A 44607-nucleotide genomic window follows, 5' to 3' on the forward strand; every position below is an offset into this window, starting at 1 on the left:
TGTTCCCGACCATCTTCAGCATGGCGCTGCACCGCCTCGGCCCCCTGACCGGCCAGGGTTCGGGCGTGCTGTGCATGGCCATCGTCGGCGGCGCGCTGGTGCCGTTCCTGCAGGGCGCGCTGGCCGATACGCTGGGCCTGCAGCCCTCGTTCCTGGTGCCGGCGGCCTGCTATGGCTTCATCCTGTATTTCGGCCTGAAGTACGCGAACCTGTATCGCGGCGACGCCGCCTGAGCATCGCCTTTCCCGTTCCTGTTGGCCCTTTGCCCGGCGTGCGCGCAAGCGCCGCCGGGTTTTTTCCTGCCGATTTTTAGTGTAAGATGCCGCATCCCATCGGGGAGTAGCCTGCTTCCGTCCCCCACGGAAGTTCCCGCATCAACATACTCGTCGGCCAGCGGCCGGCGTGGTGCGGGCGCCGTTTCGGTTGGCAAGACCGCTGGTATGCCTGCGCGCTTGTCGGGCCGCGCCGGCATGCCTTCGTCTGCGCCCGGCCAATAACGATAAAGAGTCCCCATGAATTTCCTCGCCACGGCCGCCCTGGCCTTCGCCATGTCCACCGATGCGTTCGCCGTCGCCATCGGCAAGGGCGCCGCGCTGCAGCGGCCCCACCTCAAGGAAGCCCTGCGCACGGGCCTGATCTTCGGCACGATCGAGGGCATCACGCCGCTCATCGGCTGGGCCCTGGGCCAGGCCGCCGCGCCCTACCTCGAGGCCTGGGACCACTGGATCGCCTTCGCGCTGCTGGGGTTCCTCGGGCTGCGCATGCTGCGCGAGGGCTGGATGGGCGAGGACGTGGAGGACGAGGACAAGCCCCAGCGCCACGGCTTCTGGCTGCTGGCGCTGACGGGATTCGCCACCAGCATCGACGCGATGGCGGTCGGCGTCGGCCTGGCCTTCATGGATGCCGACATCCTCGGCACGGCCGGCGCGATCGGTTTCTGCACCTTCATGATGGTGACGATCGGCGTGATGCTGGGACGCGCGCTGGGCCGGGTGGTCGGCAAGCGCGCCGAGCTGGCGGGCGGGGTGGTGCTGATCGCGATCGGATCGACGATCCTGTACCAGCACCTGGCGGCGGGCTGACGGCCCGCCCGCGGCTGCTAGCCCTTCGCCGCGCAGTACTGCCGCACGTACTGCCCGTGCGGCGGCAGCTTGGCCACCGTGCGCGCGATCGACTGGCGGAACGACTCCAGGAAGTCGCGCAACTCGTCGTCGCCCATCAGGTCGGCCGTGCGGTGGTGCTGCTCGGGGTGGATGCCCTGGCCCATCATCACCTGGACCCAGGAATTCTCGACGAAGAGTTCGTTGGCGAAGCGGAAGACCTGGCCGGTCTCGCGGAACAGCGCGATGCGGTGGCGCAGCGCTTCCGGCACCTCCATCGCGGCCGCGTCGGCCCAGTACGGCGTGTCGCGGCGGTCGGTGACCTTGTAGTGGGCGATGATGAAGTCGCGGATCTGGCGCACGTCGGCCTCGGTCTGGCGGTTGAACTCGTCGACGTGGGCCTGCCTGACGCCGTCCGTCGGGAAGGTCTGCAGCAGGCGCACCAGGCTGCGCTGGATCAGGTGGATGCTGGTCGACTCGATCGGCTCCAGGAAGCCGCTGGCCAGGCCCAGGCCGATGCAGTTGCCGACCCAGACCTGCTTGCGCTGGCCCGGCGTGAAGCGGATCACGCGCGGTTCGGTCAGTACCTTGCCCTCGATATTGGCCAATAGCGCGGCGCGCGCCGTGTCGTCGTCGACGTAGCGGCTGGAGAACACCATGCCGTTGCCGACGCGGTTCTGCAGCGGGATGCGCCACTGCCAGCCCCAGTCGTGGGCGATCGAGCGCGTGTACGGCACGGCCGGGCCCACCGACTCGGTCTGCACGGCGATCGCGCTGTCGTTGAACAGCCATTGCGACCAGTCCTCGTATTCCACGCCCAGCGCCTGGCCCAGCAGCAGCGAGCGAAAGCCCGTGCAGTCGATGAACAGGTCGGCCTCGAGGCGCGAGCCGGAATCCAGCTGCAGCGCCGCGATGCGGCCGCCGCCCGCGTCCAGCTCGACCTTGTCGATCCTGGCCTCGATGCGCTCGACACCGAAATGCTCCGAGAAGCGCCGCAGGTAGCGCGCGTAGCGGGTCGCGTCCAGGTGGTAGGCGTAGTTCAGGCCGTCGTTCGACAGGTGGCCGAAGCGGTGCTCGCGCGCCGCTACCAGTTCCAGGCAGTAGTCGCCGTAGTCGCCGGCCAGGCCGCGCTCGACGCCCTTGTGCCAGAAATGCTGGAAGCCGGCGGTCCAGTGGTCGGTGCCGGTCATGCCGAACGAGTGGATGTAGTCCTTGCCGCGCTCGCGCCAGCTCTCGAAGCTGATGCCCAGCTTGAAGGTGGCGTTGGTGGCGGCCATGAACTCCTGCTCGCCGATGTCGAGCAGGCGGTGGAAGTGCACCAGGCTCGGGATCGTCGCCTCGCCGACGCCGACGGTGCCGATCTCGTCGGATTCCACCAGCTTGATGTCGAGGACCTTGCCCAGCGTGCGCGACAGCGCCGCGGCGGCCATCCAGCCGGCGGTGCCGCCGCCGGCGATCACGATGCGCCGTACCGGCGCCTGGCCGGGCTGCGCGGCCTGTTGGTCCTTGTTCGTCTCCATGTCTTGTCCTTATCGGTTGATGCGTTTCAGGAGCTGGCCGCGCAGGATGCGCGCGCCGTCCTCGTCCAGCGGCGCCAGCGCGTAGCGCGACTGCGGCGGGATATGCGCGAGGCTGCCCTCGTCCGGCTCGAAGATGTAGTGGCGGAAGATGCCGTGCCAGGCGGCGCGCTGCTCGGGCGGCAGTTCGCGCAGCGTCAGCAGCGCCAGCATCAGGGCGTTGGTCGGCGTGTCCATCCAGTCCGGCGCCTGGCGCCACCAGTAGTTCACCAGCACGTTGAAGCTGTCCAGCGCTTCCACATGGTGCCACCACATCGACGGGATGAACAGCGCGTCGCCCGGCCCCATCTCGGCGACCTCGGCGTGCGCGAGCGCCTCGCGAAAGCGCGGGAAGCGCTGCCAGTCCGGCGCGTGGAAGTCGACCATGCTGATCGGCTGGCCGGCCGGGGTGAAGTCGATCGGGCCGACGTACAGGTTGGCCAGCTGGTCGGGCGGGAACAGCGTGAAGCGCCGGCGCCCGGCCGCCACCACGGCCACGTTGTCGGGCGCGTCGTAGTGCGCCGCGATGCGGGTGCGGTTGCCGATCCAGATGCTGGCCAGCGCGTCGCGCCCGCCCAGGTCGATGTCGTTGGCGGCGCGCAGGCCGGGCAGGGCGGTGTCGATGGTGGTCGAGCCGACGTAGATCGCGCCGGGGCGTTCCTGGTCCGACTGGACCGCCAGCTCGTCGAGCACCGCGTCCAGGCGCGCCTTCACCGAGCGGTAGTTGAAGCCGTCGACCTGCTCGTTGTAGAAGAAGCGTCCGCCGATGTCGGGGTGGCCCAGCATCGCCAGCACGGTGGCGTCGCGGTAGAAGCCGCGCAGGTAGGCGCTGGCGGCGGCGCCGGACGTGCGCGCCGCCTGCACCAGCGGCCAGCGGTCGGCCAGGCCGCGCACGACGTAGGGCCGGGTCGCGCGCAGCAGCTCGTCCGGCAGGACGCCGTCGACCACCGCGACTTCGCGCACGCGCTTATCGACGGGCAGCATGGTTGCGCCGCTCGATCAGGCCGCGGAACTGCGACAGCGAAGCCATCTGCATGTAGATCGGCTGCAGGTAGCCGTGGCGCTGCAGGCGTTCCAGCTTCTCGCCCGGCAGTTCGCGCAGGCGCTCCTCGTTGATCGTGTGGAAGCCGACCAGGCGGTGCTGCGAGCCGTCGTCCAGCTCGACGTCCAGCACGAACGATTCCAGCAGGTCGAGTTCGCGCAGCGCGGCGACGAAGCCGCGCGTGGCCTCGATGCCCTCGTGGATGGCGCGCAGTACCGAGGTGATGCGCTCCAGGTATTCGCTGGTGCCGCCATAGGTCAGGAACACCGGCTCCCCCTCGATCCCGCCCTGGCGGATGCGCGGGCTGTCCATGTCGACGTGGACCTGCAGTTCGTCGCCGCCGCGGCCGATCAGGAACGGCTGGCGCTCGATCGACAGCGGGATCGCGTGCGCGTCCCAGCCGTCGGGGCCGAGGAACAGGTTCTCGCCGGCCTCGAAGCCGAACAGCGCGCAGGGCGTGTAGTCGCCGTCGTCGGTGCGCGAGAACACGATCGGGTAGGTGCCCTGCAGCTCGCGGAATTCGGCCGGGAAGGTCAGGGCCGACATGACGGCGTCGCCGTACTGCGCGCCGCGCGCGGTGACGATGCGCAGGTGCTTGTGCTCGACGTTGTTGAGGATTGCGTGGTTGGCCATGGTGTCTCTATCGTTGTCGTTGTGTGATGATGGAAGGTCGCCTCAGCCGCGCGGCAGCCCGTGCCGCCGGATGTGTTCCAGCAGTTCGCGGTTCGACGGCAGCAGCTGGCGCATGCGCGCGCCCAGCCGGGCGGACTCGCGGAAGTGGCGCTCGGCCTCGCCCGGCAGGTCCGACGCGCGCGCCGGGGCTTCGAGCCGGAAGCCCATGCCGTACAGGATGTACTGGTAGCTGGCCGAGGGGAACACTTCCTCGATGCGGTGGAAGTCGCGGTGCGACGGCGCGCGCGTGCGCCACAGCGCCAGCAGCTCGCGCAGGCGCGCCGGGACGGTGTCCGGCCGGCGGTTGTCGTCCCAGTAGGCGCCGCTGCGCCGCGACAGCACGTAGTGCAGCTTGAGGAAGTCGATCACGCGCTCCCAGCGGTAGGCGAAGGCGTCGTTGAAGCGGCGCGCGACGACGTCCATCGCGGCGCGCGTCGCCGGCATGTCGTCGGCCAGCCAGGCGGCCGACAGCTCGATCATCGCCAGCGCCGACGCCTCCAGCGGCTCGATGAAGCCGGCCGACAGGCCGATCGCCACGCAGTTGCGCTCCCAGAAGCGCGCGCGGTAGCCCGGCTCGAAGGCCAGGCGGCGCGCCGGCGGCGGGTCGGCCAGGCCGCCGGTGCGCGCCACGTAGGCGCGCAGCGCCGCCTCGGCCTGCTCGTCCGACACGTGGGCGCTGGAATACACGTGGCCGATGCCGCGCCGGGTGGGCAGGCCGATGTCCCAGATCCAGCCGGCCTCCTGGGCGGTGGAGGTGGTCTGCGACGCGATGGGGCTGTCCGGCTGCGCGTACGGCACCTGCAGGGCCAGCGCGCGGTCGTTGAACAGCACGTGCCGTTGCGGCAGCAGCGGCACGCCCAGGTGGCGGCCCAGCAGCAGCGAGGCCATGCCGGTGCAGTCGACGAACAGGTCGCCCTCGACCAGCCCGTGCTCGCGCGTGCGCAGGGCGGCGATGTCGCCGGCATGCGCGCCGTCGCGCCGCGTGACCACCTCGTCGACGTGGGCCAGCAGGTGGCGCACGCCGAGCCGGTCGACGCAGTGGCGCTGCAGGAACAGGCCGAACTTGCCGGCATCCAGGTGGTAGCCGTAGTTGGCCACCGCCGCGAACTCCGGCGTCTGCGGCTGCTTCGGCGCGCGGCCGTCGAGGCACAGTTGCGACTGGTAGTTGACCAGGTCGGCGAAGGCGATGCCGCCGGACCGGTGGCTGCGCTCCCAGGCGGCGGCCAGGTTGGCGTCGCCGTGGCCCTGGGGCAGGGAAAAGGGGTGGAAATAGCGGTCGCCGGCGCTGCCGTCGACCCAGTGGTCGAAGCGCGAGCCCTGCTTGAACGCCGCGTCGCACTCGCGCAGGAAGTCGGATTCCGACACGCCGATGCGGCGCAGGGTATCGCGCATCGACGGCCAGGTGCCCTCGCCGACGCCGATCGGCGCCACGCCGGGCGACTCGACCAGGGTGATGCGCAGGCGGTGCTCGGCCGCCAGCACGCCGGCGACCAGCCAGCCGGCGGACCCGCCGCCGACCACGACGATGTGTCCGATGGTATTACTCATTGCCTTCCTCTTGATTCTGGACGAGTCTACTCCAAAAAGCTGTTCTCGGAACAACTTTTTGCTCGATGAAATCGATCCCGCCAGCAAAATGTTGCGCCGGCCCCCAACGCAGTCGCCCCGGCGCCGGCCGGGGCCCGATACGGCACGCGTCGTGGGGATGCGTGCGGATCGGACCCCGGCCTGCGCCGGGGCGACGTGAGGAGTTGCGGTGACCCGTTTAGAACTTGTAGCGCGCGCCGATCATATAGCGCGGGCCGGACTGGGTCACGTACAGCGCCTGTTCCTTGCGGCGGCCATGCACGCGGCTGGTCTCGTCGGTCAGGTTGATCGCTTCGAACTGCAGCGACAGCTTGTCGGTGACGTTGTAGCCGACGCTCAGGTCGAGCTGGCCGTACGCCTCCACGTACTGCGGGTTCGGACCGGCGCTGTCGAAGGTCGACGCGAGGAACTCGTCACGCCAGTTGTAGGCGGCGCGCACGCTCCACTTGTCGTTCTCGTAGATGCCGACCAGGTTGGCGGAATCCGACAGGCCGACCAGCGCGAACTGTTCGCCCACCGACGCGTTGTCGTACTTCAGGCCCGAGTGCACCAGCGTGTAGTTGGCCGACACGCCGAAGCCGGAATTGCCGAACATGTGCTGGAGGTTGAATTCCAGGCCCTTCAGGTCCGCCTTCTTCTGGTTCGAGAACGAGGTGATGCGGAAGTTCGCGATCGGATCGCCCGGCTGGCCGGTGATGGTGCCGGTGGCGTTGCCGACGCCGTCGTCCGGGCCACGCACCACGCCCGGCGCGGTCGGGTGGTTGCGGAAGATGTAGTTGCGGATGCAGGTGGTGTCCGCATTGCCGCAGCCGTTTGCCAGGGCTTCCTTCCACAGCGCGCCGCCGACCGGGGTGTGCAGGTTGAACGGGGTCTCGATGACCTGCGACTGGCCGGCGTAGTTCTCCAGGTCCTTCTTGAAGGCGTTGACCGAGAAGAAGCTCTGCTTGGCGTAGTACCATTCCCAGGACAGGTCGAAGTTCTTCGACTTGACGGGCTTGAGCGCCGGGTTGCCCTGCGAACCGGTGCCGCCTTCGACGCGCGCCAGGTTGTCCAGGATCTGGCCGCCGGCGATCTGGTCGTAGCGCGGACGGCCGATGGTCTCGCCGTAGCTCGCGCGCACCTTCATGTCGGAGCGGATGTCCATGTCCCAGTCGATGCTCGGCAGGAGGTTGTGGTACTTGCCGCCCAGCGTGGTGAAGGCGGGCGCGCCCTTGTTCACCGTGAACTCGTTCTGCGAACCCCAGCTGATCGACGTGGCGATCGGCACCAGCGCGGTCGAGACCACGTCGGTCTTCTCGTAGCGCACGCCGATCGCGGTGTGCATCGGCAGCGCGGTATCCCAGTCGGTGTTGAACTGCAGGTACAGGTGCTTCGACTTTTCCTGCGTGCGCTGGTCGGTGTCGAAGGTGGTCTTGGCGCGGTACAGGTCCGGCAGGCCCGAGGCGGTGGCGGCCGCCTGGCGCACCTCGTCGAAGTTGAACGTGTAGAAGTTGTTGAACAGGTTCGGGTTGCCGCTGCCGCTGATCTGGTCGAAGTACTGGCGCACGGTCTCCGGGTGCCACAGGCTGCTCGGGTAGTCCGAGGCCTTGGTCGCGCCGCCCCAGGTGTCGCGCTGGTTGTTCGACAGCGCCGAGCGGTTGTCGACCTTGACCGCGCCCAGGCCGAAGTTCAGGCTCGACGACTCGAGCATGCGCAGGCGGCCCTTGACCTGGGCCTGCTCGACTTCGCCGCGCATGTAGCCGTTCTGGAAGTTCGAGCCGGTCACCTGCTGCGGCGACCTGACATAGTCGGCGCCCTTGATCGACAGGACCGGGAAGTCCTGCGAGAAGTCGGCCGAGGTGTCGCCGCGGCTGAAGCTGGCCGTGCCCAGCGTATTGAAGGAACCCAGCGGGCTGTCGGCCATCGATTCGGCGGTCGAGTGGTGCGCGTCGAATTCCAGCTTCAGGTCGGCCGTGGCGCGCCACTGGCTGTTGAAGCCGATCGACTTGTTCTGGGTCTTGGTGGCGAAATTGCCGGCGCCCATGGCGATGTCGGCGTTGCCGTCCAGGAGTTCGGTATAGATCAGCGGCGCGGCGACCGGGCCGTTGGTCCAGGTCGAGGTCGACGGGCCGAAGTTGAACCAGGCCGAGACGTCGTTGCGACGGGTCTGCAGCTTGTTCTCGGAATAGGTGTAGTCCAGGGTGTTGACGAATTCCTTGGTCGGCGCCCACTGCAGGGTCAGCTGGCCGTTGGTGCGCTGGCGCTTGACGCCGGTGAAGCTGTAGTTCAGGTTCTGCGGCACCTGGTAGACGTCGTTGGCGCCCGGGCGGTTGACGGCGCCGGTCTGGGGGATGGTGCCCCAGTCGGTCGAGTCGCCGCGGTACGGGCCCTTCCAGCCGCTCGACACCGAGGCCTGGTTGTAGCCCAGGTTGCGTTCCTGGTAGCTGGCGCTGATGCCGATGCCGAACTTGCCGTCCTTCGACGTGGTGCTGTAGATGCCAGAGAATTCCGGGGTGGTCGAGCTGCTGGCCTTGTCGTCGCCCGGCAGGTTGTTGTTCGACGTGTCGTGCACGGCCTTGATGCCGATGCTCGAATAGGTGCCCAGCTTGTCCAGCGGACGGCCGGTGACCACGTTGACGGTGGCGCCGATGCCGCCGGTCGGGGTCTCGGCGCGGCTGGTCTTGTAGACCTGCAGCTGCGAGATCGCTTCCGACGCCAGGTTCGAGAAGTCGAAGGCGCGGCCGTTCAGGTCGCCCAGGTTCGACGTCGGCATCTGGCGGCCGTTCAGCAGCACCATGTTGAAGTCGGGACCGACGCCGCGCACGGTGATCTTCTGGCCTTCGCCGTTCTGGCGGTCGATCGAGACGCCGGAGATGCGCTGCAGCGATTCGGCCAGGTTGGTGTCCGGGAACTTGCCGATGTCCTCGGCGACGATGCCGTCGACGATGCCGTCCGAATTGCGCTTGAGGTTCAGCGACGACGCCAGCGACTGGCGGATGCCGCTGACGACCACTTGCTGCACGCCGGCCGGCGCGTCGGCGGCGGGACTCGTCGTGCTCGACTGGTCCTGCGCGTGCGCGGGCAACATAAACGCCGCGCAGGCGCTGGCGACGGCCAGGCTGATGAGTTTGGGGTTCGACTTGGGTTGATGCATTGGGGTCTCCTGTGTTTTTCTCGTCTCGAGTCTCTCGTCCACCGCGCCGGGGCCGGTACTGCCGGCGGCCACGAACTCCTGTCCGGAACCGGCGTGCGGGGCACGCGCACCGGCGGGGCGGCGCGCGTGCCGTCCCGCCGGTGTCTCCACTTGCGAGGCCGGCCTCACCGTCCGCCGTCCTGTCGCCGCTTCGCGCTGCGCGCTTGGCGTGGAAACGTTTCCATAAGAATCGTTTGAATCTTATGTTCACGAAAATCAATTGTCAACTGAATACTGTGGCTTTCGCGCCGCATGTTCCGTATTGGTGCGAAAAGCGCGGGGTGGATGCAACACCATGTGGCACCGCCGGGCGGCGCAAGACGCCGTGTTCCCTATGATGCGGCGCAGCAGCACGCGCTGTCGGCCAAGGCGACGGCCAGGTTGGCGGCGCCCGCACGCCCCGTTGTCGTGCGTTTGACATGGTAAAAATCCGGGTGCTATATTTTGGAAATAACATGGGAACGTTTCCAATCACGCTCCCGACAACCACCGAGACAACCGACGCGGGAGGCGAAGCGCCATGGTCCATCGTGTATTCCTGGCCGCCGCCCTGTGGTGGGCGGCCGCCGGCGTGGCCCAGGCCGCGCCGGCCGGCGGCGGCGCGCCGTTCCGCTGGCCGGACGGCGTGCGCGCCGCCGTCAGCCTGTCCTACGACGACGCGCTGGATTCCCAGCTCGACCACGCGATCCCCGCGCTCGACCGCGCGGGACTGAAGGGCAGCTTCTATTTGCAGCTGTCGAATCCCGCGGTCAAGGCGCGCATGGCCGCGTGGCGCGCCGCCGCCGCGCGCGGCCACGAACTGGGCAACCATTCGCTGTTCCACCAGTGCTCGGGCAAGGCGCCGGGCCACGGCTGGGTGCAGCCGGAGCGCGACCTCGACACCACCGGCGCCGGGCAGATGCGCGACCAGGTGGTGCTGGCCAATACCATGCTGGCCGCCATCGACGGCCACGACGAACGCGCGCGCACGTACACGGTGCCGTGCGGCGACCGCCTGGCCGCCGGCGTCGACTACCTGCCGCTGGTGGCCGGCGAGTTCGTCGGCATCAAGGTCGGCGGCGGCGACGGCGTGGTGCCGTCGATGGCGGTGCTCGATCCGCTGGCCGTGCCCGTGCTGGCGCCGGAAGGCCTGAGCGGGAAGGCGCTGATCGCCATCGTCGAGCGCGCCGGCCGCGCGGGCACCATGGTCAACTTCACCTTCCACGGCGTCGGCGGCGACTACATCGTCACGTCGGACGCCGCGCACCGCGAGCTTGTCGACTGGCTGGCCGCGCACCGCCGCGAATACTGGACCGCCACCTTCCGCGACCTGATGGGCTATGTGCGCCGGCAGCAGGCGGGAGCGGCGCCATCTTCCCCACCCACCGAAAGCACGCCATGAAGATCATCGATGCGGTCGCGGCCCTGGCCGTCGCCGTCGCCGTCGCCTGCGCCATCCCTGTCCCCGTCCGCGCCGCCGACGTCCCGCAACCGCCCGGCTGGGCGCTGGACTGGCACGACGAGTTCGACGGCCCCTTGCTCGACCGCGCCAAGTGGGTCCCCGAGACCGGCGGGCACGGCTGGGGCAACCACGAGCGCCAGTACTATACCGACCGTCCCGCCAACGTCCGCGTGGACGGCGGCATGCTGGTGATCGAGGCGCGCCGCGAGGACTACCGCGGCAGCCGCTATACCTCGGCGCGGATCAAGACGGCCGGCCTGGTCGAGCGCACCCATGGCCGCTACGAGGCGCGCATCAGGATCCCGCGCGGGCAGGGCATCTGGCCGGCGTTCTGGCTGCTCGGCACCGATCCCGGCAAGGTCGGCTGGCCGCGCCTGGGCGAGATCGACATCATGGAGAACATCGGCAAGGAGCCGGACACCGTGCACGGCACCGTGCACGGTCCCGGCTACTCGGGCGCCGGGGCGTTCGGCCGGCCCCAGAAGCTGGAGGCGGGCGCCTACGCCGACGACTTCCACGTCTACGCCGTCGAATGGGAGCCGGGCGAGATCCGCTGGTACCGCGACGGCATCCTGTACCACACGGCGCGCCCCGACACCGTGCCGGGCGACTGGGTGTTCGAGCACCCGTTCTTCGTGATCCTGAACCTGGCCGTCGGCGGCGACTGGCCGGGCGACCCGGACGCCACCACCGTCCTGCCGCAGCGCATGCTGGTCGACTACGTGCGGGTGTACCGGCGCGCGCCCTGACGCGCCGATCCTTCCTTGCGCCGCGGGCTTCGCAGCGCCGCTCGTCCGTGGCATGATGCCGGCTCGTGGCGTCCCGTGGTGGTGGCGCCGGTCGATTCCAGGGAGGCGGGCATGAGGATGGTGCGATTGGCGGTGGCGGGTCTGGTGGCGGCGCAACTGGCGGCGTGCACGCCGCCGCTGCGGCCGGCGCGTGCGCTGAACGACGCCGAGATCCAGCGCGTGATGCGGCGCGAGCAGGTGCAGGGCCTGGCCATCGCCACGGTGGACAACGGCAAGGTGGTCCAGGTGCGCGCCTTCGGCACCCGCAATGCCGCCCTCGGCCTGCCGCTGACGCCCGATACCGTCATGTACGGCGCGTCGCTGACCAAGGCGGCCTTCAGCTACATGCTGCTGACGATGGCCGACGAGGGCCTGCTCGACATCGACGCCCCGCTGGACCGGCTGCTGCCGCAACTGCCGGGCTACCGCGACAAGCCGTTCGACTTTTCCGACCTGGCCGACGACCCGCGCTGGCGCCGCATCACCCCGCGCATGCTGATGATGCACGGCGGGGGCTTCGCCAACTTCCGCTGGCTGGAGCCGGACGGCCGCCTGCGCATCCATTTCGAGCCCGGCAGCCGTTACGCCTACTCGGGCGAGGGCTTCTACATCCTGCAGGCCATCGTCGAGCGCGGGCTCGGGCGCGACATCGGGGTCGAGATGCAGCGCCGCGTGTTCGACCGCTTCGGCATGACGCACACCAGCATGACCTGGCGTCCCGATTTCGCCGACAACGCCGCCGAGGGCTATGCGTTCGACGGTTCGGTGCAGCCGCACGACCGGCGCCTGCGCCCGCGCGCCGCCGGCTCGATGGACACGACCATCGCCGACCAGGCGCGCATGTGGGCGGGCATCGTGCGCGGCGACGGACTGCGCCCGGACACGCGCGCCGCCTTCGCCACGGCGGCGCTGCCGATCGAGTCGGCGCACCAGTTCCCCACGCTGGACGGGGGCGAGGCGGCATGGCCGCAGAAGCTGGGGGCCGGCCTGGGCGTGGTGGTGTTCGAGGACCGCAGCGGCCCCGCCTTCTTCAAGAGCGGCCACGACGACTGGACCGGCAACATGGCGATCTGCCTGGAAGCGGGCCAGCGCTGCGTGGTCATGCTGTCGAACGACGTGCGCGCCGAGAAGCTGTTCCCGGAACTGGCGCGGCTGGCGCTGGGCGAAACCGACATGCCGTGGGGCTGGAACTACGACTGGTACCAGGAACGCTGAGCGCCGGAGATGGCTTGGCGCAAATGGGTGTTGCTCCAGCGCACATCGTGACAAACCGTGTATTTTGCGCGCCCGGCCTTCTGTTACGCTGGGTCTTCTGCGACTTTCCGAGGACGAGGTTCCCGATGATGATGGCACAACCCACCACGCTGCGCGACGCGATCGCCAACCTGTCCGCCATGCCGGACGACGCCACGCTGTTCGTCGAGCGCATCGGCGGCGCCTTCCTGCCGTCCTCGCCGGCGAGCGCCGTCGTGCTGAGCGACGAGGAGCTGGAACTGCCGCTGGCGGCCATCGCGGCGGCGCGTGCCGGCGGCAAGGACTACTTCCTCGAGTCCTTCGTCATCGCGGAACTGCTGGAAGCCTGCGTGCAGCGCGCGCACGGCGACGGCCCGGCGCTCGACGAGTTCGTGGCGCGCGTCATCGACTACGCCGAGCACGATGCCTGACACGGCGGCGCGCCTGCGCCGCTCCCTGCTGGCGGGCGCCGCGGGCGCCTGCCTGAGCGGCTGCTATGCCGTGAACGACGCCCGGTTTTCCGCCCACGTGCAAGCGCTGGTGGCGGCGGGCATGCCGTTCGCGGCGGCCGTCCGGCGCCTGGAGGACGACGGCTTCGCCTGCGACCCGCGCGGCGGCACCAATGTGCACAGCTGCGCGCGCACGCGGCGCAGCCTGCTGTCGTACGCCTGCGTCGAGCGCGTCGACCTGGTGCCGGCGCATGGCCATGCCTCGGTCGAGCGGGTCGAGGTGGCGCGCATCGTCTGCGCCGGCCCCTGACGACGGCAGGACGGCGGGACGGTCAGCGCGCGGTCTTGAGCATCGACGGGTAGCCGACGTCCTCGGTCGCCTTTTTCAGGTCGGCCACGGTGGCGCGCGCGTCGTCGTACACGATCACGGCTTCGCGCTTCTCGTAGCTCACCTTGACCTTCGACACGCCGGGCACCTTGTTCAGGGCGGCCTTGATCGTGATCGGGCAGGTGGCGCAATCCATGGTCGGCACGTTCAGCGCCACGGTCTGGGACTTGGCGGCGGCCAGCGGCGCGGCGACGCAGGCCAGCGCGGCGGCGGCGATGCCCAGGATGCGGGTGGTAGTCATGGTGGATTCCTCGGGTCAGTAGAACAGCGGGGCGATCAGCGGAAAGCCGAGCAGCAGGGCGGCGAAGAGGGCGCAGGCGACCCACACGCGGCGCATCAGCGGGCGCGTGGTGGCGCAGCTGCCGTCGGCCGCGTTGCAGGCGCGCGCCGGCCGGAACACCAGCCAGCCGGACCAGGCCAGCGCGCCCAGCGCCAGCGCCAGCGCATACGGCGTGACCGGCGCCAGCGCCTGCAGGCCGGCCATCCAGGCCCCGGTGATCCCGACCAGCACCAGCACCAGCGGCAGCACGCAGCAGGTCGAGGCCAGCAGCGTGGCGGCGACGGCGAGCGCCATCAGCCGGCCGAGCTTGCGCTCGGCACGCGGATCGACGGAGGCGGTCGGGACGGTCATGGACGCCTCAGAGCGCGCGCGAGGTGATGACGTACTTGAACGCGTCCGGATTCAGCGCGTCGTACGGCTCGCCGTTGCTCTCGGCCTGCGGATACATCAGGAAACCGACCTGCTTGATCGCGCGCGAATCCTGCAGGCGCACGTCGTGGGCGAAGTTGTAGCCCATCCAGTTGCCTTCCCAGCCGCCGAACAGCGCCTTGCGCACCGGCAGCACGATCGGGTGGTCGGCATCCTTGATCCATTCGCTGGTTTCCTGGCGCATCACCTTGGCCACGTCGGCCGGGTCCATCGCGACCCAGCCGTGGCGCTTCAGGTACACCTCGGCGCGGCAGTGCTGGGCGCCCTGCAGGGCGGCCGGCTTGCCGCCCAGTTCCTTGTACGGGAAGGCGCTGGGCGCCACGCGGATGCCGTAGACGTCGCGCGCCGGCAGGCCGACGGCGCGGCACAGGCCCACGAACAGGCCGTTCAGGTCGGCGCACTTGCCGCTCAGGTTGGCCGTTTCCAGCATCGTCTTGATGTCGCCGATGCCGCAGCCCTTCACCTTCGGCTCGCGGAACGTGTTCAGCACGATCCAGTCGTAGATGCGCTGGGCCTTGTCCTCGTCGGTGCGGGCGCCGGCGACGATCTGGTTGGCGGTCTTGAGCACGATGCCGTCGAGCGGCATCAGGTCGGTCGGGCGCAGCCACAGGGCCAGGTCTTCCTTCGTCAGGTCGGCCGGGGCGGCGCGCTTCCAGTCCTCGGCGCGGTCGCGGGTCTGGATGCGCGACACGACTTCCAGCGCCGGCACGACGCCGGCGTCGAACTGCGCCACCAGGTACTTGGCGCCGTAACGCGCGTCGGTCGCCACCTTCATCGACTTCGCATTGCCCGACCAGTTGTTCGACAGCGTGCGCTGCCATTCGGTGTCGATCGACGGCAGCGGCACCCACACGGTGGAGGCGCCCGTGGGGTTCTGCAGGTTCACCTTGGTGACCACCTCGTAGCCCTTCCAGTCGCCCGGGTGCGGCGCGAACGGGCGCGCCTGGTCCTGGGCCAGCACGGTGCGCGGCAGCGCGCCGGCGAGCAGGGCGCCGCCGGCGGCCTTGAGCAGGGAGCGGCGCAGGATGGTCGTTTTGGTGTCTTGCATGTCAGGTAATCCCTTTGTTATCAGTGTTGGATGGAGGTTTCATGGTCCGCCTTGCCCGCCTCGCTCGGCTCGGCCAGCAGCGCGTCGATGGCCCGGCCCAGCCGGACATCGTCCGGCGGGATCTCGCCCACGGTGCGCCAGCGCGCGCGGCCCTGGCGGTCGACCAGGATCGTCGTCGGCATCACGCCCGGGCTCCACTGCTTGAAGGCGGACCCGTCGCGGTCGCGCAGCACCGGATACGGGATGGGCTGCGCGCCGGTGAAGGCGCGGATGGCCGGCAGGCCTTCCTTGTAGTTGACGCCGACGACGGCCAGGCCCTCCCTGCGGGCCAGCGCGCCCAGCACGGGCAGTTCGGCCACGCAGGGGCCGCACCAGCTGGCCCAGAAGTTCACGACGACGACCTTGCCGCGCAGCTGCGCCAGCGTCCAGGGCTTGCCGTCCAGGTCCGCCAGCGCCAGCGCGGGCGTGGCCTGGGCGGCGGGCCAGGGGCGCAGCACCACGTCCTTCGCCGCGGCCGGCACGGCGGCGCCCACGGCGCCGGCCAGCAGCAGGGCGGCCAGGCGCCGCGAGGGCTTGTTCGGATGCATCGTCGAGTCGCTCGGTATCGAAACCATGAAGGACGTCATGATACCAGAGCGCCCGCCGCCGCGCCGGGGAAGGCACGGGGATCCGCGCCCGCCGGGCGCGCCGTTGTTCCGTATCCACGGGGCGCCGCGCCGGGCGGGCCGCGCGGGGATGCCGGCAGGTGTGACCGACGCGCGTTTGTCGCATTGAACATACGCTTACAAATTGCTACGGCGCAGGGCTTGCCAGCGGCGCGGGCCACCCATAGAGTATGTCGCACATAGCAGGCGCCCATGCGGCGCCGAGGAGCAGCCAACGTGGAATATCCCCGCCCGCAACTGCGCCGCGCCGCCTGGCGCAGCCTGGACGGCCCCTGGCAGGCCATGCTCGACGACGATGCCCGCCACGTCGAGCCGTCCGACGTGCCGTTCGACCGCACCATCATCGTCCCGTATCCGCCAGAGGCGCGCGCCAGCGGCATCCATGACAATGCGTTCCGGCGCCGCGTCTGGTACCGGCGCGTCGTCCAGCTCGATCCCTCCATGACGCCCGGCCAGGACGAGCGCCTGGTGCTGCACTTCGGCGCCGTCAACTACCGCGCCCGGATCTGGATCAACGGCCGCTTCGCCGCCGAGCACAGCGGCGGCCACAGCCCGTTCGAGGTCGACGCCACCCGCTTCCTCGAGGGCTCCTGCCTGGAAGTGGCCGTCCAGGCCGACGACGACCCGCAGGACATGCACAAGGCGCGCGGCAAGATGGACTGGGAACCGGAGCCGCACAAGATCTGGTATCCGCGCACCAGCGGCATCTGGCGCACCGTCTGGATCGAGAAGCTGCCGCGCTCGCACGTGACCCGGCTGCGCTGGACCGCCGACGTCGCCGCCTGGCAGGTGCGGCTCGACGCCGACGTCGCCCACGTGCCCGACGGGGGCATGGCCAACGTCACGCTGCGCCTCGGCGGACGCCTGCTCGTCAACGACCGCTGCCTGCTGACCGGGCCGCGGCTGTCGCGCATCTTCCAGCTGCCCGACCCGGGCATCGACGACGCCCGCGCGCTGTGGATGTGGAGTCCGGAGAGTCCGCAGCTGATCGACGCCGAGATCGAGATCCGCGGCGCCGACGGCACCCCGATCGACAGCGTGCAGAGCTATACGGCGCTGCGCACCGTCGGCGTGCAGGGCGACCGCTTCACGCTCAACAGCCGGCCGTATTTCCTGCGCATGGTGCTCGACCAGGGCTACTGGCCGGACAGCCTGATGGTGGCGTCGAGCGACCAGCTGCGCCAGGACGTCCTGCTGATCAAGCGGCTCGGCTTCAACGGCGTGCGCAAGCACCAGAAGTCGGAAGACCCGCGCTGGCTCTACTGGTGCGACGTGCTGGGCCTGTGCGTCTGGGGCGAGATGCCCTCGGCCTACGGCTTTTCCAGCCAGACCGTGCACGGCGTGCTTGAGGAATGGAAGGAGCTGGTCGAGCGCGACGTCTCGCACCCCTGCATCGTGGCCTGGGTGCCGACCAACGAGTCGTGGGGCGTGCCGGAACTGATGAACGATCCGCGCCAGGTCGACTTCGTGCGCGCGCTGTACCACATGACGCGCGCGCTGGACGGCAGCCGGCCGGTGGTCGGCAACGACGGCTGGGAGATGCCCTGCGGCGACTTCGTCTCGGTGCACGACTATGCGCAGGACCCGAACGTGCTGCTGGAGCGCTACGGCAGCCGCGCCGCCGTCGCCTACACGCTGGAACACGTGCAGCCGGACCGGCGCCGGCTGGTCATCGACGGCTTCTCGGGGCTGGGCAGGCCGCTGTTCCTGTCCGAGTTCGGCGGCATCGCGATGATCCGGGGCGGCGAGGAACCCGGCTGGGGCTACTCGACGGTGCGCACCGGCGCGGCGCTGCTGGAGCGCTACCAGGAGCTGATGGCCGCGATCCACCGCTGCCACCCGCTGTCCGGGTTCTGCTACACCCAGCTGACCGACACCTTCCTCGAGAAGAACGGCCTGCTGACCGAGGCCCGGGTGCCCAAGGCGCCGATCGACGCGCTGGCGAAGGCCACGCGCGGCCCCGACGCCCAGCGCCACGACTGGCACCTCGACCCCCTCGGCCACGCCCAGCGCTGGCTGGAGCGGCGCGGCCCCGATTTCCCGGCCGAGTGGACGCGCGTGGGCGACACGGCGGAAGTGATCAGCTACCCCGGCGAGCGCCAGCCGGCGCCGGGCGACGAAGGGGGGCCGGCGGATCCGTCGCCGACCCCGCCGGCCGCGCCGCCGGCGGGGCCGCCCGGCGTCGAGCGGCGCGGCCGCGGCGCGCTGGGGGGACGGCCGCGGCGCAAGGTGGCGTAGCGCGGCGCGCGGCCAGCCGGCCGCCCCCGTAGCCTCGGCGGCACGGCCGGCGCGGGCGCGCGATCACACCTTGCGCACGCTGCACACGGTGTCGAACCACGACTGCATGCCGACCAGCGGGCCCGGATTGACGGGCAGGATCGCGTTGACGTTGACGCCGTTGCCGCGTCCGCCGTTGCGTTCGTCCCACCACACGCCATTGCGCAGGTCGTCCAGCCGGGGCGCCGCGCCCAGGCCGGCGCGCATGCCGTCCTGGCGAACGCCGGCCAATGCCTTGTCGCGCTCGCCGTTGCGCCCCAGCGCGGCGCGCCCGCCATGCTTCCAGCCCAGCGAGTTCGACACGGCCAGCACCTTCGGGTGGATGCCGTCGGTGACGAACACGCGGATGCGCGCGCGTCCCACGACGGCGTCCGCGCTGCCGTCCGCCGCCTTGAACGCGCGGTCGCCCGCGTCGCCCGAACGGGGTCGGTAGGTGGTCAGCTCGACCAGGTCGCCGGACTTGACGCCGATGCGCGCGGCCGCGCTGGGGTGGATCCACATCGGGTTGTCGTGCACGATCTCGGCGAGGTATTTCTGCGTCGCCGTGCGGCCCTGGGTGTGGACGTTCCACTTGAACGAGGTCAGCACGAAGCGGTCGTCGGCCAGCCGGTCGAGGCCAGGCACCGGGCGGTAGGCGGGCAGGCCGTCGTCGCGCATGCCGGCGGCGGCCGCCACCTGCGCCACTTCGGGGGCGTGGATCTCGAAGCGCCGCGACGGCGTGGCGAAGCCGCGCAGCGCCTCGCCGCGCACCACCAGGCCGATGGCCTTTTCCTTGGCGCCCGGCTTGTCGGCCTTCAGCACGCGGCCGCTGGCGGCATCGATGCGGGCGCCTTCCAGCTGGGCGGCGCCGAGCTTGCGCCGGAACACCTCGTAGGCCTTGGGCTGGCTGGTGTCGACGTGCACGCCGTAGTGGCGCAGGTAGGCGAAGCCGTCGGCGAAGCGGCGCCCGTCCGGCCCCGTGGTCGGCAGCTTCGAGCACTGCACGCGCACGTAGTCCTCGTGGCTGCCGAAGGCGAAGTAGCGGGCCTGCTCCGGTCCCAGGCGGCGGCCGACGTTGAACAGCACGTCGGGGAAGGACACGGCCTCGCCCGGCGGCGGCACCATCGGCTGGCGCAGCATCACGTAGTGCTGCAGCTCGAGGTTGTTGCGGATGTCCATGCCCCAGCGCTCCAGGTAGGTGGCGTCGGGAAGGATCAGGTCCGCGTAGTGGGCCATTTCCGAATACACGATGTCCGAGCAGGCGTGGAACGGCAGCAGCGTCTCGTCGCGCAGCACCTCGACGGCCGTGGTGCGGCCTTCCGGCCAGGTCATCGGGGCGGCGATGGTGTAGCTGAGGTAGACGTCGAGGCGCGCGCGGCCCTGCTTCAGGTAGTCGAACACCACCTGGCCGACCTTCATCTTCTGCCAGCGGTTGGCCAGCGGCCATTCCGGCGGGTCTTCCAGGTCGGTGCGGATCGTCACTTTCGGCGGCTCCGGCTGCGGCACCGGGTAGCGCGACGGCGACAGCTTCTCGTCCAGCCCGTAGCAATAGCCGCCCGGGCGGCCGACGCTGCCGACCAGGGCGTTGAGCATCACCACCGCGCGTTCGGCGTTGAAGCCGTTGTAGTGGGCGCCGGTGCCGCGGTTGCTGAAGGCCGCGGCGGCCGGGCGCGCGGACGCGAACTCGATGGCGATGCGCTCGATGTCCGCCGCCGCCATGCCCGACACGCCCTCGGCCCAGGCCGGCGTGTAGCCGGCCAGCCACGCGCGCAGCTGCGCCTCGCCGGGCTGGACGAAGTCGGCGACGAAGGCGCGGTCGTGCAGGTTCTCGCGCAGGATCACGTGCGCCATCGCCAGCGCGATGGCGCCCTCGGTGCCGGGCATCGGGCGGAACCATTCGTCGCTGCGCCCGGCCGTGTTCGACATGCGCACGTCGAAGGTGACCAGCTTGGCGCCGTGGTCGAAGCGGGCCTTGACGACGCGCTTGGCCAGGTGCAGCCCGCCCTGGTGCGCCTCGAAGAAGTTGGCGCCGAAGTTCAGGAAGTAGCGGCAGCGCTCGGCGTCGATCGATTCCCAGTCGGTCTCGCCCAGGCTCACGTAGTTGGCGGCGCGCTTGTTCGAGGAGCACAGGGCGCGGTGGTTCAGCAGCACCGGCGAGCCGACCGCGTTCAGGAAGCGCGTGACCTCCGACTCGTAGCGCGAGCGGCCCTGGTGGATGCCCACGCGCTCGGGGTGGCCGTCGTCGATGCACCGGCGGATGCGCGCGGCGATGTCGGCATAGGCCTCGTCCCAGGTGATGCGCTTCCACAGGCCTTCCCCGCGCTTGCCGACGCGCTTGAGCGGATACAGCAGGCGTTCCGGGTAGGTGTTGATCGTGGGGCCGCTCTGGCCCTTGGCGCAGGTCATGAAGTTGCCGAGGTTGGGATCGAGCGGATTGCCGCGGATCTTGACGACCTTGCCGTCCTGGACGAAGCCCTCGATGCCGCACACGGTCGAGCAGTTCAGGCAGACGCTCTTGACCATCGTGGCGCGGCGGTAGTCGGGACGCACCTTGCGCGCCTTGCCGTCGGCGTCGACGGCGTAGTTGAGCGGGTCGGGCACCTCGGCCGCGGCGTCGCCCGGGGCCAGCAGGATCGTCTCGCCGACGGCGAGCGTGGCCAGGGCGCCCAGGCCGGACTTGATGAAGCGGCGGCGTTCCATCATGCGCCTCCCTTGGCCTTGCCGACCACGGTGCCGTAGTCGGCGCGCAGTTCGGACCAGGTGTCGATCTCGTAGGTGAACGGGTCGTGGTTGCGGCCCTTCGGGAGCTTGCGCTCGACCGCGCGCGGCACCACCGTGCCGATGCCGCGGTACTGCACGGCCGGACGCGTGCCTTCCTCGGGCTTGAGCACCGCGAGTTCCTTGCCGTGCCGGGCCTGGAAGCGGCGGATCGGGCTGCCCGGATCGTCCAGGTCGCCGAACGCGAACACGTCGGCCGGGCAGGCTTCCACGCAGGCCGGCTGCATGCCCGCTTCCAGGCGATGGCTGCACAGGTCGCACTTGTCGGCCACCTGGGCGACCGGATCGATGTGGATCGCGCCGTAGGGGCAGGCGGCGATGCAGTCGCGCGAACGGTCGCAGCTGTCGACGTCGATGCGCACCACGCCGTCGGCGTCGCGCCGGATCGACTCGGTCGGGCAGGCCTTCAGGCAGGGCGCATCCTCGCACTGCATGCACAGCGTGGGGAGGAAGGCGCGCCGCGGCGCGGTCCTGCCGGCGGCGTCCGGGCCGTGGAAGTCGTGGTAGTAGACCTTGGTGCGGAACATGCCGAGGTAGACGGTGTTCTCGACCTTGCAGGCGACCGAGCAGGCGTGGCAGCCGATGCAGCGCTCGGTGTCGATGGCCAGGCCCCAGCGGGGACCTGTGGCGGGCGTGGTGGGTTGACTCATGGGCGGGGCGGTTGGGGGAAAAGTCGCCAAGGATGCCCGAGCGGGGCGGCGAACGCAAGTCCGTGGTCCGGCCGGTGCGCCGCCGCCGTCCGCGCGGCGTCGCGCCGCCGCCCCCGGCCGCGCGTCAATCCCAGTAGTGCGTCCGTTCCTCCTCGGCCGTGCGGCGGTCGCGCGCGATCATCGCTTCGAGCTCCTCGCGCGCCTGCTTGGTCAGCGACACGAAGGTCTCGCGGTCCTTGTAGTACGGGTAGACGGCCTCCAGGCTCTGCTTGTTGTGGCGGCGGAAGCGGTTGGCCGCCTGGCGCGTGCGGTACGCGCTCTGGCCCAGGCCGTCGGAGAGGACGGTGCGGCCCAGCTTCAGCGCGGCCTCGTAGGTCTCGCGCTCGATCATCGTCACGCCGCGGTCCATCAGCTGGTAGTAGTGGGTGACGTTGCGGGCGCGCGCGAAGATCGGCAGGCCGGGGTGGTCGCGGCGCACCGCGTCGACCAGCGCCAGGCTGTCCTCGATGTCGTCGATCGCCACAACCACGGCGCGCGCCTTGGCGGCGCCGGCGGCGCGCAGCAGGTCGGGGCGGGTGGCGTCGCCGTAGAACACCTTGAAGCCGAAGTGGCGCAGCACCTCGATCTGGTCGGGGTCGTGGTCGAGCACCGTCAGGCGCACGTGGTTGGCGTGCAGGAAGCGGCCGACGATCTGGCCGAAGCGGCCGAAGCCGGCGATGATCACGTGGTCCTCGTTCGGCTCGATGGCGTCGGCTTTCTTCTTGCCGCCCTTGCGTTCGCGCTGGCGCCAGGCCTGGGTGCGGTCGTACAGCATCAGCGCCAGCGGCGTGACGACCATCGACAGCGCCACCACCACGACCAGGATCGAGGCGACGTCCGGCGAGAACACGCGCGCGGTGGCGGCCGCGCCGAACACGACGAAGGCGAATTCGCCGCCCTGCGACAGCAGCAGCGCGAACTGCAGGTGCTGGCCGCGGGCGATGCCGAACCCCCGGCTCAGCGCGTAGAGCAGGGCGATCTTGATGACCTGGAACGCGAGCACCAGGCCGAGGATCAGGCCCGGCTGGGCCAGGAACACGGCGAAGTCGACCGACATGCCGACGGCGATGAAGAACAGGCCGAGCAGCAGGCCCTTGAACGGTTCCAGGTCGGTTTCCAGCGCATGGCGGTATTCCGAGTCGGCCAGCAGCACGCCGGCCATGAAGGCGCCCAGCGCCATCGACACGCCGACCCACTGCATCAGCAGCGAGATGGCGATGACCATCAGCAGCGCGAACGCGGTGAAGATCTCGCGCGCGTCGGTCTTGGCGATGAAGCGCAGCAGGGGGCGCAGCAGGAAACGGCCGGCCACGATCAGGCCGGCCAGCACCACTACTACCTTGAGCACGGCCTGCCAGGCATTGCCGCCGCCGCCCGCTTCCTCCGGAATGCCGAGCAGCGGCACGATCGCGATCATCGGGATCGCCGCGATGTCCTGGAACAGCAGGATCGAGAAGCTGGCCTGGCCGGCCGGCGTGGCCATCAGGTTGCGCTCCTCCATCGAAGCCAGCGCGATGGCGGTGGACGACAGTGACAGGCCCAGGCCGGCGATCAGGCCCACCTTCCAGTCGACGCCCAGCGCCAGCGCGGCGCCGAACAGGCCAGCGGCCACGCCCAGCACCTGCGCGCCGCCCCAGCCGAAGATGGGACGGCGCAGCGCCCACAGGCGACTCGGCTCCAGCTCGAGGCCGATCAGGAACAGCAGCAGCACCACGCCGAATTCGGCGAAGTGCAGCGCATCCTCGACCTCGCTGATCAGCCGGAAACCGTAGGGGCCGATCAGGATGCCGGCCAGCAGGTAGCCCAGCACGGCGCCCAGGCCGAAGCGCTTGGCGAAGGGCACGACCAGGACGGCCGCGCCCAGGTAGATCATGGCGTTGAAGAGCAGGTTGTGTTCCATCCTCATGCCTCCCCGAGGTAGGGCGTGGCGGCGGCCAGCGCCATGCCGGCATACCCCGCCAGGCGCCGGCGGAATTCCGCCGCGTGGGCGTCGATGGCGGCGGCATCGGCGCGCGCGGCGCCGTGCATGACCAGCGGCTCGATCCAGTCCATGCCGCACAGGGCCGCGGTCTGCTCGAATGGCGCCAGGAAGTCGGCGAACGGGCGGCCGTGCAGGCCGCCGGGGCGGTAGGCCTCGGGACCGCTGCCGGTCGTCGTCACCAGCCAGTAGCCCTTGCCGCGCAGCGCGCACTCGCCCTTGCCGTAGGCCCAGCCCGGCTGCAGCACGACCTCCATCCATTCCTTCAGCATCGACGGCATGCCGTACCAGCGGAACGGATGCAGGAACACGACCAGGTGCGCGGCGGCCAGCAGCGCGTGCTCGGTTTCGCCGTCGATGTCGAAGTCGGGATAGAGTTCGTACAGGTCCTGCACGCGCACGCCGGGCACGGCGCGCGCTTCCTCCACGAGGCGGCGGTTGACTGGCGAGCGCTGCGGCGCTGGGTGCGCATAGATCACCAGGATGGAAGGTTCGCTCATTCGATTCTCTCGCATGTTTCTAACGCCCTGCCGGCTTGTCCGGCAGGCAACTTGCACTTATAGCATAGATCGCCGCACGGCGACGGCGGCGAGTTTCTTCGGACCAATGCCACGCCCGACATGTCCTACATGGTCGCCGGGCGCATGCCGATTGCCGCCGTCCGCCATCCCGCTATGATGATTCCATGGAATCACGACAGGAGGATACGATGGCAGACGACAACAAGCAGCAGGGCCGCACCTATGAACAAGTGACGAAGGATGGCGCCAGCTCCGCGGGCACGCTGGGCGCGGGCGGCACCGGCGACGTCGGCCGCATGTCGGGCGAGCGCGCCGCTAATCGCGATGGCCGCGACGGCGGCGGCATCGACACCCCGTCCGACCCGGGCGGCAACCGCCAGTCCGGCCGCACCGACGACCTGCTGTCCGACGGCTCGCAGCGCGACCGCGGCGACGGCTATGTCGGCGGCGAGGCCGGCGAACTGCAGACCGGCATGGGTGGCATCGGCAGCCTGAGCACCGGCAATGCCGGCAGCCGGCAGTCGGCGGACGACGGCGCGCGCAAGCGCGACTGAGGCGGCGGCCGGCCGCAGCGTGTGCGGCCGCGCCGGCGCGACTGGACGATCCTCCAGGGATCGGGGGCGCATCCCGCGGCACCACGGCGGGCGATGCGCGGAGCGGGCGGACGGGCCGGGGACGGCGCGTCCGCCCGCTCTTGCGTGGGGCCGTGGTGCGTCCTTGGCGGGCCGGGTAGCGGGCGGGCAGGGGTTGAGTGGCGGGCCGGTAGCCGGCCGGCGATAGGCCGGCCTTCGGGCCGGACGGCATGGCCTGTCAGGGCCACGCCGCCCCGGCACAGGCTCCGCGGACGACATCGTGCAGATCGGCCGCACCGCCAGCCGTCGCGTCCCGGCCTACGCCGGTACGAAGGCGATACTGCAGGCGCGACGATGGCGCCGTTCCCGCGGTCTTCAAATGTGCAGCGCGTGCCCCAGCGCGCGCAGCGCCGCTTCCTGCACCGCCTCGCCCAGCGTCGGGTGGGCGTGGATGGTGCCGGCCACGTCCTCGAGCTGGGCGCCCATCTCGATCGACTGCACGAACGCCGTCGACAGTTCCGACACGCCCCGTCCCACGGCCTGCCAGCCGACGATGACGTGGTCCGCCTTGCGCGCCACCACGCGCACGAAGCCGTCGGTGCCCTCGATGGTCATGGCGCGGCCGTTGGCGGCGAAGGGGAAGCTGGCGCTGACGACGTCCAGCCCCAGGCGCGCGGCATCCTGCGGCGCGTGGCCGACCACGACGACCTCGGGATCGGTGAAGCAGACGGCCGGAATCGCCGCCGGGACGAAGCGCCGGCGCTTGCCCGCCACGATCTCGGCCACCATCTCGCCCTGGGCCATCGCACGGTGCGCCAGCATCGGCTCGCCCGCCACGTCGCCGATGGCCCAGACGTTGCGCATCGACGTGCGGCACTGGTTGTCGATCCGGACCGCCTTGCCGTGCATGTCGAGCAGCAGGCTTTCCAGGCCATAGCCCTGCGTGTGCGGGCGGCGGCCGACCGCCACCAGCACGCGGTCGGCCGCGATGCCGGTTTCCTCGCCGCCGCCATTGCGCATGCGCACGCCGCCGCCCTCGAGCGGGCCGAGCACGCTGGACTCGAGGTGCACGGCGATGCCCAGGCGCTTCAGGCTCGCCGCGACCGGGCGCGCCAGTTCCTCGTCGTAGGCCGGCAGCACGCGTCCGGCCGCCTCGACCACGGTGACGCGTGCGCCCAGCTTGCGGTAGGCGGTGCCCAGTTCCAGGCCGATGTAGCCGGCGCCGACCACCACCAGGTGCTGCGGGATGGCGGCGGGCGCCAGCGCCTCGGTACTGGAGACGACGGCGCCGCCGAACGGCAGGAACGGCAGTTCGACCGGACGCGAGCCCGTGGCCAGCAGCAGGTGCTCGCAGCCGATGCGCATCGGTTCGCCGCCGTCGGCCGGCGCCACCTCGACCGTCTTGCCGTCGAGGATGCGCGCCATGCCGCGGACGACGCGCACGCCGTTCTTGCGCAGCAGCGCGCCGACGCCGCCGGTGAGCTTGTGCACGATGCCATCCTTCCAGGCCACCGTGCGGGCGATGTCGATCGAGGGCGCGCCGGCGCGGATGCCCAGCACGGAGTCGCCGGCGTGCGAGCAGGCAACGTGGAATGCCTCGGCCGCGTGGATCAGCGCCTTGGACGGGATGCAGCCGATGTTCAGGCAGGTGCCGCCCAGCTGGCCCGCTTCGACCAGCACGGTCGGCACGCCCAGCTGGCCGGCGCGGATGGCGGCCACGTAGCCGCCGGGCCCGCCGCCGAGGATGAGGAGGGTCGTGGAGTCGTTGGTTGCCATCGCTTACTCCACGAACAGGATCGCCGGGCTTTCCAGGTAGCCCCGGATCGCCTGGATGAACTCGGCCGCCACCATGCCGTCGATGACGCGGTGGTCGAACGAGGACGACAGGTTCATCAGCTTGCGCGCCACCATGCCGCCATTGCGCACCACGGGCCGTTCGACGATGCGGTTGACCCCGACGATGGCCACCTCCGGATGGTTGATCACCGGCGTGCTGACGATGCCGCCCAGCGCGCCCAGGCTGGTGATCGTGATGGTCGAGCCGGACAGCTCGTCGCGCGCGCACTTGCCGGTGCGCGCCGCCTCGGCCAGGCGCGCGATCTCGGCGGCGCTGGCCCACGGGTCGCGCGCCTCGGCGTGGCGCACCACGGGCACCATCAGGCCGGCGTCGGTCTGGGTGGCGATGCCGATGTGGACCGGCTGGTAGCGGGTGACGACGTTCGCCGCGTCGTCGTAGCGCGCGTTCACCTCGGGGAAGCGGCGCACGGCCAGCACGACGGCGCGCATCAGCAGCGGCAGCAGGGTGATGCGGCCGCGCTCCTCGCCGTAGCGCGCGTTCAGCTGGGCGCGCAGGGCCTCGATCTCGGTCACGTCGACCTCCTCGACGTAGGTGAAGTGCGGGATCTGGCGCTTGGCCAGCTGCATCTTCTCGGCGATCTTGCGGCGCAGGCCGATCAGCGGCGCGGCCTCTTCGCCCTCGCGTTCGGCGTAGCGGCCATCCCCATGCCCATGCCCGTGCCCGCGCGGCGCGGCGCCGCGCCCGGCGAGATGGGCATCGAGGTCGGCGTGCGTGACGCGCCCGGCCGGGCCGCTGCCGGCCACGTACTGCAGTTCGATGCCCAGGTCCCAGGCACGCTTGCGCACGGCGGGGGCGGCCAGGGGCCTGTCCCCGGCGGCGCGGCCGGTGGGTTGCGTGGGTTGCCCGGTCCGGGCCGCGGGGCGCGCCTGTGGCGTCTGCGGCGCCTGCGGCGCCGGCGCCGCATGGGCGACGCTGGCGGCGGCCTGCGCGACGCGCGCCGGTTCCGGGACGAAGCCGTGGGCGACGTCCGGCGCTTCGTCGGCGGCCGCGGCGGCCTGCCCGTCCGCGGGCGCGTCCGCTGCGGTGGCCACCGCAGGGGCCTGCTGGCTTGCCCTGGCGCCGGCGGCGACGTTGCCCGCGCCCTCGACCTCGAGCCGGATCAGTTCCGCGCCCACGGCCAGCGACTCGCCGATGCCGCCGCCCAGGCCGAGCACGGTGCCGTGCACCGGCGACGGGATCTCGACGGTGGCCTTGTCGGTCATGACGTCGGCCAGCACCTGGTCTTCCTTGACGCTGTCGCCCGGCTGCACGCGCCAGGCGACCACTTCCACTTCCGCGATACCCTCGCCCAGGTCGGGCATCTTGATGACGTAGTGCCCCATCTTCAACCCTCCATCGCGCGCTTGAATGCCGCCCCGACCCGGTCCGGGCCGGGGAAATACGCCCATTCCTGGGCGTGCGGATACGGCGTGTCCCAGCCGGCCACGCGCTCGATCGGCGCTTCCAGCTCGTAGAAACAGTGCTCCTGCACCAGGGCCGCCAGCTCGGCGCCGAAGCCGCTGGTGCGCGTCGCCTCGTGCACGATCACGCAGCGCCCGGTCTTCTTCACCGATGCGACCACGGTGTCGAGGTCCAGCGGCCACAGCGTGCGCAGGTCGACGATCTCGGCGTCGACGCCGGTCTCGCGCGCCGCCGCCTCCGCCACCCAGACCATGGTGCCGTAGGCGAGCACCGTCAGGTCGCTGCCGGGGCGGAACACCGCCGCCTTGTCCAGCGGGACCGTGTAGTGCCCCTCCGGCACCTCGCCCAGCGGGTGCTTGGACCAGGACACGACCGGGCGGTCGTGGTGGCCGTCGAACGGGCCGTTGTACAGGCGCTTGGGTTCCAGGAAGATCACCGGGTCGTCGTTCTCGATCGCGGCGATCAGGAGGCCCTTGGCGTCGTAGGGATTCGACGGCATCACCGTGCGCAGGCCGCACACGTGGGTGAAGAAGGCTTCCGGGCTCTGGCTGTGGGTCTGGCCGCCGTAGATGCCGCCGCCGCAGGGCATGCGGATGGTCAGCGGCGCGGTGAAGTCGCCGGCCGAGCGGTAGCGCAGGCGCGCCGCCTCGGACACGATCTGGTCGGTGGCCGGATAGAAATAGTCGGCGAACTGGATCTCGACCACCGGCCGCAGGCCGTAGGCGGCCATGCCGACGGCGGTGCCGACGATGCCGCCTTCCGAGATCGGCGCGTCGAACACGCGCTGCTTGCCGTAGCGAGCCTGCAGGCCGTCGGTGACGCGGAACACGCCGCCGAAATAGCCGACGTCCTGGCCGTACACCACCACGTCGTCGTCGCGCCCCAGCATCACGTCCATGGCCGAGCGCAGCGCCTGGATCATGGTCATCGGCGCCGTCTTCCTGTCGTCCGCGGCGCGCGCGGCGTCCGCGGCCGTGGTCTTGTCGATATCGCGCATCACCTCATACTCCCAGTTGTTGGCGCTGCCGGCGCAGGTGTTCGGGCATGTCCTTGTAGACGTCCTCGAACATCGATGCGGCGCTCGGCACGCGGCCGTCGATCAGCGTGCCGTGGCGTTCCGCTTCCTTCTGCGCGGCCAGCACTTCGGCTTCCAGTTCGGCCTGCACGGCCTCGTGCTCGGCGTCGGACCACCAGCCCAGCAGCGTCAGGTGGCGCCGCAGCCGCGCGATCGGGTCGCCCAGCGGGAACTGGTTCCATTCGTCGGCCGGGCGGTAGCGCGACGGGTCGTCGGACGTCGAGTGCGGCCCGGCGCGGTAGGTCACCCACTCGATCAGCGTGGGACCCAGGTTGGCGCGGGCGCGCTCGGCGGCCCAGCAGGAGGCGGCGTACACGGCCAGGAAGTCGTTGCCGTCCACGCGCAGCGAGGCGATGCCGGCGCCCACGCCGCGCGCCGCGAAGCTGACGCTCTCGCCGCCGGCGATGGCCTGGAAGGTCGAGATGGCCCACTGGTTGTTGACGACGTTCAGGATGACCGGCGCGCGGTACACGTGGGCGAACGTGAGGCCCGTGTGGAAATCGCTCTCGGCGGTGGCGCCGTCGCCGATCCAGCCGGACGCGATCTTCGTGTCGCCCTTGATGGCCGAGGCCATCGCCCAGCCCACGGCCTGCGGGATCTGGGTCGCGAGGTTGCCGGAAATCGTGAAGAACCCGTCCTTCTTGACCGAGTACATGACGGGCAGCTGGCGCCCCTTGAGCGGGTCGCGCTCGTTCGACAGCAGCTGGCAGACCATGTCCACCATCGGGTAGTCGCGCGCCATCAGCAGGCTCTGCTGGCGGTAGGTGGGAAAGCACATGTCGCCGTCCTTCAGGGCCAGCGCGTGCGCGGTGCCGATGGCTTCCTCGCCCAGGCAGGTCATGTAGAACGACAGCTTCTTCTGGCGCTGGGCGATCACCATGCGCGCGTCGAAGATGCGCGTCTTCATCATGGTGCGCAGGCCGAAGCGCAGTTGCTCGCGCCCGAGGCGCGGGTCCCACGGCCCGACGGCGCTGCCGTCGTCGGCGAGCACGCGGATCAGGCCGGTGGCATGCGCCGCCGTGTCCTGGTAGCGCACGTCGATGGGCGGACGCGGGACGGCGCCCGCGGGGCTGATGTCCAAATACGAAAAGTCGGTCTGGCAACCCGGGCGGCCGGTAGGCTCCGGGACGTGCAGCGACAGAGGTTGACTCTGGCTCATAGGTACGCTTCCCCTTGGTAAGGTATGTGCGGCAGAAAACATATTAATTCCGGAAAGTGCCCGCACGGGAGTTCCCGGTAACTATTTTTCTGCTGCTAAGCAGCATGCGCATGCGGGATCGCCGCCGGCGCGCGAGCAGGCATCGGGTCCTGACGGTAGCATGCGGCGCAGCGTGCGTGGACGGTTTGCGCCAATCGAATCCGGCGGCCGTCCGCTGGCGGCCGGGGCAGCCGGGGGCGCGGCGGGGCTGGCGGGGATCGTGGCCAAGCACATCGCCCGGCCGGTGCGCGAATCGTATTCGCAGAATGGTAAAACCGGATTACAATTTCCGCTTTACAAGAACATGGGCATATTGACAAGATGTTGACACAGGGTGCAGCTCCCGCCGTGACCTTTGGCGCCGCCGGCGAACTCGGTGAACTGGCGGACCGCCACGATTGGGGCGCGACCGCCGTCGGTCCGGTCGACCGCTGGGCCCCGGCGATGCGCGCGGCGGTCGACCTGGTGCTGCGCTCGCCGGTGCCGATGGTGACCATGTGGGGCATGGACGGCATCATGATCTACAACGCCGGGTATGCCCGCATCGCCGGCGCGCGCCACCCGCGCAGCTTCGGCGGCCGGGTGCGCGAGGAATGGCCCGAGGTCGCCGAATTCAACGACAGCGTGCTGCGCGCGGTGCTGGCCGGCGGGACGCGCGTGTTCCAGGACCAGGAATTCACGCTGCAGCGCAACGGCGACCCGGAGCAGGCGTGGTTCGACCTCGATTACTCGCCCATCGTCGGCGCCGACGGCGTCCCGCTGGGCGTGCTGGCCGTGGTCGTCGAGACGACCGGCAAGGTGCGCGCCGAGCGCCGCGCCAGCGGCGAGCATGCGCGCCTGCAGGCGATGTTCGAACAGGCGCCGGGCTTCATGGCGCTGCTGACCGGGCCGGACCACGTGTTCGGCTCCGCCAATGCGGCCTATGTGCAGCTGGTGGGCGGGCGCGACGTGGTCGGCAGGCCGCTGCGCGAGGCCTTGCCCGAGGCCGTGCCGCAGGGCTTCGTCGAGGTGCTCGACCGGGTCTACCGCAGCGGCGCCGCGCACATGGCCACGGCGCATCCGACCTGGCTGGCCGGCGCCGACGCCGTGCGCCGCCTGCATTACCTGGACTATGTGTACCAGCCGCTGCGCGGCGAGGACGGCGCCGTGTTCGGCGTGTTCGTGCAGGGCAGCGACGTCACCGAGCGCGTGGTGGCCGAAGCGGGGCTGCGCGAGAGCGAGGCCAAGTTCCGTACCTTCGCGCAGGCGATGCCGCACCAGGTGTGGACCGCCTGCGCCGACGGCAAGCTGGACTGGTTCAACGACCACGTCTACGTGTACAGCGGCCTGGGGCTGGCCGAACTGGCCGGCATCGGCTGGACTGCCATCGTGCATCCGGACGACCGGGCCGGCGCCGAGACCGGCTGGGCCATCGCGATCGCCTCGGGCGCGCCCTACCAGGTGGAGTTCCGCCTGCGCGGGCAGGACGGCCGCTATCGCTGGCACCTGGCGCGCGCGGTCGCGCTGCGCGGCGAGGACGGCGAGGTGGTGCGCTGGATCGGCACCAATACCGACATCGAGGACCAGAAGGTGACGGCCGAGCGCCTGGGCACGCTGAATGCCGACCTCGAGGCCCAGGTCGCCCGGCGCACGCGCGAGCGCGACCGCATGTGGCGCCTGTCGCGCGACATCATGCTGGTGGCGCGGTTCGACGGCACGGTCGATGCGGTCAGCCCGGCGTTCGGCTCGCTGCTGGGCTGGTCCGAGCACGACATCGTCGGCAAGAACTTCCTGAACCTGGTGCATCCGGACGACCAGGCGGCGACGGCCATGCAGATGGCGTCGCTGAGCGAAGGCCACTACGTCTACAAGTTCGAGAACCGCTACCGCCGCAAGGACGGCAGCTGGTGCCTGCTGTCGTGGACGGCGTCGCCCGACGCCGGCGGCATCCACGCGATCGGGCGCGACATCACGGTGGACCGCGAACAGGCCGAGCAGATCCGCCGCACCGAGCTGGCGCTGCAGCAGTCGCAGAAGATGGAGACCATCGGCAAGCTGACGGGCGGCGTGGCGCACGACTTCAACAACCTGCTGCAGATCATTTCGGGCAACCTGCAGCTGCTCGAGATGAGTTCCGGCAGCGACGACGTGCCGCGCTGGATCGGCAATGCGCGCCTGGCGGTCGAGAAGGGCGCCAAGCTGGCCAGCTACCTGCTGGCGTTCGGCCGGCGCCAGCCGCTGGAGCCGCGCGTGGTCAAGGTCGGGCGCGTCGTGACGGGCATGGAAGACATGCTGCGCCGCGCGCTGGGCGAGGAGATCGAGGTCGAGCTGGTGATTTCCGGTGGCCTGTGGAACACGGCGATCGACGTGGCGCAGGTCGAGAACGCCGTGCTGAACCTGGCGATCAATGCGCGCGACGCGATGGACGGCGCCGGCAAGCTGACCATCGAGGCCCACAACGCCGTGCTGGACGACCTGTATTGCCGCAGCCATGCCGACGTGGCGCCGGGCCAGTACGTGATGCTGGCCGTGACCGACACCGGCACGGGGATGGCGCCGGAGGTGCTGCGCCAGGCCTTCGAGCCGTTCTTCTCGACCAAGGAAGAAGGCAAGGGCACCGGCCTGGGCCTGTCGATGGTGTACGGCTTCGTCAAGCAGTCCGGCGGCCACGTCAAGATCTACAGCGAGCCGGGCCAGGGCACCACGGTCAAGATCTACCTGCCGCGCACCACGGCGGCCGAGGACGCGCTGGCGCCGGTGGAGCCGCAGCAGAGCGCGGTCGGCGGCAGCGAGACCATCCTGGTGGCCGAGGACGACGAGGCGGTGCGCACGACGGTGGTGGAGATGCTGACGGAACTCGGCTACCGCGTGCTCAAGGCGGCCGACGCCGCCAGCGCGCTGGCCGTGGTGGAATCGGGCGTGCCGATCGACGTGCTGTTTACCGACGTGGTCATGCCCGGCACGCTGCGCAGCCCGGAACTGGCGCGCATGGCGCGCGAGCGCCTGCCCAACCTGGCCGTGCTGTTCACCTCGGGCTACACGGAGAATTCGATCGTGCACGGCGGCCGCCTCGATCCGGGCGTGGAGCTGCTGGGCAAGCCCTACACCCGCGAGAGCCTGGCGCGGCGCATCCGCCAGGTGCTGGCGAACCAGCGCAACCGCGCCCACGCGCCGGCGCCCGCCGCGGCCATCCCGGCGCCGGGCGACGGCCGCCTGCGCATCGTGCTGGTGGAGGACGAGGACGAGATCCGCGACAGCACCGCGGCGCTGCTGCGCCACCTGGGCCACGAGGTGCTGGAGGCCGTGGACGCCGAGCAGGCCGTCAAGCTGATCGCCGAGACGCCCGACGTGCTGATCGCCGACGTCCAGCTGCCCGGCATGTCCGGCGACCTGCTGGCCGCCCAGGCCCGGACCATGGCGCCAGGGATCCGCATCGTGTTCGCAACCGGCAAGGGCGAGGTCAACAACTGGCCGGATGCCGTGGTCTTGCGCAAGCCCTACAACCTGCAGTCGCTGGTCGAGGTGCTGGGATCGGCCCCCGCCTGAGCGATCCACCCGTCGCGTTCGAGGCGCGTGGATGAAGAGGGGATGGCGCGCCGCGGCGCTGGCCTGCGTGCTGGCGACGGCCGGCCGTATCGCCACGCCGGCGGCGGCGGGTTCGTCATGCCGACGAGGATGCCCATACTTCCTCATGCGCCCCGCATTGTCTCCCTAACACATCTTGAACAGCGCCGTAGTTGCCGTCCAGAAATGAGGGATGCGTGAATTCTCGGAATCGTTATCGTTCTGAATAGTGAAATTGTTCATTGTCACAAAATGAATGACAAGATTCTGTGAGAAAATAGTGCTATGGCATCAACGAAATCCCCACCCCGGACCTACCGGGGCGTGCCCCACGACGAGCGGCGCGCACAACGACGCGGCCAGCTCATCGCTGCCGGCATTACCGTCTATGGCGAGCGCGGTTACCGTCACGCCACCGTGAAAGCGGTGTGCGAGGCGGCGGGCCTCACCGAACGTTATTTCTACGAGTCGTTCGCGAACAGCGAGGAACTGCTGATCGCGTGCTTCCGCACGGTGACCGAGAACGTCATGGTCGAGATCCGCACGGCCGCGAGCGCGGCCGGCGCCGGCCGGCCGGACCGGGTGCGCGCGGTCCTGCGCACCTATCTCGCGGCGCTGCAGCGCGAGCCGCGCTCGGCGCGCGTGTTCCTGGTCGAGATCCGCGGCGTCAGCCGCGCCGTCGACAAGGCGCTCGACCTCGCGCTGCGCGCGATCGGCAGCGATCTGGCGCGCTTCGTCGCGCCGCCCGACGCGTCCGACGATCCCCTGCTGCAGGCAGGCGTCGTCGGCGGCGTCATCCACATCGCATTGCGCTGGATCGAGGACGGCTACCAGCCGGACATCGAGTCCGTCATCGCCAGCGCGCTGCCCCTGATGCTGGTGCGGGCCTGAGGCCGGACCCGCGTCAGGGCCAGTCGAACTCGACCCACGTCGGCGCGTGGTCGCTGGGCTTGTCGCGGCCACGCACGTCGCGGTCGACGCCGGCGGCCGTCAGGCGCGGCGCCAGCGCGGGGCTGAGCAGCAGGTGGTCGATGCGCAGGCCGGCGTCGCGCCCGTAGGCGTTGCGGAAGTAGTCCCAGAACGTGTAGATCGTCCGGTCCGGATGCATGGCGCGCAGCGCGTCGGTCCAGCCCTGTTCGAGCAGGCGCTCCCAGGCCGCCCGGGTCTCCGGGCGGAACAGCGCGTCGTCGACCCAGCGCTCGGGCTTGTAGACGTCGGCGCCGGTCGGGATCACGTTGAAGTCGCCGGCGATGACGACCGGCGTGCCGGCGTCGATGAAGTCCTGGGCGCGCAGGCGCAGGCGTTCCATCCAGCGCAGCTTGTAGTCGAACTTGGGACCGGGCGCCGGATTGCCGTTCGGTAGGTACAGGCCGGCGACCAGCACGCCGTTCACCATCGCTTCGATATAGCGGCTCTGTTCGTCGGTCTGGTCGCCCGGCAGGCCGCGCTGCGTTTCCTGCGGCTCGACGCCGCGCGCCAGCAGCGCGACGCCGTTCCAGCTTTTCTGCCCGTGCCAGATGGGGCAATAGCCGGCCGCGCGGATCTCCGCTTCCGGAAACTTGTCCTGCGGCGCCTTCAGTTCCTGCAGGCAGGCGACGTCCGGCTGCGTCTCGTCCAGCCACTGGAGCAGGGCGCCCAGGCGGGCATTGATACTGTTGACGTTGAACGTGGCGATTCTCATGGGGCGCGGGAGTGGCGGAGGGGTTGGCGATGCGGCGATGATACCCGATCAGGCGCGGCCCGCGCGCGTGGCCAGCCAGCACAGGATGGAGCCGCCGCACACCAGGAACGCGCCCTGCCAGAACGCCGGCGACAGGGGCGCGCGCAGCATGTACGACGCCAGCGCGGCGGACAGCACGGGAATGAAATAGGAGGCGCCGGCCAGCACCGTGACGTGGCCGCGCAGCAGGCCGACGTTCCAGGCCGCGTAGCCGAATCCCATGGCCGCGGCGGCGAGCGCCAGGTCGGCCAGGCCGCGCGGGTCGGCGTCCAGCGGCGCGCCGCCGAACGCCAGGTACTTGGCCCACAGGGCCAGCGCCGTCAGCATGAAGAACAGCGTGATGGCATTCTTGCCGCCGGCCAGCCGCGCCGTGACGGTGCAGTAGGCCGCCCAGACCAGCGTGCCGGCGAAGGACAGGCCGTAACTGAACGGATTGTCGCCCACGTTGGCCAGCAGCGCGGCGGCGTCGAATCCCCGCTCGCCGCCCAGGACCCGGCATACGCCCGCGATGGCCAGGCCCACGCCCGGTACCATCAGCCAGTTCGCCCGCTGGCCGTTGAACAGGATGGCGCTGGCCATCGTGAAGGCCGGCCACAGGTAGTTCACCATGCCGACCTCGATCGCCTGCCGGCCGCCGTGCGCCTGGCCGATCGACAGTGCCAGGCACAGCTCGTACGCCACGAACAGCGGGCCGCCCACGGCGAGGTAGCGGCGCGGCACGTCGCGGATCCTGGTCGGGCCGACCGTGGCGAGCAGCAGCAAGGAGGCCGCGGTATACGCCAGTGCGGCGCCGCCGGTGGCGCCGTAGCGCTCGCCGACGCGGCGCAGCAGGCCGACCAGGGAACTCCAGAAGACGATGGCCAGCAAGCCGACGAGCGTCGCGCGCGAGCGGGCGCTGATGGAAGGAAGGTGCATGGCGAGGCGGCAGGCAAGGATGGCGGTCGCCGATGTAGTAAAACTACAGCGGATTTCCGACGTTTTCGTCCATTGTACCCGTAGTTGGTAAATTAACTACCTAAAATGGCGAAAATCTGGCATGCTCCCGGGCAAACCCGAGAACAACCTGACGAGACACCATGAAGACCACCGCCCTTGCCGGCCTGGCGCTCTGCCTGGCCGCCGCGCCCGCCGCATCCGCCCTCGCGCAGAACGCGCAGCGCCATTACCTCGGACTCCAGCGCCTGGATGCCGGTGGCGTCGAGATCGCCACCAGCGACGGCCGCTACGTCATCAAGCCCTACGCCCGGAACATCGTCGAGACGACCTTCGTGCCGCGCGGCGAGCAGGCCGCGGCCGGCTCGTACGCGGTGGTGCTGGCGCCGCAGGCCACGCCGTTCGACGTCCGCGACGACGGGGCGCAGGTGGTGCTGGCGACCCCCGGCATCGCCGTCACCATCGACAAGTCGCCGTTTCGCATCGCCTATGCCTACAAGGGCCGGCCGCTGGTCGCGGAGAAGGAAGGCTACGGCCACGCCGGCGAGCTGGAATCGATCGAATTCGCGCTGGCTGGCGACGAACTGCTGTACGGCGCCGGCGCACGCGCCGTGGGCGCCGACCACATGGACCGGCGCGGCCAGCGCTACCGCCTGTACAACAAGGCGTCGTACGGCTTCGGCGCGCGCGCCGAGCAGATGGGCTACGGCATCCCGATGGCGCTGTCCTCGCGCCGCTACGCGCTGCACTTCGACAATCCGCAGGCCGGCTGGCTGGACTTCGACAGCCGCAAGGACGGCACGCTGCGCTACGAGGTGATGGGCGGCCCCAAGACCTACCAGGTGGTGGCCGGCGACGACTGGGCCGAGGTCGTGGACGGGACCACCCGCCTGACCGGGCGCCAGCCACTGCCTCCGCGCTGGGCCTTCGGCAATTTCGCCAGCCGCTTCGGCTACCATTCCGAGGCCGAGACCCGCGCCGTGGTCGACAAGTTCATCGCCGACGGCATTCCGCTGGACGCCGTGGTGCTCGACCTGTACTGGTTCGGCAAGACGGTCAAGGGCACGATGGGCAACCTGGCCTGGGACCGCGACACCTTCCCGCACGCCGAGGCCATGATGGCCGACTTCGCGAAGAAGGGCGTCAAGACGGTCGTGATCACCGAACCCTTCATCCTCACCACCTCGCAGCGCTGGCAGGAAGCGGCGCAGCAGGGCGTGCTGGCGACCGGCAAGGACGGCAAGCCGTTCACCTACGACTTCTACTTCGGCAACACGGGCCTGGTCGACGTGTTCCAGCCGCGCGCGCGCGACTGGTTCTGGAACATCTACAAGGGCCTGAAGGCCGGCGGCGTGGCCGGCTGGTGGGGCGACCTGGGCGAGCCGGAGATGCATCCCGCCGAGGCGCAGCACGCGGCCGGCAGCGCCGACGCGGTGCACAACGTCTACGGCCACGAGTGGGCGCGCTTGATCGCCGACGGCTACGCGCGCGACTTCCCGGCCGAGCGGCCGTTCATCCTGATGCGCTCGGGATACGCAGGGTCGCAGCGCTTCGGCATGATCCCCTGGAGCGGCGACGTCAGCCGCGGCTGGGGCGGCCTGCAGTCGCAGATGGAGATCGCGCTGCAGATGGGGATGCAGGGCCAGGCCTACATGCACTCCGACCTGGGCGGCTTCGCCGGCCCGGTGCTGGACGACGAGCTGTACGTGCGCTGGCTGCAGTACGGCGTGTTCCAGCCGATCTTCCGCCCGCATGCCCAGGAATCGGTGCCGTCCGAGCCGGTGTTCCGCGCGCCGGCCGCGAAGGCGCTGGCACGCGCCGCGATCCGCCTGCGCTACGCGATGCTGCCGTATAACTACACCATCGCCTTCGAGAACAGCCGCAGCGGCATGCCGCTGATGCGCCCGGTGATGTTCGAGGAACCGGACAGCGACATGGTCCCGACCGGGACGCTCTCCAGCACCTACCTGTGGGGGCCGGACTTCCTGGTGGCGCCGGTGACGGAGCCGGGCGCCACGCGCAAGGACGTGTATTTCCCGAAGCCGGGCAGCACCTGGTTCGATTTCTACACCGACGCGCCGCACCGCGGCGGCATCGTCGAGACCGTGACCCCGGTACGTGCACACATCCCGACCTATGTGCGCGCCGGCGCCTTCGTCCCGCTGGCGGCCCCCGTGCAGACGACCCGCGACTACACGACGCGCGCGCTCGAACTGCACTACTGGCACGACGCCGGCGTCCGCTCGGCGCAGGGGCAGCTGTACGACGACGACGGCGCGACGCCGCACGCCTACGAGGCCGGCAAGTACGAGCTGGTGCGCTTCGGCGGCACGTTCGACGGCGCGCGCCTGGCGCTTTCCCTGGCGCCCGAGACCGGCGCGGCGGCCACGCCGACGGCCCGCGACTTCGTGCTGAAGGTGCACAACGTCGCGGCGAGGCCGCGTGCCGTCGCGGCCGGCGGCAAGGCGCTGCGCTACCGCTGGGATGCGAAACGTAAATTGCTTGAAGTAAAGCTGCCGACGTTGCGCGCGGCGCCGCTGGAGGTGGCGATCACGCTCTGACGGCGTTCGGGTTGCTGCGCCGCGTCAGGCGCGCTCCGGCATCCCGGCGGATTCGTTACACTGCCGTTCGGGAAAGCAGACGCGCCACGCTGGCGCAGGCACCATGAAGACCCAACTGCTGCAGGACATCGACGAGAGCGGCGCCCGCGATGCGCCGCGCCAGGGGCGGGCCGCCGGCATTGCCGCCGCGCCGGCCGCCGCCGCGCCCGACGCCGCGGCCGTGGCGCCCGGGGCGCCCCTGCCGGCGGACGGCGGCGCGCTGATCGAGCGCGCCACGCGCGCGCCGCAGGCGGCCGCCGCGCCGGCGCGGGCGCGCGCCGACGACGCGCCGCGTCCGCGCGTCTGGCGGCGCCCCGCGCCGCCGACCGTGACCGCAACCTAAGCGGCGCCGCCGCCGTCCGCGACCGACGCCGCAAGCGATGGCGCGACCGGCGCAGCCGCGCCGCGCGCGCCAGCGCCTCCCCATGCCGGTGCGCCGCGCGCCGCGCCGCCGGCGCCGCGCGACCCGGCGGCCACCTCCGCGCCCACGTCCGCAACCACCCCCGCAACCACCCCCGCGCCCCCGGCCGAGGACATCCCCGCCTGGCTGGCCGAGCGCCTGCAGGAAGACGCCGAGCGCGATGCGCGGCTCGAATGGCGCAGCCTGTGGCAGCGGCGCGCCGTGACCTGGAGCCTGGGCGCGACGCTGCTGGCGGCCGTCGCCGCCGGCGGCCTCTGGCTGTACGAGGAAAGCCGGGTGGACGGCGCGCTGGTCGTGGTGGCGAACACGACGCCGGAACCGCCGGCCGCCGTGGCCGTGCGGGAGCCGGCGCCGCCCGCCCGGGCCATCGCGCCGGTTGCGCCGGTCGCGCCGCTGGCGGCGGCCCCGCCGGCGGTGGCCGATGCCGATCCCGGCGCCGCCGCGCCCGCCGCCCCGGGCGCGGACGTCACGCCGGTGCAGGAACCCGTCGACACAGCGTCGCCGCCGGCCGCCGCAGCGGCCGTGCCGGCGGCGGCGATGGCGGCCGCTGCTGATCGCCCGGCCGGCAGGACGGCGAAGGCCACGCAGGCCGAGCGGAAGGTCGCGGGGCGCGCCGCCCGCCGCCCGCCGCCGCAGCGTACCCGGGCGGTGGCCGCGCCGACCGCCGCGTCGGCGGGATCGGCCCGCCAGCGTCGCGAGGAGACGCTGATGCAGTGCCGCGCCCACGGCTACGACCAGCGCCAGTGCGACCGGCGCGGCTGCGCGATGACGCGCTACGGCTTCGCCTGCCGCGGCCAGGCGCCTGGCTGAGCCTGGCGCCGCGTTCCCGCGTTCCCGCGTCCCTCCGGATCGCCGGCCGCCCGGAACGACGCCCTGGCGGCCAGCGGTATGGTCGTCGCCGGACGGCCCCTGGGAGGCGGCGCGGCAGCAGGCGGCCCGGCCCGACCGCCAGGACGCCACGATCGCCCGGCGCGACGGGCCGCGCCAACGGACCGGCCACGGGCTTGTCCGTGGCCCGGCCGCTCCCCGGTTGTCGACAGTGGCGGCCTGTACCCGTCTGCCGCGCAGGTTCCTAGTCGGTATGCGCGATGCGCAGGCCGCCCTTGCCGTCGGGGAGCCAGACCTCGGCCAGGTCCGAGCTGACCTCGAACATGCCCAGCCCGTGCGCGGCGGCCAGGCGCGCGACGGTGTCGTGCGCCGCGTCGATGCCGTCCCAGTCGTGGAAGGTCATGTAGATCAGCGCGCCGCCGATGGTATAGTCGGTGCCGGACGCGGCTTCCTCGCCGTCGTCCGGTGCCGGCGGATAGGTCGCGGCGAGCTGCGCATGGAACGCGCGCAGGGCCGGCGTGGCGCCGGCGGCGGCCGGGTCGTCGTAGTCGTGCGCCTCGGGCCACGCCGTCTGCGCGTCGTACCAGGCGAGGAAGGCGGAGCGCTTGGCGGGCGCCAGCGCGGGGTCGAATACCATCAGGTCGTAGCTCATCGGGGCGTCAAGGTCGTTCCAGGAAGGTCAAGGCAGCATTATGCGAGAAAAGGGCAGTGCCGGACAGGGATCGCGATGGCGGTAGCGCTGGTGCCGGACGAGGTCGAGTTCACCGCCATCCGCGCCCAGGGGCCGGGCGGGCAGAACGTCAACAAGGTGTCGAACGCCGTGCAGGCACGCTTCGACATCGGCGCCAGCTCGCTTCCCGGGCCGGTCAAGGAGCGCCTGCGGGCGCTGGCGGACGGCAGGATCACGCGCGACGGCGTGGTCGTGCTCAAGGCCCAGGGCTCGCGCAGCCTCGAGCGCAATCGCGAGGAGGCGCTGCGGCGCCTGCAGGAACTGGTCGACCGGGCCAGCGTGGTCGACACCGTGCGCCGGCCCACGCGGCCGACGCGTGCCGCGCAGCGGCGCCGTCTCGACGCCAAGGCGCGCAGCAGCCAGGTCAAGGCGCTGCGCGGCAGGGTGCGCGACTAGGAATCCGTCCCGGCCGGCCCGCGCGACGCGCCAGGCGTGTGCCGTCGCCCCGGCGCGGGCCGGGTCCGCCGTGCGCCTACTGCGCCGCGCCCAGGCGCCGCACCATCGCGACGATCGCGCGCGCCTGCGGCGCGTCGCGCGTGTGCAGCGTGGCGGCGTCGGCGTAGCCCCAGAAGTCCCAGCAGCCGCGCGGATTGGCCGGCACGTCGCTGGCATGGACCTGCGGATACAGCACGACAATGCCGTTGGCGTCGGCGAATTCGTTGTAGCCGGTGCCCTGCACGAAGCGCTGGCCGATCGCGCTCTGGCCCTGGCGGCAACCGTGCAGCGCCACGTGCACCGCGCAGCCGCCCTGCGCGCAGCGCGCCGGCACGTAGACCCAGGCGCTGGCGTCCATCGCCGTGCGCGCGCCGGCGACGAACGCGGCCTGGTCGAAGCGCAGTAGTCGTCCCGTGGGGCGGGCCGCGGGGGCGTTCGTCATGTCCGGGTAGATGTGGCGCAGCATCTCGTGCGACTGCATGAAGCCGCATTGGTTGATGTAGGGGAGCGCCGCGGCGTTGCACGGGAAATCGTCGGCCGAGTTCGTCACGATCGCGTGGCCGGCCTCGGGATGCTGCACGAAGCGCAGCTGTTCCGGCGCGACGCCGGCGCGCCGGTAGTAGCCGTCGGCGGCCGCCACCGCCGCGGGCTTGACGATGCGGTCGTTCTGGCCGGCGAACAGGTAGACGCGCTGGCGCTCCAGGTTGCGCACCGGGTCGATCCTGCCGGCGGCGGCGTCGCGCACGGCGCTCGCATAGGCGGCCGCCGGGTCCGGCGCCAGCGCCGCCGACAGCGGCGCCATGCAGTCCTGCGCCGCGGCGAGCGGCGACACGTTCGCGGGGCGGCTGCCGACGCAGTGGTAGGGGCCGGCCTCGAGGATGCCCGCGCCCATGAACGTCGCCGAATAGGCGGTCGCCAGGTCGGCGGCCAGGAAGCCGCCCGCGTCGAGGCCCGACACCGAGACCCGGGACAGGTCGGCGCGCAGCGCGGGCAGGGGTTCGGCGTCGAGGGCGGCGGCGCCGGCGGTCCCGTGCAGCAGGGCGCAGGCGAACAGGGAAATCAGCAGAGGTCTCATGGTCGTTCCAGTCGGTCGGTATCGGCGCGGGCCGCGCAGACTGCCTGGCATGCCCGCAGCGGGCATTATGCCTCAGCGCGCGCCGCCCGGCAGCGTCGACGTTGCCGGTTGCGCCGCCCGCGCCGGGACGCCCAGCAGGGCGCCGACCCGCGCCGGATCGACGCCGAACACGCGCACGTCCAGGCCGCGCGTCCGGCCACACGGGACGACCACCGCGGCGCCGCCGCGCAGTCCCAGCACGGTGCTGCCGCGGGTACGGCAGGCCCGTGCCGACGCGGCGACGGCGGCATGTCCGGCGAACAGGGGCAGGCCTTCCGCCGTTTCGGGCACCATGCCGTCGCGCAGCACGCCGCAGCGCAGGCCCGGCCCCAGGCGCGGCGCCGCCGGGTCGGGAAAGACGCCCGCGCGGCCGTGGCAGTCGGTGCGCACCAGCAGTTCGAGGTGGCGCACGGCCATCGTCGCGCTCAGCGCCGGCCCCCAGGCCGGCGCCGCCCCCAGCAGCGCGCCGGGGCGGCGCGCCTCGTCCTCCAGCAGCGTGCGCAGCGGCGTGGCGCCGCGCAGGCGTGCCGCCAGCGTCGGCGTGCAGGCGCCGTCCGCGCCGCATTCGAGCGCGCGCGCGGCCGCGTCGATGCCGGCGGCCGGCGCCCGGTACAGCGCCTGCAGCCGTTCGAGCGCCGGCGCGCGCGCGGCGCGGTCCAGCGCCAGCGCGTGCAGGGCCAGCCCGCACTGGCGCGAGAGCGCACCGTGGCCGCGGCCGTCGATCGCGCGCCAGGGCCGCGCGCCGGCCGCGGCCGCGCAACCGTTGACGGCCGCCTCCAGTTCGTCGCGCGCGGCGGCCGCATCGATCCAGCCCAGGCGCAGCGCCAGCGCCAGGCGCAGGAACTCGGCGCCGCCCTCGCGCAGCGCGCCGGCGTCTTCCCCGGACGGCGCGGGCCAGCCGCGCGGCTGCGCCAGGTGCGCGACCTCGTGGGCCAGCAGCGCCCGCGCCCGTGCCGGCAGGGCATGCGGTTCGTGCACCGGCACCAGCAGGCGCAGCACGGTGCCGTTGGCGACGTCGGCGCGCAGCGCGGGGCTGTCGTCGGGCAGCGCCAGCGCATAGGCCGGCGCCGGCGCCAGCGCCGGCAACAGCGCGCGCAGGCCGCCCAGCGCGGCGGCGAACGTGTCGGCCAGCAGCGCCCGGGTGGCGGCCGGCACGCGGTCGTCGGCGTGGAAGGGCGGCGCATCGGCGCGGTAGGGCGTGGCCAGCAGCAGCGCCGCCAGGCCCGCGCGGCCGGGGTGTGCTTCGGCCAGCGCGTGGGCGTGCACATTGGCGCCGGCGTCGTCGGCGCGCCGCGCGAGCGCGTCCGGCGCCGTGGCGCCGTCGACCATGACCGTGCCGCCGGGCGCCTCGAAGCGCCAGTCGACCTTGCCGCAGCCCTGCACGGCGTAGGCCGACGTATGGGCATACAGGCCGTCGCCGACCGGCTGCGCCCACGGCTCGACCTGGCCGTAGACGCGCGTATCGCGGGCACGGGCGGTGGCGGGCACGCGCAGGCGCAGCGTGGTGCAGGCGGCGCGCGCCGGGCGGATGCTCTGGAAGTCGATCGTGGTGCAGTCGTCCAGCGGCGTCCAGTCGCTGCGCACGTGGACGGCCGCCTGGGCGCGCAGCCCGTCGTTGACGAAGGCCAGCGCCTTGCAGGCCGGCGGCAGCCGGTAGCTGACGTCGATGGCGTCGACGCCGTGCATGACGAGCGTGGCCTGGACCGGTGCGGCGGCGTCCGGCGTGCCGGCGGGCGTGGCGGACGTGGTGGCCGGGAGCCATGCGAGCAGTGCCGCCGACAGCAGGGCGGCGCGGCGCGCCATCGGGCGCGGGATGAGGGTACGGAGTGCCTGCGTGGATGCCATCATGGGCGACAGGGTAGCAAAAACGGCTCAGCCGGGCTGTCCGCTTCCTTCTGGAAAGACACAGCCTAAGAGCGCCTAACAAAACCCTGTGGTTGCTCAGTAGGCAACAGCCGAGTACACTGGGCAGTGCCGACCGTCCGCTATCTGCCAAAAGCAGACGTACAATCTATGATTTTCCTCGGAGTGAACTCGCAACATGAACGAAGATCCATTCCCCTACTAAGAGATGAAGCAGAATGGCGCTTCTGCCGAAGAGGTATAT

Annotated in this window: 36 protein-coding genes, 1 pseudogene and 1 riboswitch; of the genes and pseudogenes, 15 read left to right on the top strand and 22 right to left on the bottom strand. The window is 71.2% G+C overall.

Translation table 11 applies throughout. From position 1 onward, the window contains the following. Together QZ749_RS14100 and mntP are read left to right on the top strand one after the other, a co-directional pair. A pseudogene (locus tag QZ749_RS14100) lies at window positions 1-233 on the top strand (glucose/galactose MFS transporter); the annotation flags it as partial. A gap of 89 nt (window positions 234-322) precedes the next feature. After that, window positions 323-501, top strand: a riboswitch (yybP-ykoY riboswitch). An 11-nt stretch (window positions 502-512) separates the two neighbouring features. Continuing rightward, a complete protein-coding gene (gene mntP / locus QZ749_RS14105; RefSeq protein WP_296948019.1) occupies window positions 513-1082 on the top strand; it encodes a manganese efflux pump MntP in 570 nt (189 codons plus the stop codon). A gap of 17 nt (window positions 1083-1099) precedes the next feature. On the opposite strand, the gene QZ749_RS14110 is transcribed toward mntP, so the two are convergent. From QZ749_RS14110 to QZ749_RS14130, 5 genes are all read right to left on the bottom strand, one after another. Then, window positions 1100-2620, bottom strand: a complete 1521-nt coding sequence (locus tag QZ749_RS14110; protein ID WP_296948021.1) for a tryptophan halogenase family protein — start codon at window positions 2618-2620, stop codon at window positions 1100-1102. A 9-nt stretch (window positions 2621-2629) separates the two neighbouring features. Beyond that, window positions 2630-3640, bottom strand: a complete 1011-nt coding sequence (locus QZ749_RS14115; RefSeq protein ID WP_296948024.1) for a cupin-like domain-containing protein — start codon at window positions 3638-3640, stop codon at window positions 2630-2632. Continuing rightward, a complete protein-coding gene (locus QZ749_RS14120) occupies window positions 3624-4331 on the bottom strand; it encodes a SapC family protein (RefSeq protein ID WP_296948027.1) in 708 nt (235 codons plus the stop codon). Before QZ749_RS14120 ends, QZ749_RS14115 begins: the two co-directional genes overlap by 17 nt. Window positions 4332-4373: 42 nt before the next feature. Then, a complete protein-coding gene (locus QZ749_RS14125; RefSeq protein WP_296948029.1) occupies window positions 4374-5918 on the bottom strand; it encodes a tryptophan halogenase family protein in 1545 nt (514 codons plus the stop codon). A gap of 217 nt (window positions 5919-6135) precedes the next feature. Next, complete coding sequence (locus QZ749_RS14130) at window positions 6136-9090, bottom strand: TonB-dependent receptor (RefSeq protein ID WP_296948031.1); 2955 nt, start codon at window positions 9088-9090, stop codon at window positions 6136-6138. Window positions 9091-9649: 559 nt separating this feature from the next. Here QZ749_RS14130 and QZ749_RS14135 point away from each other — a divergent pair. The 5 genes from QZ749_RS14135 (at window position 9650) to QZ749_RS14155 (ending at window position 13350) form a co-directional block, all read left to right on the top strand. Then, window positions 9650-10510 (top strand): polysaccharide deacetylase family protein, encoded by an 861-nt coding sequence (locus tag QZ749_RS14135; RefSeq protein ID WP_296948033.1) that lies wholly within the window; start codon window positions 9650-9652, stop codon window positions 10508-10510. Then, entirely contained in the window at window positions 10507-11319 is an 813-nt protein-coding gene (locus QZ749_RS14140; RefSeq protein WP_296948035.1) for a glycoside hydrolase family 16 protein, read from the top strand. Before QZ749_RS14135 ends, QZ749_RS14140 begins: the two co-directional genes overlap by 4 nt. A 111-nt stretch (window positions 11320-11430) precedes the next feature. Next, entirely contained in the window at window positions 11431-12573 is a 1143-nt protein-coding gene (locus QZ749_RS14145) for a serine hydrolase (RefSeq protein ID WP_296948037.1), read from the top strand. Window positions 12574-12698: 125 nt separating this feature from the next. Next, a complete protein-coding gene (locus QZ749_RS14150; protein WP_296948038.1) occupies window positions 12699-13022 on the top strand; it encodes a hypothetical protein in 324 nt (107 codons plus the stop codon). Further along, a complete protein-coding gene (locus QZ749_RS14155) occupies window positions 13015-13350 on the top strand; it encodes a hypothetical protein (RefSeq protein ID WP_296948040.1) in 336 nt (111 codons plus the stop codon). Before QZ749_RS14150 ends, QZ749_RS14155 begins: the two co-directional genes overlap by 8 nt. A gap of 22 nt (window positions 13351-13372) precedes the next feature. On the opposite strand, the gene merP is transcribed toward QZ749_RS14155, so the two are convergent. From merP to QZ749_RS14175, 4 genes are read right to left on the bottom strand one after another with little or no spacing between them, the layout of a single operon-like run. Further along, entirely contained in the window at window positions 13373-13669 is a 297-nt protein-coding gene (gene merP, locus QZ749_RS14160) for a mercury resistance system periplasmic binding protein MerP (protein WP_296948042.1), read from the bottom strand. Window positions 13670-13684: 15 nt separating this feature from the next. Beyond that, the gene (locus QZ749_RS14165; protein WP_296948044.1) at window positions 13685-14059 is read right to left on the bottom strand and encodes a mercuric transporter MerT family protein; all 375 of its coding nucleotides are present in this window, start codon (window positions 14057-14059) and stop codon (window positions 13685-13687) included. A 7-nt stretch (window positions 14060-14066) separates the two neighbouring features. Further along, a complete protein-coding gene (locus QZ749_RS14170; protein ID WP_296948045.1) occupies window positions 14067-15185 on the bottom strand; it encodes a transglutaminase family protein in 1119 nt (372 codons plus the stop codon). Between the two features lie 20 nt (window positions 15186-15205). Beyond that, window positions 15206-15799: a TlpA disulfide reductase family protein gene (locus QZ749_RS14175; protein ID WP_296948047.1), complete on the bottom strand. Its 594-nt coding sequence runs from the start codon at window positions 15797-15799 to the stop codon at window positions 15206-15208. A 267-nt stretch (window positions 15800-16066) separates the two neighbouring features. Between QZ749_RS14175 and QZ749_RS14180 the strand changes: the two genes are divergently transcribed. Next, window positions 16067-18088 (top strand): glycoside hydrolase family 2 TIM barrel-domain containing protein, encoded by a 2022-nt coding sequence (locus QZ749_RS14180; RefSeq protein WP_296948049.1) that lies wholly within the window; start codon window positions 16067-16069, stop codon window positions 18086-18088. Between the two features lie 63 nt (window positions 18089-18151). On the opposite strand, the gene QZ749_RS14185 is transcribed toward QZ749_RS14180, so the two are convergent. The 4 genes from QZ749_RS14185 to QZ749_RS14200 form a co-directional block, all read right to left on the bottom strand. Beyond that, complete coding sequence (locus tag QZ749_RS14185; RefSeq protein WP_296948051.1) at window positions 18152-20809, bottom strand: molybdopterin-dependent oxidoreductase; 2658 nt, start codon at window positions 20807-20809, stop codon at window positions 18152-18154. After that, entirely contained in the window at window positions 20806-21534 is a 729-nt protein-coding gene (locus QZ749_RS14190) for a 4Fe-4S dicluster domain-containing protein (RefSeq protein ID WP_296948055.1), read from the bottom strand. Before QZ749_RS14190 ends, QZ749_RS14185 begins: the two co-directional genes overlap by 4 nt. 124 nt (window positions 21535-21658) lie before the next feature. Beyond that, window positions 21659-23473, bottom strand: a complete 1815-nt coding sequence (gene kefC, locus QZ749_RS14195; protein WP_296948057.1) for a glutathione-regulated potassium-efflux system protein KefC — start codon at window positions 23471-23473, stop codon at window positions 21659-21661. Between the two features lie 2 nt (window positions 23474-23475). Next, window positions 23476-24051 carry an NAD(P)H-dependent oxidoreductase gene (locus QZ749_RS14200; RefSeq protein ID WP_296948059.1) on the bottom strand — a complete coding sequence of 192 codons (576 nt, stop codon included), beginning with the start codon at window positions 24049-24051 and terminating at the stop codon, window positions 23476-23478. Window positions 24052-24260: 209 nt separating this feature from the next. Here QZ749_RS14200 and QZ749_RS14205 point away from each other — a divergent pair, with 209 nt between their 5' ends. Next, complete coding sequence (locus QZ749_RS14205) at window positions 24261-24626, top strand: hypothetical protein (RefSeq protein WP_296948063.1); 366 nt, start codon at window positions 24261-24263, stop codon at window positions 24624-24626. A 393-nt stretch (window positions 24627-25019) separates the two neighbouring features. Here the strand turns inward: QZ749_RS14205 and lpdA are convergent, their stop codons facing one another. The 4 genes from lpdA to QZ749_RS14225 all read right to left on the bottom strand — a co-directional run bounded on the left by lpdA (window position 25020) and on the right by QZ749_RS14225 (window position 30137). After that, window positions 25020-26420 (bottom strand): dihydrolipoyl dehydrogenase, encoded by a 1401-nt coding sequence (gene lpdA, locus QZ749_RS14210; RefSeq protein WP_296948065.1) that lies wholly within the window; start codon window positions 26418-26420, stop codon window positions 25020-25022. A gap of 3 nt (window positions 26421-26423) precedes the next feature. Continuing rightward, window positions 26424-27824, bottom strand: coding sequence for a dihydrolipoamide acetyltransferase family protein (locus tag QZ749_RS14215; protein ID WP_296948069.1), 1401 nt, complete (start codon window positions 27822-27824; stop codon window positions 26424-26426). Window positions 27825-27826: 2 nt separating this feature from the next. After that, window positions 27827-28831 carry an alpha-ketoacid dehydrogenase subunit beta gene (locus QZ749_RS14220; RefSeq protein ID WP_296948131.1) on the bottom strand — a complete coding sequence of 335 codons (1005 nt, stop codon included), beginning with the start codon at window positions 28829-28831 and terminating at the stop codon, window positions 27827-27829. A 73-nt stretch (window positions 28832-28904) separates the two neighbouring features. Then, window positions 28905-30137: a 3-methyl-2-oxobutanoate dehydrogenase (2-methylpropanoyl-transferring) subunit alpha gene (locus QZ749_RS14225; protein WP_296948072.1), complete on the bottom strand. Its 1233-nt coding sequence runs from the start codon at window positions 30135-30137 to the stop codon at window positions 28905-28907. Between the two features lie 387 nt (window positions 30138-30524). On the opposite strand from QZ749_RS14225, the gene QZ749_RS14230 reads away from it, so the two are divergent. After that, a complete protein-coding gene (locus QZ749_RS14230; RefSeq protein WP_296948073.1) occupies window positions 30525-33701 on the top strand; it encodes a PAS domain S-box protein in 3177 nt (1058 codons plus the stop codon). 303 nt (window positions 33702-34004) lie between these two features. After that, window positions 34005-34610 (top strand): TetR/AcrR family transcriptional regulator, encoded by a 606-nt coding sequence (locus tag QZ749_RS14235; RefSeq protein WP_296948075.1) that lies wholly within the window; start codon window positions 34005-34007, stop codon window positions 34608-34610. A 13-nt stretch (window positions 34611-34623) separates the two neighbouring features. On the opposite strand, the gene xth is transcribed toward QZ749_RS14235, so the two are convergent. Then, entirely contained in the window at window positions 34624-35400 is a 777-nt protein-coding gene (xth, locus tag QZ749_RS14240) for an exodeoxyribonuclease III (protein ID WP_296948077.1), read from the bottom strand. 48 nt (window positions 35401-35448) lie between these two features. Further along, a complete protein-coding gene (gene yddG, locus QZ749_RS14245) occupies window positions 35449-36354 on the bottom strand; it encodes an aromatic amino acid DMT transporter YddG (RefSeq protein ID WP_296948078.1) in 906 nt (301 codons plus the stop codon). A 161-nt stretch (window positions 36355-36515) separates the two neighbouring features. Here yddG and QZ749_RS14250 point away from each other — a divergent pair, with 161 nt between their 5' ends. The 3 genes from QZ749_RS14250 (at window position 36516) to QZ749_RS14260 (ending at window position 40203) form a co-directional block, all read left to right on the top strand. Further along, a complete protein-coding gene (locus QZ749_RS14250; protein WP_296948080.1) occupies window positions 36516-38933 on the top strand; it encodes a TIM-barrel domain-containing protein in 2418 nt (805 codons plus the stop codon). A 103-nt stretch (window positions 38934-39036) separates the two neighbouring features. After that, window positions 39037-39315 (top strand): hypothetical protein, encoded by a 279-nt coding sequence (locus QZ749_RS14255; protein WP_296948083.1) that lies wholly within the window; start codon window positions 39037-39039, stop codon window positions 39313-39315. A 279-nt stretch (window positions 39316-39594) separates the two neighbouring features. After that, the gene (locus tag QZ749_RS14260) at window positions 39595-40203 is read left to right on the top strand and encodes a hypothetical protein (RefSeq protein ID WP_296948086.1); all 609 of its coding nucleotides are present in this window, start codon (window positions 39595-39597) and stop codon (window positions 40201-40203) included. A gap of 262 nt (window positions 40204-40465) precedes the next feature. On the opposite strand, the gene QZ749_RS14265 is transcribed toward QZ749_RS14260, so the two are convergent. After that, window positions 40466-40873: a hypothetical protein gene (locus QZ749_RS14265; protein WP_296948090.1), complete on the bottom strand. Its 408-nt coding sequence runs from the start codon at window positions 40871-40873 to the stop codon at window positions 40466-40468. Between the two features lie 75 nt (window positions 40874-40948). Between QZ749_RS14265 and arfB the strand changes: the two genes are divergently transcribed. Further along, the gene (gene arfB / locus QZ749_RS14270) at window positions 40949-41347 is read left to right on the top strand and encodes an alternative ribosome rescue aminoacyl-tRNA hydrolase ArfB (RefSeq protein ID WP_296948124.1); all 399 of its coding nucleotides are present in this window, start codon (window positions 40949-40951) and stop codon (window positions 41345-41347) included. Window positions 41348-41423: 76 nt separating this feature from the next. On the opposite strand, the gene QZ749_RS14275 is transcribed toward arfB, so the two are convergent. Together QZ749_RS14275 and QZ749_RS14280 are read right to left on the bottom strand one after the other, a co-directional pair. Further along, window positions 41424-42461, bottom strand: a complete 1038-nt coding sequence (locus tag QZ749_RS14275) for a PHB depolymerase family esterase (protein WP_296948126.1) — start codon at window positions 42459-42461, stop codon at window positions 41424-41426. A 72-nt stretch (window positions 42462-42533) separates the two neighbouring features. Continuing rightward, complete coding sequence (locus QZ749_RS14280; protein ID WP_296948128.1) at window positions 42534-44348, bottom strand: hypothetical protein; 1815 nt, start codon at window positions 44346-44348, stop codon at window positions 42534-42536. Window positions 44349-44607: the final 259 nt, after the last annotated feature.

Source organism: uncultured Massilia sp. (assembly GCF_913773735.1).
Classification (GTDB): Bacteria; Pseudomonadota; Gammaproteobacteria; order Burkholderiales; family Burkholderiaceae_D; genus Telluria.

What these genes read in the sequence shown, in the direction of transcription:
- QZ749_RS14145 (WP_296948037.1), top strand. Translation starts at nt 11,431, where the DNA reads ATGAGGATGGTGCGATTGGCGGTGGCGGGTCTGGTGGCGGCGCAACTG.
- QZ749_RS14115 (WP_296948024.1), bottom strand. Translation starts at nt 3,640, where the DNA reads ATGCTGCCCGTCGATAAGCGCGTGCGCGAAGTCGCGGTGGTCGACGGC.
- QZ749_RS14215 (WP_296948069.1), bottom strand. Translation starts at nt 27,824, where the DNA reads ATGGGGCACTACGTCATCAAGATGCCCGACCTGGGCGAGGGTATCGCG.
- QZ749_RS14175 (WP_296948047.1), bottom strand. Translation starts at nt 15,799, where the DNA reads ATGGTTTCGATACCGAGCGACTCGACGATGCATCCGAACAAGCCCTCG.
- QZ749_RS14130 (WP_296948031.1), bottom strand. Translation starts at nt 9,090, where the DNA reads ATGCATCAACCCAAGTCGAACCCCAAACTCATCAGCCTGGCCGTCGCC.
- yddG (WP_296948078.1), bottom strand. Translation starts at nt 36,354, where the DNA reads ATGCACCTTCCTTCCATCAGCGCCCGCTCGCGCGCGACGCTCGTCGGC.
- QZ749_RS14200 (WP_296948059.1), bottom strand. Translation starts at nt 24,051, where the DNA reads ATGAGCGAACCTTCCATCCTGGTGATCTATGCGCACCCAGCGCCGCAG.
- QZ749_RS14255 (WP_296948083.1), top strand. Translation starts at nt 39,037, where the DNA reads ATGAAGACCCAACTGCTGCAGGACATCGACGAGAGCGGCGCCCGCGAT.
- QZ749_RS14275 (WP_296948126.1), bottom strand. Translation starts at nt 42,461, where the DNA reads ATGAGACCTCTGCTGATTTCCCTGTTCGCCTGCGCCCTGCTGCACGGG.
- QZ749_RS14120 (WP_296948027.1), bottom strand. Translation starts at nt 4,331, where the DNA reads ATGGCCAACCACGCAATCCTCAACAACGTCGAGCACAAGCACCTGCGC.
- xth (WP_296948077.1), bottom strand. Translation starts at nt 35,400, where the DNA reads ATGAGAATCGCCACGTTCAACGTCAACAGTATCAATGCCCGCCTGGGC.
- QZ749_RS14235 (WP_296948075.1), top strand. Translation starts at nt 34,005, where the DNA reads ATGGCATCAACGAAATCCCCACCCCGGACCTACCGGGGCGTGCCCCAC.
- arfB (WP_296948124.1), top strand. Translation starts at nt 40,949, where the DNA reads ATGGCGGTAGCGCTGGTGCCGGACGAGGTCGAGTTCACCGCCATCCGC.
- mntP (WP_296948019.1), top strand. Translation starts at nt 513, where the DNA reads ATGAATTTCCTCGCCACGGCCGCCCTGGCCTTCGCCATGTCCACCGAT.
- merP (WP_296948042.1), bottom strand. Translation starts at nt 13,669, where the DNA reads ATGACTACCACCCGCATCCTGGGCATCGCCGCCGCCGCGCTGGCCTGC.
- QZ749_RS14155 (WP_296948040.1), top strand. Translation starts at nt 13,015, where the DNA reads ATGCCTGACACGGCGGCGCGCCTGCGCCGCTCCCTGCTGGCGGGCGCC.
- QZ749_RS14220 (WP_296948131.1), bottom strand. Translation starts at nt 28,831, where the DNA reads ATGACCATGATCCAGGCGCTGCGCTCGGCCATGGACGTGATGCTGGGG.
- QZ749_RS14140 (WP_296948035.1), top strand. Translation starts at nt 10,507, where the DNA reads ATGAAGATCATCGATGCGGTCGCGGCCCTGGCCGTCGCCGTCGCCGTC.
- QZ749_RS14135 (WP_296948033.1), top strand. Translation starts at nt 9,650, where the DNA reads ATGGTCCATCGTGTATTCCTGGCCGCCGCCCTGTGGTGGGCGGCCGCC.
- QZ749_RS14265 (WP_296948090.1), bottom strand. Translation starts at nt 40,873, where the DNA reads ATGAGCTACGACCTGATGGTATTCGACCCCGCGCTGGCGCCCGCCAAG.
- QZ749_RS14170 (WP_296948045.1), bottom strand. Translation starts at nt 15,185, where the DNA reads ATGCAAGACACCAAAACGACCATCCTGCGCCGCTCCCTGCTCAAGGCC.
- QZ749_RS14125 (WP_296948029.1), bottom strand. Translation starts at nt 5,918, where the DNA reads ATGAGTAATACCATCGGACACATCGTCGTGGTCGGCGGCGGGTCCGCC.
- QZ749_RS14205 (WP_296948063.1), top strand. Translation starts at nt 24,261, where the DNA reads ATGGCAGACGACAACAAGCAGCAGGGCCGCACCTATGAACAAGTGACG.
- QZ749_RS14225 (WP_296948072.1), bottom strand. Translation starts at nt 30,137, where the DNA reads ATGAGCCAGAGTCAACCTCTGTCGCTGCACGTCCCGGAGCCTACCGGC.
- QZ749_RS14185 (WP_296948051.1), bottom strand. Translation starts at nt 20,809, where the DNA reads ATGATGGAACGCCGCCGCTTCATCAAGTCCGGCCTGGGCGCCCTGGCC.
- QZ749_RS14150 (WP_296948038.1), top strand. Translation starts at nt 12,699, where the DNA reads ATGATGATGGCACAACCCACCACGCTGCGCGACGCGATCGCCAACCTG.
- QZ749_RS14190 (WP_296948055.1), bottom strand. Translation starts at nt 21,534, where the DNA reads ATGAGTCAACCCACCACGCCCGCCACAGGTCCCCGCTGGGGCCTGGCC.
- QZ749_RS14250 (WP_296948080.1), top strand. Translation starts at nt 36,516, where the DNA reads ATGAAGACCACCGCCCTTGCCGGCCTGGCGCTCTGCCTGGCCGCCGCG.
- kefC (WP_296948057.1), bottom strand. Translation starts at nt 23,473, where the DNA reads ATGGAACACAACCTGCTCTTCAACGCCATGATCTACCTGGGCGCGGCC.
- QZ749_RS14280 (WP_296948128.1), bottom strand. Translation starts at nt 44,348, where the DNA reads ATGATGGCATCCACGCAGGCACTCCGTACCCTCATCCCGCGCCCGATG.
- lpdA (WP_296948065.1), bottom strand. Translation starts at nt 26,420, where the DNA reads ATGGCAACCAACGACTCCACGACCCTCCTCATCCTCGGCGGCGGGCCC.
- QZ749_RS14110 (WP_296948021.1), bottom strand. Translation starts at nt 2,620, where the DNA reads ATGGAGACGAACAAGGACCAACAGGCCGCGCAGCCCGGCCAGGCGCCG.
- QZ749_RS14165 (WP_296948044.1), bottom strand. Translation starts at nt 14,059, where the DNA reads ATGACCGTCCCGACCGCCTCCGTCGATCCGCGTGCCGAGCGCAAGCTC.